This window comes from Mycobacterium helveticum (genome assembly GCF_007714205.1).
GTDB lineage: Bacteria > Actinomycetota > Actinomycetes > Mycobacteriales > Mycobacteriaceae > Mycobacterium > Mycobacterium helveticum.
In genome coordinates, this window is the sequence record NZ_VMQU01000023.1 from 1 (window position 1) to 49,528 (window position 49,528).

The following is a 49,528-nucleotide window of genomic DNA, read 5'->3' on the forward strand; positions in this document are numbered from 1 at the left end:
CATGCTCGTCTGCGGGCCGGTCACCCTCGAGCTCCCATACCACACATGAGGTCATCCACATTCATGGCAATAGAGCCAGATTTTCCACTGCTATAGAGCCTGTTGCCGAAGCGGCGCAGGGCACTGAGGCACTGACATAGCCGGGCTACACACCCTTCCACGTGCCTCACGTGTCGGACACATAAATACGCTGAACAACAAGCACTTTCGAAAAAACAAGTACGGATAGCCTACGCGACGTGATACGCAGCGACCCGGGTCAGCGCGGATCCGGACGATGCGCCATGGGCAACCCGAACGGCAGGTCGGACACGCTCGCCGTTATCTCCAGCAGGCGGTTGTACTTGGCGACGCGTTCTCCGCGTGCAGGGGCGCCCGATTTGATCTGGCCACAACCCGCCGCGACGGCGAGATCCGCGATGAAGGAATCGGTGGTTTCCCCTGATCGGTGCGAAATCATCGCGCCGTAGCCCGCCTCCCGGCACACGGCCAGTGCCTCAAGGGTTTCCGAAACGGTACCGATCTGGTTGACCTTGATCAGGGCGGCGTTGCCGATGCCGGCGCGGACCGCCGAAGCGATCAGGTCGGGATTGGTCACCAGATTGTCGTCCCCGACCAGTTGGACTCTGTCACCCAGCTTCTCGGTCAGCTTTCGCCAACCCGCCGTGTCGTGTTCGTCCATCCCGTCTTCGATACTCCAGACCGGAAACTTCTGAACAATATTGGTGTAACGCTCGATGAGGTCGTCGCTGGACAGAGTTTCGCCGTTGACCCGGTAAAAGCCGTCCCGGTGGAAGCCGTTGGCCGCGGGGTCCAGCGCGATGGCGACGCCCGTGGTCCCGGTGACATAGCCGGCGTCACCGATCGCCTGCACGAGAAGGGCCAAAACATCTTCCGGACAGCCGATCTCAGGCGCGAAGCCACCCTCGTCGCCTAACCCGGTCGCCAGGTTGCGCTCGGCCAACACCGACCGCAACCTGGCGTATACCTCGGCGCCGGCGCGGACCGCCTCCGGCAAGGACGGCGCCCCGATCGGTGCGATCATGAACTCCTGGAAATCCAGGGGATTGCGCGCGTGGGCTCCACCATTGACCACGTTGAAGTGCGGCACCGGCAGCCGCGCCTGCACACCGGCGGGAGTCAGCCACTGCCACAGCGGTCGTCCGGACTGGCGCGCGAACGCCCGGGCAGCAACCATGGAGACGCCGACAATCGCATTGGCACCCAATCGAGACTTATCGGGTGTGCCATCGAGCTGCCGCAGCGCCGAATCGACGTCCTCCAGAGCGGTGAACGGGCGACTGGTCAACGACTCCGCTATCGGCCCGTTGACGTATGCCACGGCGCGGCGCACACCCATACCGTCGTAGCGCGTGTCACCGTCGCGCAACTCGACGGCCTCGCGGCTGCCGGTCGACGCACCAGCGGGTACGCCCGAGCGAAGCCGGCTACCATCCCCCAGCGTTGCCGACACGGCCAGCGTGGGGCGGCCGCGAGAATCGAGGATCTCGATTGCAGATACCGACGAAAATTGGATCGTCACGTTGCGTCCTCCGCGTCACATTGGGATTTCCATGTTGGTCAGTCCGGTATCGATACATGAGTCGCAGGGACCGTTGGCCGCCGATGTGTGACGGACGATTATGGCGAGCCCCACCGCCATGGCCAGTTAGCAGCCTATCGCATAGGCCCGCCGCGGGTAAGATATCCGCAAGGTCATGGGACACTTGGGCGGGGACAGGCGGGCATGTTGGTGACGGTATCGAAAACTGTTGCATAGCAGAGCCTTAGGAGTCGTCGTGGATGAAGAGTGTCTGAAGCTCAGCACGTATCTGGCCGAGCGCCGGCGGACGGACAAGGGTTTCGTCTCCGATGTGCTGCTCGGTCTCTACCAAGAACACCGCGTCGCCAGCAGCGTCCTTTTGCGCGGCGTCGGCGGTTTCGGGACGGGCCGCCACTACCGCTCCGATCAGTCCCTGACCCTCTCGGAGGACCCGCCCGTGCTGATCACGGCGGTGGACAGCAGGCCGGTCATCGAAGGACTGCTCGACGAGGTGCTCGCCGTCCAACAACGCGGGCTGGTCACCCTCGAACGTGCGCGGCTGCTGCGCGGGGAAATCGGGGCGCTCGAACTTGCCGACGGGCTCCACGAGGCCGTCAAATTGACGATCTACCTGGGCCGCAAGGAGCGCGTCTACGGAGTTCCCGCCTACATCGCGATCTGCGACCTGATGCACCGGCGGCACATCGCCGGCGCCTCCGTGTTCCTGGGCGTCGACGGCGTCGCGCACGGGCAACGGCGGCGCGCGCGCTTTTTCGCCGTCAACGCCGACGTGCCCATGATGGTCGTGGTGGTGGGGTCCGGCGAGCTCGTCGGCCGCGTGCTGCCCGAGCTCGGCGGCCTGCTCGAACAGCCGATGATCACGCTGGAGCGGGTTCGGGTATGCAAGCGGGACGGGGCGCTACTGGAACCGCCGCACCCCCTGCCGAAAGCCGACGAGCACGGTCTGCCGCTGTGGCAGAAGCTGTCGGTGTACACCTCCGAATCGGCGCGCCGCGGCGGCGTGCCGATTCACCGCGCGCTGGTGCAGCGGCTGTGGCGGCGCAAAACGCCCGATGGCGCGACGGTTTTGCGCGGTATCTGGGGCTTTCACGGCAATCACCCGCCGCACGGCGACAAGGTGCTCACCCTGGGCCGTCGCGTCCCCGTCGTCACCACCATCATCGACACCCCGGCCAACATCGCCGAATCGTTCGAGGTGGTCGACGAACTGACCCGGGAAGACGGGCTGGTGACCAGTGAAATGGTGCCCGCGTTGGTCTCCGACGAGCGCGACAGCAGTCCGGGCCGGCCGCCGATGGCCGACCACCGCTACTGAGCCGTCGGCTCGGGCGCCTCAGCCGGCGACCGAGGCGTCATAGATCGACTGGATCGCCTTGTCCAGCGTGGCGTCGAACTGCTCGTCGGTCTGGTCGACCGAAAGGCCCTCGGTCAGCGCACGACTGAAGCTGGCGATCAGGCCCGTGTTCTTGGCGAGCAGCTCGTTGGCCTCCTCGCGGGAGTAGCCGCCGGACAGGGCCACCACCCGCATCACCTTCGGATGTTCGATCAGCGGCCGGTAGTAGTTGACCTCGCTGGGCAGGCTCAGCTTGATCATCACGCGCTGCCCGTCGGGCACGGTGTCGAGGTGCCGGGTGATCTCGTCGCGCAGGATCGCCTCCGCCTCCGCCTTGTCCGGGATGGAGATGGTGACCTCGGGTTCCAGGATCGGCACCAGGCCGTGGCCGAGCACCTGGTGGCCCACCTCGAACTGCTGGGCGACCACCGCGGCGATGCCGTCCGCGTTGGCGCCGCCGATCACCGACCGCTCCTTGGTGCCGAAGACGCCCTTGCTCGCGGCGCGCTCCAGCAACGCGTCCAGACCGGGCATCGGCTTCATCAGCTGAACGCCGTCGCAAGCCTCGGCCAGCCCCTTGTCGATCTTGAGGATGGGCACCACGCCCTTGGTCTCCCACAGGTAGGTGGTCGACGGTTTGCCCTCGATGTCGCGGTCCATGGTCTGCTCGAACAGGATCGCCGCCAAGACCCGATCGCCCGTGAAGGCCGGGGAGGTGATGATCCGGGACCGCATCTGATGGATGAGGTCGAACATCTCCTTCTCGGAGGAGTACGCGTCTTCGGAGATGCCGTATTGGCGCAGCGCCTTGGGGGTCGATCCACCGCTTTGGTCGAGCGCCGCGATGAACCCCTTACCCGAGGTCATCCGGTCCGCTTGCTTGTCGTTCGGCATGGAACTCTCCACTCCCTCGTGGTCCCCTGTGACCGTTGCGCAGCTTGAGCCTTGCCCGATCATATTCGGGTCGGTGGACGTCGGAAACAGCCCGGTCACGGTGTGGGCGTCAGCACCTGCCGGGCCTGATACCGCTGACCGCCTTCGTGGTGCCCCAGCATGGCGTCGATGTGCGGCGCCGCGGGACGGCTGTTGCTGCCGATCGGTTGCATCCACAGCATTTCGAGGCGCATGAGGCCGTAGGGGCTTCGGCAGCGCCTACGTCGCCCCCCGATCACCGCGGGAATGGGGAGATGCGGGCCGACGACATCGCCTTGGAAGGTCTGCGTCGCGGCGCTGGAGGACCCGGAGAGCGTCGCCGCGCCGCGGGCATCGGTGTAGCCGCCGTCGCACCGGGCGATTTCGTTGCGCCCCTTGGCTTGTCGCCACGAGTGGGTCAGCGGGTGCGCCGGCCCGGCCGGGTACTGGGATGACAATCCATTGACTCGGCCTGCCGCCGGGAATATCGTCTGTAGTTACGCTACGTCGCGTCGCGTAATATCGCACGACGACAAGGAGAAGCCCTCGTGTTCGACCTGAAAATCATCGGTGGCACCGTCGTGGACGGCACCGGCGCGCAGCGCTATCGCGCGGACATCGGGATCAAGGACGGCAAGATCCTCGACGTCGTGCGCCGCGGGGCCGACGACCCTGAGACGGGCGGCTTACAGACCGCCGAGGCGGCCGAGACCATCGACGCGACGGGTCGTGTGGTGGCTCCCGGCTTCGTCGACATCCACACCCACTACGACGGCCAGGTGAGCTGGGACAGCTCGCTCGAGCCGTCGAGCGGCCACGGCGTGACCACCGTGGTCACCGGAAACTGCGGCGTGGGCTTCGCCCCGGTCCGGCCCGGCCGCGAGCAATGGCTGATCGAGTTGATGGAGGGGGTCGAGGACATCCCCGGCACCGCGCTGACCGAGGGCATCACCTGGGGTTGGGAGAGCTATCCCGAGTACCTCGATGCCATCGGCAAGCAACGCTTCGCGATCGACGTGGGCAGCCAGGTCGCCCACGGCGCCGTCCGCGCCTACGCGATGGGCGAGCGCGGCGCCCGCAACGAGCCGGCCACCCCGGACGACATCGCGGCGATGGGCCGGCTGGTCACCGAGGCGGTCGAGGCCGGCGCGCTCGGGTTCTCCACGTCGCGGACCCTGGGCCACCGCGCGATGGACGGCGAACCCGTGCCGGGCACATTCGCCGCCGAGGAGGAGCTGTTCGGCCTCGGTCGCGCCATGGCGGCCGGCGGGCAGGCGGTGTTCGAGCTGGCGCCGCAGGGCGCGGCGGGAGAGGACATCGTCGGCCCGAAGAAGGAGCTGGAGTGGATGCGCCGGTTGAGCGGCGAGATCGACCGGCCGGTGTCGTTCGCCCTGATCCAGGTGGACGCCGACCCGAAGCTGTGGCGCGAGATGCTGGACCTCTCCGCGGACGCCCACGCGGCGGGCGCCCGGCTCTACCCCCAGGTCGCCGCGCGCCCGTTCGGCATGATGATCGGCTTCCAGGGGCATCACGGCTTCAGCCACCGGCCCACCTACCGCCGGCTGAAGGCCGAGTGCGGCCGCGAGGAACTCGCGGAGCGCCTCGCTGACCCCGCCGTGAAGGCGGCCATCCTGTCCGAGGACGACCTGCCGCTCGACCCCACCCTGCTGTTCGACGGGATGTTCGCCCTGGTGCAGCATTCCCTGGGACGGCTGTACGCGCTGGGCAACCCGCCCGATTACGAGCCCACCCCGGACCGCACCGTCGCCGCGATCGCCGAGGCGCGCGGCGAGGACCCGCTGTCGACGCTGTACGACCTCATGCTCGAGTCGGACGCGACCGCCATGCTGATGCTGCCGCTGTTCAACTACGCCGACGGCAACTGCGACGCGATCCGCGAGATGCTGATGCACCCCGCCGGGGTACTGGGGCTGTCCGACGGCGGCGCCCACTGCGGAATGATCTGCGATGCCTCCTACCCCACGTTCCTGCTGACGCATTGGGCGCGGGACCGTCGCCGCGGCGAGAAGCTGTCGCTGGAGTACGTCATCCGCAAACAGTCCCGCGACACCGCGCACCTGTTCGGTCTCACCGACCGCGGCACGATCGAGCCCGGCAAGAAGGCCGACATCAATGTCATCGACATGGACGCCTTGACGCTGCATCCCGCAGCGATGGCCTTCGACCTGCCCGCCGGTGGCAACCGGATCCTGCAGGGCGCCAGCGGCTACGCCGCGACCATCGTCAGCGGGACGGTGACCCGCCGCAACGACGTCGACACCGGCGCCCGTCCCGGCCGCCTGGTCCGCGGGGCGCGTTAAGGGCCGCGGTGAGCCTGGCCGCCGGCACCCCGGCCCGCAGCCACGACGAGGACGCGATCGGCATCCCGCCGCCATGTCCGACGCTGGTGCCCGCCGAGCGGTACTACTCGCCGCGGTTCGCCGCCCTCGAGGCCGAACGCATGTGGCCGAAGGTGTGGCAGCTCGCCTGCACGGTGGACCACGTTGCCGAGCCGGGCGACTACTTCGAGTACCGCTGCGGCCCCTACGCAGTGCTGATCGTGCGCGGGGACGACGGCGGGTTGCGCGCCTTCCAGAACGCCTGCCGCCATCGCGGCAACGCGCTGTGCGCGGGCTCCGGGCAGGGGCTGCGCGAGATCAAGTGCGGCTACCACGGCTGGACCTGGGACCTGGCCGGGACGCTCAAACGGGTGCCCGGCCGCAAGGGCTTCGGCGTGCTGCGGATGCCGGATTTCCCGCTGGTTCCCGTTCGGGTCGAGGCCTGGGCGGGGCTTGTCTTCGTCAACCTCGACCCCGACGCGATGCCGCTGGCCGACTACCTGGAGGGGGTGCCCGACGACATCGCCTGGTGCGGGCTCGGCGACTTCCGCTGCTATGCCACGCTGACCGTCGAGGTGGACGCCAACTGGAAGACGATCGCCGACGGCTACAGCGAGACGTACCACGTTGCGACGCTGCACCCGGAACTGCTGCGCTGTGTCGACGACGTCCATGCGCCGCAACGCATCTGGGGCCACACCGGCAAGTCCGACCAACCCTACGGCGTGCCGAGCCCGCGCCTTGACGGCGCACTGAGCGACGAGGAGGTGTGGGACGCCTACGTCTACACCCAGGGTGCGCTGATGGGCGCGGCCGAGGGCACGCCGTTTCCCGCCGACGAGCGCCGGCCGGGGCAGACGGTCGCGGACCTGATCGCGGCGCGAACGCGGTCGTTCGCCGCGGGACGCGGGGTCGACCTCGGCTGGGCCGACACCGACCGGATCACCCGACTGCACCAGTACAACGTGTTTCCCAACATGACGTTCCTGACCAACGCGGACCACCTGACCGTCATGTGCTCGCGACCGCGACGCGACGCCGCCTCCGATCCCGACAAGGGCGAGCTCGTGATGTTCTTGATGACGCGGATGGCACCGGGTGCGCCGCGCACCACGCCGGCGGATGTCCGCGTGACGGCTGGGACGGCTGAGCCGGGTGTGGTTCTGACGCAGGACATTCGGGTGCTCCCCGGCGTGCAACGGGGCATGCGTCAGCCGGGCTTCACCCATCTGGTGCTGTCCGGCGAGGAGCGACGCGTGATCAACATGCACCGAAACCTCGAGCGCTACCTCGACCTACCCGAGTCCGAATGCATGCGTTGCGGTACGGCCGACGAAACTCCGCCAACGTAATCGGCGCAGACACTCGGAAAAGTGGTCCGTGACACACTAGACTTCCGGCTGTGACGACCCCGTCGAACCGCTGGGGCGACGAACGCCAGCACCTTTCGCATCAACTCCAGATGCGGTATCGGTCGCTGGGCCGGGTCCGGGCGCGGCGGCTGTCTCAGCAATTCGCGAGCGTCGGCGTCCGGACCGCGCCGGGGCGTCTTCGGGCGATGACGGCCGGGCTGCCCGTCGCTGCCGACGAGGTGACGGACGTCCATTTCGCTTTGATCGCGCTCGAGATGAACCGGGCGACACGCGCCGCCAGGATCAAGCGGCTGAAGCGCCGTGGCTCCCGCTCGTTGCTGCTTGCCGGACTGATTCTCGTGGTCCTGCACTTCCTGCTGTGCGTTGCTTACCTGCTGCTGAACCTGGCCCAACAGGCGACCCCGCTATAACGCCGCCCCGCGGGCACGGCCCTGGCGCGCAACTAGCGTGAGCCGGGCCCTGCGGCGGTTCGCCTCCGACCGCGCGGCCGCCGGCACGCCCGCCGCGGTGTCGCCATCGATGTGCACCGTCCCGCCGGTGCTGCGGTGCTGACGCTGCCAGTCGCTGATCGCCTGCTGCGCAACATGATCGATATAGTCGGCCAGCACACTGACGGTGACCGTGCTCCGTTGCGGCACGGAGGCGAGCACGCGGGTCAGCCGCGGCAGCGCCAGGAACGTGCATGCGCCCTCGACGACCACGTGCCATTCGTCACCCACCGGAGCGGCCTCGATCCTGGCCCGGATCACCCGCCAGCCGGTCAGGGCAATGGCCAGCGCGAGTCCGATCATGACGCCGTGCAGGAGATTGAGGAAGACGACGCTGACGGTGGTCACCACGTACACCGCGAGGTCCCCGTTGCGCAGCGCCGTTTCGATGTGGGCGGGCTTGAGCAACTGGGCGCCGACCACGATGAGCAGGCCGGCCAGCGCGGCCGTGGGAATCTCTTCGACAAGCCCCGCGAACGGGATGGTGAACAGCAGTATCCAGAACCCGTGCATGATCGTCGAGGCGCGTGTCTTCGCGCCGGCGTTGACGTTGGCCGCGCTGCGGACGATGACACCGCTGACCGGCAGCCCGCCGATCGCACCCGCCGCGACGTTGGCCACGCCCAAGCCGATCAGTTCGCGGTCGAAGTCGGTGCGGGGCCCGCTGTGCATCCGGTCGATCGACACCGCGGTGAGCAGGCTCTGAACGCTGGTGACGAGAGCGACGGTGAGCACGCCCATCGCGACCGCGCCCCAGTTGCCGTCGGGCAGTTCGGGCAGTCGGATCGCGTCCAGCACCGATCCCTCCAGCCGGATCCGGGACACCTGGAACGGGAAGACGACCGAGATGACCGTCACCGCGACGATGGCGACCAGCGGGCCCGGGACGCGGCGCAGGCCGGCCGGCGCCCGGTGCCAGCCGACCAGGGCGGCGATCACCAGCACCCCGAGGAGGACGCCGGGCCGGTGCGCGTCGATGATCTGGCCCGGCAGGCCGACGACGTTCTGCCAGGCCGTGCTCTTGGACCTACCACCGAGCAGCACATGCATCTGCTGCATGGCGATGGTGATGCCGATGCCGGCCAACATGGCGTGGACGACGACGGGCGAAATCGCCAGCGCGGCCCGCGCGACGCGACTGAGCCCCAACAGCACCTGCAGAGCACCGGCGGCCGCGGTGATCAAACAGGTTATACCCCAGCCAAATTCGGATATAAGGTCGGCGACGACGACGGTCAGGCCGGCGGCGGGACCACTGACCTGCAACGGCGATCCGCCGAGAAAGCCTGCCACGATCCCCCCGACGATCGCGGCGGTCAGGCCGGCGAGCACCGGTGCACCCGAGGCGATCGCGATCCCCAGCGACAACGGAAGTGCCACCAGGAAGACGACCAACGAGGCCGGGAGGTCGTGGCGGACCACCGCGCGCAGCCGGTCGGTACGTGACGGCGGCGCCGACTCGACGCCCGCGCCGTGGAGCATCCCGGTGCGCTGCATCGACCCCTCCCTGGGTCGTGTCCTGGCGGTGCTGCGGTGCCCGCCGCGTGCCGCGGCCGGTGACACCCGTGTAATCCATTGGAGCCCAAGCGATTAAACATCCGAACGCCGTCGTCCGGGCGGGCCCGGCTCCTACGCTCGAAGTTAGGTTAGGTGGGGGGCCGGGCCTGGTCAACCCGGCAAGCCGGGCCCATATTGAATCCAAATCTTCGGCGCCGCCCCGGCGATGCCGTCGCCGGTACCGCTCAGTCGCGGTCGTGGTGGCACACGGCCTCGAGTTTGAGGCCGAACGGGTCATCCCAGAAGGTCGCGTAGTAATGGCCGGGGTACTGCGGAAAGTCCCGGAAATGTTCGATCACGGTGGCCCCGATCGCGGTGACGTGGTCGTGCACGGCGCGCACCGATGACCGGCGCGGCACGCTGAACGCCAAGTGCTGCAAGCCCGTTCGCTGCGGCGAATACTCCCCGGGCTGGGTGGCCGGGTAGAAGAACAGGTAAGTGCCCGGTTTACCGTCGGCCGGCCGGTAGGAGAATTCGTCGGCGGCGTCGAAGAACGGCTCGAAGCCGACAAGGGGCAGCAGCGCGCCGTAGTAGCGCCTGGCGGCGAGCAGATCAGGCACGTTGACGCCCAGGTGACCCAGCATCGGCTCAGTATCCAACGGCGCCGCGTCAGGCGGGGCCGCGCCCGTCTCCGGCGAGCTTCAGCAGCAGCCGCGTCCCGCCCAGCGGGCTGGCGTGCAGGGAGGCCTCGCCGCCGTGCAATTCGGCCTGTTGCGCCACCAGCGCGAGCCCCAATCCCGAGCCCGAGCGCGACGCCGTCGAGCCGCGGGAGAAGCGCGCGAAGACCGCGGTGCGTTCGTGTTCCGGGACCCCGGTGCCGTCGTCGTCGATCGCGATCTGCACACCCTCGGCGGAACTGGCGACATTGAGCTGGATCTCGGTGGCGCCGCCGTGCTTGACGGCGTTGGCGATGGCGTTGTCGATCACCAGCCGCAGCCCGGTGGGCAGGCCCACCATCAGCACGGTGGGCGAGGGCACCAGCGACACCTCGACGTCGGGGTAGACGCGCAGCGCGTCGTGGGCGGCCCGGTCCAACAGTTCGGTGATGTCGAACGGCACGAAATCGTCGACGGTGGTGAGTTCCCCCTGGGCCAGCCGTTCGAGTGCCGTCAGCGTCGATTCGATGCGGCGCTGGGTTCGGATGACGTCGCTGATCACCTCGTGGCGCTGCTCGGGCGCCAGCTCGAGGGTGGACAACACCTCCAGGTTCGTGCGCATGGCGGTCAGCGGGGTCCGCAGCTCGTGCGAGGCGACGGCGGCGAAGTCGCGAGCCGATTCCAGCGCCGCCCTGGTGCGTTGCTGCTCGTTGCCGATGCGGGCCAGCATCCCCTCGACGGCCTCGGCGATCTCCACGGCCTCCCGCACGCCGCGGACCTGGACCTCGTCCGGGCTGGACTGGGCGTTGATGGCGCGGGCCTGCTGGGCCAGCAACAGGAACGGGTTGACCATGATCAGCGAGATCACCCAGCCGACGAGCACGGTGCCGACGATCACGCTGGCGCAGATCAGCATCACGCGCAGGTGCAGTGCATTGATGCGACGCTGCGCCTCGGCCAACGGGGCCGCGAGCGAGATCGTGGCCGGCCCCGCGGTGAAGGTGCGGACGCGGTACTGCACGCCGTTGATGGTGGTGTTCGCATAGCCGTTGGGCAGCTTGGGCAGGACGATGGCGCTGGGCACGGAGACGGTCACGCCGCCGATGCGCGCGGTGCGGACCAGGTTGCCGTCCGGCGTCGGCCGGTCGGGGCTGCTGAGCTGGGCGTTGTTGAGCAGCGTGTTGATGTCGCCGAGGCTGCTGACCGAATCCAGCCGCCGGTCGAGCTGGCTGTACTGGTCGTTGGTGACGCCGATCCATACCCACGCGGCCAGGGCGACGGCGAACGTGATCACCCCGAGTTGCGCGATGACGACGATGGTGCGCAGGGACAGCACCCGCATCGGCAGCTGCAGATGCCGCAGCATGCGAGAATCCTGCTCCATTATCGGGCCCACACCGCCGGGCCCGGGTCGGGAATCCGGCCGGCGAGCCGAGGGTCGCGCCGCAGCGGGGTGCCAATCATGAGCCAATTATGGTTCACCCGCGCGTCGACCGGTTCCCGACGTACGGGCGGCCCGGTGACGGGCGTCTCACCGCCACCGTTTGCGGCGCCGCGCAGTGAGTGATTACTCTCTCACCATGGCCCTCTCCGGGCGGGACCGCCTGCTGGCCGAGGCGCTGAAACTCTTCGCGGCCAAGGGATACGCGGCGACGTCGGTGGCCGACATCCAGCGGGCATCCGGCCTGGCACCGGGGTCCGGGGCGCTCTACAAGCATTTCGGGTCCAAGCGCGAACTGCTCGAGGCCGCAGTCGCGCACCGCATCGACCGGATCGTCGCCGCGCGCGAGCAGTACGACGCCGGGGAGCCGGGCGGCGTCGAGGCGGCGGTGCGCATCGCCGGCCGGCTGATCTGGGACAACCTGCGCCAGAGCGAGGACCTGCTCAAGGTCATGCTGCGCGAACCCGACGAACTCGGCGACCTCGACGAGAAGACCTGGCAGGTCATCACCGACAACACCTACCAGCGGTTCGCCGACGAACTGGTGGCGTCCAACCGAGCCGGGCGCACCCGCATTCCCGATCCCGAGGCGGCCGCGGCCGTGGCGATCGGGTCGTTGTCCTATGCCGCGACGTTGCAGGCGCTGACCGGTCGCCTGCCCGGAAACATCGATGCACAGCGTTACTTCGAGGCGTGGGTCGGCCAGACGGTCAGCGTCATCACCCAATACCGATACCGTGAGATTCAGGAGTAGAACCGTGGCTTTTTCACTGCAACTCAGCGACGACGTGATCGAGATGCGCGACTGGGTGCACCAGTTCGCCGCCGAAGTGATCCGCCCCGCGGCGGCCGAATGGGACGAGCGCGAGGAAACCCCGTGGCCGGTGATCCAGGAGGCCGCCAAGGTGGGGCTCTACTCGTCGGACTTTTTCGTGCAGCAGGCGACCGAGCCGTCGGGGCTGGGCATGCTCATCGCGTTCGAGGAGACGTTCTGGGGCGATGCCGGTATCGCGTTGTCCTTCATGGGTACCGCGCTGGCCGCGGCGGCGCTGGCCGGCAACGGAACTCCTGAACAGCTGGGCCGCTGGCTGCCCGAGATGTTCGGCACCCCCGAAGAACCCAAGCTCGGCGCGTTCTGCTCGTCGGAGCCCGACGCGGGCTCCGACGTCGGCGGCATCCGCACCCGCGCCCGGTACGACGAGGCATCCCGCGAGTGGGTGCTCAACGGCACCAAGACCTGGGCGACCAATGGCGGTATCGCCAACGTGCACATCGTGGTGGCATCGGTCTATCCCGAGCTCGGCACCCGCGGCCAGGCGACCTTCCTGATCCCGCCGGACACCCAAGGCCTTTCGCAGGGGCAGAAATTCAAGAAGCACGGAATCCGCGCGTCGCACACCGCGGAGGTGGTGCTCGACGACGTCCGTCTGCCCGAGGACGCCATCCTGGGCGGCCGGGCGAAGTTCGAGGAGCGCATCGCCCGGGTCAAGTCCGGTGGGTCCGCGGGCGGGCAGGCGGCGATGAAGACGTTCGAACGCACCCGGCCGGGCGTCGGCGCGATGGCCGTCGGCGTGGCCCGGGCCGCCTATGAGTACGCGCTCGAATACGCCTGCCAGCGTGAGCAATTCGGCCGGAAGATCGGCGAATTCCAGGCGGTGGCTTTCAAGCTGGCCGACATGAAGAGCCGCATCGACGCGGCGCGACTACTGGTGTGGCGGGCCGGTTGGATGGCAAACAACAACCAGGACTTCGATTCGGCCGAGGGCTCGATGGCCAAGCTGGTGGCCAGCGAGACCGCCGTCTATGTCACCGACGAGGCCATCCAGATCCTCGGCGGCAACGGCTACACCCGCGACTACCCCGTCGAGCGGATGCACCGCGACGCGAAGATCTTCACGATCTTCGAGGGAACCAGCGAGATTCAGCGCCTGGTCATCTCGCGGGCGCTGACGGGGCTGTCCATCCGGTAGCCACCGCGCCCCATGGTGATCTAACGCCGGGCACCAGACATGATGGCCGGGTGACCACCGACATCCGCGTACTCGACGACGAAGACGACCTGATCGCCGCGGCCAACGTGTTCCGCGCCTCGATGGTGGGCCTGCCGCCGCTACCGGACCTGCCGCCCGGCCGGATCACCGAACTGCTCGAGCCCGGCCGCACCATCGGGGCGTTCGTCGACGGGGAGCTGGTCGGCACCGCCGACGCCGCGACGAGCGGCCTGACACTGCCCGGCGGGACGGTCGTGGGCCATGCCGCCGTGACGCACATCGGGGTGCTGCCGTCGGTCACGCGCAGGGGGATAGCCACCGACCTGGTCGGTCATCAGCTGCGCGACATCGCCGAGCGGGGCGAGGTCGTGGCCACGTTGCGCGCGTCCGAGGCCACGATCTACGAGCGGTTCGGCTACGGCGTGGCGAGCTCGTCGCAGAGCGTGGAGGTGGCGACCGCGCGGGCGGCGCTGCGCCCGGGCGTCGGGCGCGGCGGTCCGGTGCGGCTGCTCGACGGCGCCGCGGCCTGGGATGTGCTGCCGCGGATCTGCGCCGCGAACCGGCCGTCCCGGCCCGGAACCGTCGACCGCCCGGCGGTGTGGTGGCGAAGCGTGCGGTTGCGCACCGAATCATCCTCGACCCCTTGGTATGTCGCGGTGCACGGCGATCCTGGGCACGAAACGGGGTTCGTCCGCTACCGCCCCGTCGACACCGACAGGTGGTTCGTGAGCGAGCAGCGCACGATCGTGGTCGAGGACTTCTTCGCCCCCACCGAGGACGCCTACCTGGGGCTGCTGCGCTTCCTGCTGGGACTCGACCTGATCGACCGCGTGGTGTTCTGGTCGCTGCCCCTCGACGATCCGCTGCCGTGGTTGCTTGTTGATCGGCGGGCGATGCGGGTGTCCGCGGTGCATGACGAAACGTGGCTGCGCGTGGTCGACTCCGGCAAGGCGCTGTCGGCGCGCCGGTACTCCTGCGCCGGCGACGTCATCATCGCCGTCAACGATCTGGTCCTGCCGCACAATTCGGCCCATTTCGCCGTGAGCGCCGCGGGGGCCGAACGCACCGACCGGCGCGCCCGGTTGCACGTGGGCATCGAGGGGCTGGCCGCGGTGCTGCTCGGCGGTGCGACGTGGCACAGCCTCGCCGTGGCGGGGCTGGCCCGGGCCGACGACCCCGAGGCGGTCGCCGTGGCCGACCGGCTCTTCGAGGTGCCCGACGCCCCGTACGCCGGGTTCTTCTTCTAGCGACGGCGCACGGCGCGCGCGGCCGTGATCGTCGTCGGGTCGGCCACGACACTCCTTGCTCCCGGACCGTGCAGAAGCTGATTGAGCAGGCCCGGGCCTCCTGCGCGTCGCGCACCGGCGCACCGCTCTCGTAACTGGACCGGCGCGCTCGCGGAGGCCGCGCTGGGTGGCGGCCTGCCGGGCGAGCTCACCTCAGTGAGTAGCGGATCGGCAGGTGCTTGAGGCCACCGACGAACGTCGTGGCGATGAGCTCGGGCTCCCCGGCCAGCTCGATGGTCTTGACCCGCGGAATCAGTTCGGAGAAAAAGCTGTTCATCTCCATGCGGGCCAGCGCCGCACCCAGGCAGAAGTGCACGCCGTAGCCGAACGACAGGTGCTTGTTGGGATCCCGGCCGACGTCGAAGCGGAACGGGTCGGTGAACACGTCCTCGTCGCGGTTCGCCGAAACATAGGACAGCAGCACCGACTCGCCCTCGGCGATCGCGACCCCGCGCACCTCCGTGTCCGCCTGTGCGGTGCGCATGAACTCCTTGACCGGCACCACCCAGCGAATCATCTCCTCGACCGCGGTGCCCATCAGGCTCATGTCGTTCTGCAGCCGCGCCAGCTCGTCGGGATGCTCCAGCAGAGCCAGCAGCCCGCCGGCGATCCCGGCGCTGGTCGTGTCGTGCCCCGCGCTGGCCACGATCACGTAGTACGACGTGGTGTCCATGTCCGACAACGGTTCCCCGTTGACCGTGGCGTTGGCGATCGCCGAGGCCAGATCCTCGGTCGGATGCTCGCGACGCGACGCGGTCAGCGCCGCGAAGTAGTTGAAGAAGTCCAGCAGCACCGCCAGCATGTCCTCGGGGGTGCCACCACGCTGAAACTCCGTGTCCTCGCCCCCGAACATCTCCTGGGTGAGCTTGAGCATGCGCGGGAAGTCCGACTCCGGCAGGCCCAGCAGCGACAGGATCACATACAGCGGATAGTTGACCGCGACCTCCTGGACGAAGTCGCACTCCGGTCCCTTCTCGACCATCTTGTCGACGTAGATCCTGGCCAGCTCGTCCACGCGAATTTTCAAGGCCCGCATGGCCGCCGGGCGGAACCAGTCCGCCCCGACCTTGCGGATGTCCCGGTGATGCGGGTCGTCCATGTGGATCAGCGTGCGCAGGCCGATACCGGCCTCCCGATCCGCGCGCAGCCTCTCGTCGAGCGCGATGTTCATCAGCAACGGGCGCGGATCGTTGGTGAACAAGTCGTTCTGCCGTTCGATGTCCATGATGTCGGCGTGCTTGGTCACCGCCCAGAACGGCCGGTACCCCTCGACGTCGACCCAGGACACCGGGGCATGGACGCGCAGGTGGGCCAGCGCCTCGTGCAGCCGCTTTTCATCGGTATAGGCCGCGGGGTCGGTCAGCAGCCGCGCGGCATCGTCCATGATGCGGGTGCTCATAGGTGCTCCTTGGGTGCAGTTCGCCGTCGCACATGATCTAGAACGGATTCGTTCCTGATTATGGCGCGTCGCGGGCGTGCGTCAAGATGTCATTATGACTGCCGCGGGCCGCAACTACGGCGGGCTCACCCCCGAACAGCGTGCGCAGGACCGCCGCGGACGCCTGATCGAGGCCGCCCGCGCGCTCATCGGCGACGGCGGCGTGGCACCGCTGACCGTCGACCTCGTGTGCCGGCGCGCGGCCCTGAGCAAGCGGTATTTCTACACCGAATTCGCCACCAAGGACGACTTGCTCGACGCCTGCGCCGACGATCTGTTCGGGCGGCTGGTGGCCCGGATGGACGACGTGCTGACCACCGCCCCGCTCGCCGATCGCGTCGAGGGCACCCTGCGCGCCGTGCTGCGCACCCTGGCGTCGGACCGCGCGGACGCCCGGCTGTACATGGAGTGCCCGGGTTTTCCGCGGCTGCGCGAACACCAACAGCGTGCGGTGCGTGACTTCACCGACCGCATGGCGGCCGACGCCATCCCCTTCACCGGACGTCCGAAGCCGTCCGTCGACCGGAAGTTGGCGACGCGCGCGCTGGTCGCCGGGACCACCGACCTCATCGTCGCCTGGCTGCACGGCGACATCGACACCGACGAGGACACCCTCGTCGCCACCCTCGCCGCGGCGGCCAGTGGAGCGGCAACCACGATCTAGCCCACGCCAATCACCCGGTAGTGTAACAGTTCTCGCTAGGGACAAGGACGCGCCGGATAGGCGGGCGTGTCCTTGGAGCCGCGCAACGACACCACGATGAACCGGGGACGGTAGATGCTCACGTGGCGGTACAGGTCGCCGCCGGGTGACGCGTCGAGGCTGTTGACGTTGTAGGAGACGACGAGATCGGTTGATGTTGAGTACTCGGGATGAACGTGGGCGTTGTAGGTGTAGACATCGGCGTCGTGATAAGACCCCGAGCGGCCGCTCTCCGGGGTCACATACAGCGTGGTCGCGGGACCGAACGGCCCCGTCGGCGCAGGACCGAACCGGCCGACGATCCGGTCGCTGAATCCCTGGCCGCCCTGCATCGTGGTGAGCATGTAGACATCGGCGCGCAGCCTGTGGACGGAGAATTCGCCGCCGATGCCGTCGGTGACCCGCGACGAATCCGCCTCCACCGACGACCAGCCCCGACCGGTCCAATAGGAGAACCGGTGGCGCAGATCGCCTCCCGCGACGCGGGCCACGTGCAGGTACTTGCGGTCGCCGTCGGTCTCCACGCCGTAGACGTAGCTCCAGGTGCCGGCCGGCTGCACCCACTGGCCCCATTGGATACCGCGGGATCGCGGCAGCGGCGTCACCGACGGCGCCCGTAGCTCGCGGACGTCGAAGCGGGCCAGCGAGGATGCGATGAAGGCGAAGTCCAGCGGACCCGGGCCGGTGGGCCGCCACTCGGTGACCGGAACCTGCAGCGCCCCGTCGAGATACGTTGCGGCTCCCAGCCAGAACCAGTGGGAGGGATCGGCCGGTGCGATCACCGCCGCGGGGCGAGCGGCGGTCCCGCCGACGATGGTGGACCAGCGTCCCGCGGCGTCACGCACGACGAACGAATTGTGCACGAATGCCGCGTCGGGCGGTCGGACCGGTGCGGCGATGGGGCCGAGGAACGTGTCCGAGAAGGCGAAGAGTTCCCGCGCTCCGGGAAGCGGCGACGACCAGGTGGAATCCCCGCCGGTCCAGCCGGCACCGGAGTCCGCGTAGTGCGACAGCGCGGTGTCCAGGCACATCAGCGGCACCGCACCCGGCGCCGGGGAGGGCCGGGCCGGACCCACCACAACCGCGGTGATCAGCAGGACGACCAGCAGCCGGCCGGCCCGTCGCCCCGCCGCACGCATCACCGTCACACGATAAGCCCTGCCGGGCACCCGACCCCGAAAGCCCGAAAGCCCGAAAGCCCGAAAGCCGGGAATGGCGGGAATGGCGGGAATGGTAAGCCTTTCCTTCCCGCGCGGCCGGCTCGCCCAAAGTGCGCTGATTTAGGGACGTTTGGCCCTAGGGCCGCGCGCTCGCGGCTCGGAATACTGAGGCGCCTTGCCCAATGCTGGTCCTGTTAATCCTGTGGAGGAACTCGATGACCGCGGAAGCACCGCCCGTACCCGGACTGGAAGCCCGCCGGCCGTTTCCACCGCGGCTCGGCCCCAAGGGCAACCTCATCTACAAGCTCATCAGCACCACCGACCACAAGATGATCGGCATCATGTACATGGTCGCCTGCTTCGTCTTCTTTTTCATCGGCGGCCTGATGGCGTTGTTGATGCGCCTGGAACTGGCGGCGCCCGGGCTGCAGTTCCTGTCCAACGAGCAGTACAACCAGCTGTTCACCATGCACGGCACGGCCATGCTGTTGTTCTATGCGACCCCGATCGTCTTCGGGTTCGCCAACCTGGTGCTGCCGCTGCAGATCGGTGCGCCCGACGTGGCCTTCCCGCGGCTCAACGCGCTGTCGTTCTGGCTGTTCGTCTTTGGCGCGCTGATCGCGCTGGGCGGGTTCATCGTTCCCGGCGGTGCGGCCGATTTCGGTTGGACCGCCTACACGCCGCTGTCCCAGGCGGCGCACAGTCCGGGAGCGGGCGGGGACCTGTGGATCCTGGGGATCGGCGTCGGTGGCCTGGGAACGATTCTGGGTGCGGTCAACATGATCACGACCGTGGTGTGCATGCGCGCTCCGGGGATGACCATGTTCCGGTTGCCGATCTTCACCTGGAACATCCTGATCACCAGTGTGCTTGTGCTGGTGGTCTTCCCGCTGCTGACGGCCGCGCTGTTCGGGCTGGCCGCCGACCGCCGCCTCGGCGCGCACGTCTACGACCCCGCCCACGGCGGGGTGATCCTGTACCAGCACCTGTTCTGGTTCTTCGGGCATCCGGAGGTGTACGTCATCGCGCTGCCGTTCTTCGGCATCGCTTCCGAGATCATCCCGGTGTTCTCCCGCAAACCGATCTTCGGCTACACCACGCTGGTCTATGCGACGCTGTCGATCGCCGCGCTGTCGGTGGCGGTGTGGGCCCACCACATGTTCGCCACCGGCGCGGTGCTGCTGCCGTTCTTCTCGTTCATGACGTTTTTGATCGCCGTCCCGACCGGGATCAAGTTCTTCAACTGGATCGGCACGATGTGGAAGGGCCAGTTGACCTTCGAGACGCCGATGCTCTTCACGATCGGCTTCCTGGTCACCTTCCTGCTCGGCGGCCTGACGGGGGTGATGCTGGCCAGCCCGCCGCTCGACTTCCACGTCAGCGACACCTATTTCGTGGTGGCGCACTTCCACTACACACTGTTCGGGACGATCGTGTTCGCCACCTATGCCGGGATTTACTTCTGGTTCCCGAAGATGACGGGTCGCCTGCTCGACGAGCGGCTGGGCAAGTTGCATTTCTGGCTGACGCTGATCGGCTTCCACACCACTTTCCTGGTCCAGCACTGGCTGGGTAATTCGGGGATGCCGCGCCGCTATGCCGACTACCTGCCCACCGACGGGTGGCAGACGCTCAACTTCGTGTCGACCGCCGGGGCCTTCATCCTCGGGGTGTCGGTGCTGCCGTTCGTGTGGAACGTGTTCAAGAGTTGGCGCTACGGCGAACCGGTGACCGTCGACGACCCGTGGGGTTACGGCAACTCGCTGGAGTGGGCCACCAGCTGCCCGCCGCCGCGGCACAACTTCACCGAACTGCCCCGGATCCGCTCGGAGCGGCCGGCGTTCGAGTTGCACCACCCGCACATGGTGGAGCGGATGCGCGCCGAGTCCTACGTCGGCGGCGGCAAAGCGCACGCCAAGGCCGCGGACGCGGCTCGGGTGTCATCCGCGGTGAACTGACGGCTTTCGGTGTGAGCCCAGGGTGGCGATCCGGGCGATCTCGCCACCCCTGATTCTCGCTCGACGCCAGGGAGGCACACCCGCTCGGCGAGCCGCGGACCGGCCTATGCGGCGGGCACTTTGGTTGGGACGGCGACCGACCTGGGCGTGGTGTTGACGACGCTCAACCCGGCCAGCCGACGCCAGGAACGGATCGCGTGGCGGGTGACCTCCACGATCCGGGTGGCTTCGTCGTCCAGGTTGGCCAGCCGGTGGGCACGCAGCGCATTGCCGGCGACGGCATCCAGGGCGTCGGTGTCATTCGTGTCGACGAGCGACGTCGACTGGTACGCGGCGCGGACGGCATACTTTTCGGCGCTTGCCAACATCGTCGCGCTCACCTCCCGGGCGGCGCGGGCGGCGCCGTCCCAGGCCGCGATCGGGGGCGTCTCGCCGGGCACCAGGCTGCGGTGCAGTTCAGCGATGTCGGTGATGGCTTGTGCTGCAACGCCGTTGGCGTATCTGATGACGCCCCAGGGCGGGCTGGTCAGCAGTTTGACCACCCAGGTGTGGACGACACGGTCGGCGACGTCGGCGGTGCCCACCGTCAGCCGGCCCAGGTCGAGCACGAGGACGGCGTCGGCCGGGGACAGGTAGCCGTCGGGCCCGGCCAGCCAGTCGTTGCACAATTGGACGAAGGAGGCGAGCGGACGGGCCGACGTGGCCGGGAAGTCGGTGACCTGAGCGTCACCGTTGATGTACGAGATGACGTTCATGGCGCAGCCTTTGCCCGACCCCGGCTGGTGGGATCCCCGGGCCAGCCTCAGCGGGTGGGTGATGCAGTCAAGCTCCATCGGGTCGCCTCCCGGGGAGCATCCTATGGACGAGAGAGTCGTGCGGCGTTCCGACACGACGCTTTTCACGCCGGGGACGGATCGGGTTGACGGCCTCCGCCGGCATGGGCCACGATGGCCGAGAGGCCAACGGGACGGTCCGGGTGGACAGGAGAGCCGGGGTGGGAATGGCTGACATCACCATGTTGATCCTCGCCGACCACGCACGGTTCCGCGAGCAGTTCGCCCAGCTGGACCTCCTGCAGGCGCAGCCGGAGGTCGACGGCGCCGCGCTCGAGCGGGTCTGGCGTCCGCTCGCCGACCAACTCGACGTGCACGCCTATATCGAGGAGAAGATCTTCTACCCCCAGCTGCTGCAGCGGGGCGCCGACAACCCGGAAGGCGAGACGCTGGACGCGATCGGTGATCACAACGACATCCGGGACGCGGTGCGAGCCGCCGACGCGGCCGAGGTCGGATCTGCCGAATGGTGGGAGGCGGTCGGCAGCGCGCGCCGGGCCAACGATGAGCACATGGGCGAGGAGGAACGTGAAGGGCTGTCGGATTTCCGCCGCCACGCCCCGATCGGTCTTCGAGAGGCACTCGGGCGGCAATACCGCGAGTTCGTGGCCGAGCACCCCACGACCGAGGGGGTGCCGATCGTCGACCGCGACCCCGAAGGCTACGTCGCGGGCGTCCAGAATGCCGCGCGGCGGACCCGGCGGACCGACTATTCGCTCGGCATCGGCAGCCTGAAGGGCAAGTGAGCCGGGCGGCGGCCGACGGCCGGCCTCAGCTGGCGAAGATGTCGTCCCGCACCGTGCTCGGGTCCCGCACGGCGGCCCGTGGGCGCGCCGACGTGCGACGACGGCCACACGCCGCCGCCGAACTCGCAGGTTTGGGATCCGTGGGCGGGGGGGATTATCTCGGCATGATCACACGTCACATCGCTCGTTTTCTCGGTCCGGCCGCCGTCGCGGCAGCGGGCCTGGGCACCTCCGTCCTGACATCCGCCGTTCCGTTCGCCGCCGCCCAGGGCTGCCCGGACGTTCAAGTGGTGGCCGCCCGCGGCACCGGGGAGGAACCCGGCCCCGGCCCGACCGTGCAGGCCTTCATCGACGACCTGCGCCCCCGCCTGGCCGGCAAGTCCTTCGACGTCTACTCGGTCAACTACCCCGCCAGCGACCAGTGGGACACCGGCATCGACGGCGTCAGAGACGCCGGGGCACACGTGCTCTCCATGGCCCAGCAATGCCCCAACACCAAGATGGTGCTCAGCGGCTACTCCCAGGGCGCCGCCATCATGGGCTTCGTCACCTCCGCGCAGGTGCCCGACGGCATCGACCCGGCCACCGCGCCCAAACCCCTGAGCCCCGAGGTCGCCGACCACGTCTCCTCGGTCGTCCTGTTCGGCACACCCAACGAGCGCGCCATGAACTTTCTCGGCGAGCCGCCGCTGGCCATCGGCCCGCCGTATCAGGCCAAGACCATCAAGGTCTGCGTCCAAGACGACCCGGTGTGCTCCGACGGGCTCAACTTCGCCGCCCACAACACCTACACCGACGACGTCAGCATGATCGACAGGGGCGCCGCCTTCGCCGCCAGCCGCATCAACGGCACCCCCGACCCGCAGGGACCGGTCTCGGTGGCCGGCGCCACCGCCGGCGGCGGCTTCGGCAACTGACACCCAGCGGCCGCGCGCCCTCGGAATGACGGGTCCCCGTCCGCGTTGAGTAATGCGGGTGAAGCCGACAGCGAGGAGACGGCGTGAGAGTCATCGGCTTCGAGGAGCATTACAAGCTCCCGGCCATATCGGAGGAACACCGCAATCAGGGCAGCACCTCGGCGACCGACCTGCTCCGGGCGGCCGGCTACGGGGGCGCCGGCCCGCAGGGCGAGTGGCCGCCGGGCATCTATGACCTGGGTGCGGGCCGGATCGCGGCCATGGACGCCGCGGGCATCGACGTGCAGATCCTCTCGCACAGCGTCCCGGGACCCGAGACCCTGAAACCGTCGGCGGCGGCGGAGCTGGCCCGGCAGGCCAACGACGCCGTCGCCGCCGCGGTCGGCGAGCATCCCGACCGGTTCCGCGGCTTCGCCACGCTGCCGATGCGCGCCCCGGAGGCGGCCGCGGCCGAACTCGATCGCACCGTGCGCGAGCGCGGCTTCGTCGGGGCGTTGATCAACGGTCACGTCGACGGGCGCTACCTCGACGACCCGTTCTTCTGGCCGGTCTTCGAGTGCGCCGAAAACCTCGGCGTGCCAATCTATCTGCACCCCACCCTGCCGCCGCAGCCGGTGATCGATGCCTGTTACGGCGGCTTCGACCCGAAGATTTCGGCGCGGTTGTCGACGGCCGGTGTCGGCTGGCACATCGACACCGGCATCCATTGCCTGCGACTGATCCTGGGCGGGGTGTTCGACCGGTTCCCGACGCTGCAGGTCATCGTCGGCCACCACTTCGAAGCGCTGAGCTGGATGGGCTGGCGCGCCGACTACTCGTTCCCCGTCGAAGCCACCGGCCTCGAGCGCACGGTCAAGGAATACCTTCGGGAGAACTTCTACGGCGGCATCCTCGCCGGTGACTTCTACAGCCAGGACCCCGGTGCGACGGACCCCACGTGGAGCCTGTCCTTCAACGCCTATCAGGCCATGGTCAACGCCATCGGCATCGACCGCATCGTCTTCACGGCCGACTATCCCTACGGCAACATGAAGGCGTGCCGGCGGTTCCTCGACCAGATGCCCATCAGCCCCGCCGACAAGGAGAAGATCGCCCACCGCAACGCCGAGCGCCTGCTCGGGCTGTGAGCCGACGGCCGATGGCCCGGACGATCGGTGCCCGCCTGCAGCGCCGCGAGGATCCGCCGCTGGTGCGCGGGGCCGGCACCTACGTCGGGGACCTGCGCGTGCGCGGCTGCCTGGAGGCCGCGTTCGTCCGCAGCGACGTCGCCCACGGCGAGCTGCGCGCGGTGGACCTGGCGGCGGCCCGACGGCTGCCGGACGTGGCCGGCGCCTGGTCGCACGCCGACCTGCCGTCCCTGCCCGACACCCCACCGATGCTGGATCAGGAGTCCGTGCGCGGGCGCCCCTGGCCGGCCCTGGCCACCGGGCGGGTGCGCTACGTCGGCGAACCGCTGGCGATCGTCGTCGCCGCCGACCGCTACCTGGCCGAGGACGCTCGGGACGCCGCGCGGGTCGACATCGCGCCGCTGCCGGTCCTGCTCGACCCGGCCGAGGCCGCGGGCAGCGCGGTGCGGCTGTTCCCCGGCTCCGACAACGTGGCGCTGCAGCGGGACTTCGGCGAGCCGATCGAGGAGTCGGTGTGGCGCGACGCGGCCGTGGTGGTCGAGGCCGGCTACCGCCAGCAGTTGCTCGCCCACACCTACCTGGAGGCCAGGGCGATCCTGGTGGACCCCCGCCCCGACGGCGCAATGACGGTCTGGGCGTCGCACCAGGCGCCCCACCGGCTGCGCGCCGACCTGGCCGGCGCGTTCGGGCTGCGGCCCGACCAGGTCCGCGTCATCGTGCCCGACGTGGGCGGGGCTTTCGGCGGGAAAAGCCAGACCTGGCCCGAGTACCTGGCGGTGGCGGCGGCCGCGCGGCGGCTGGGCCGGCCGGTGCGGTGGTCGGAAGACCGCGCCGAGGCCCTGACCGGTCCCCCGCACGGGCGCGGCCAGAACCAGCGGGTCCGCATGGCCGCCGACGCCGACGGCCGCATCCTGGCCTATGAGCTGCACATCGACGCCGACGTGGGCGCCTACCCGCACACCGGCGCGATCGTGCCGATGATCTCGGCGATGATCGCCACCGGCGCCTATGCGATCCCCCGCGTGCACGTGCGCGCCCGCTCGGTCGTCACCAACACCGCGCCGACCGCCCCGTACCGGGGCGCCGGCAGACCGGAGGCCGCGTCGGCGATCGAGCGGACCGTCGAGCTGCTGGCCCGGCGACTCGGCATGGATCCGGCCGACCTGCGGCGGCGCAATTTCATTGCGCCACAGGACTTTCCCTACGCGACCCCGACCGGATTCACCTACGACAGCGGTGACTACGCGGGCGCCCTGGACGCCGCGCTGCGCGACCTGGACTACGACGGCTGGCGGGCCGAACAGGCCCACCGCCGCCACACCGGTGGGCCCCCGATTGGCATCGGACTGTGCACCTATGTCGAACGCTCCGGCGTCGGTGCGGAATTCGGCGCCGTCGAGGCGTGCCCGGACGGCACCTTCGTGGCGCTGTCGGGGTGCTGCTCCACCGGCCAGGGCCACGAGACGTCGTTCCCGCAGGTCGTCGCCGCCGTGCTGGACGTGGACGTCGACCGGGTGCGGCTGGTCGAACGCGACACCGCCGTGGTCCCGCACGGCACCGGGTCGTTCGCCAGCCGGTCGATGCAGATCGGTGGCGCCGCGCTGTACCGGGCGGCCGGTGATCTCATCGAAACCGCCCGGCAGCGGGCGGCCGCGACGTGGGCCCTGCCCGTCGATGATGTCGGCTACCGCGGCGGCGAGCTGGTCGCCGGGGACAGACGGATGACGCTGGGCGAGCTGGCCGGGGCGGGACAGCTGCGCGCGGACGTGACCGCCGCGCCGCCGGAGGCGTTCCCGTTCGGCGCCTACGGCGCGGTGGTGGAGGTCGACCCGGAGCTGGGCGACGTCACGGTGCTGCGGATCGTCGCGGTCGACGACTGCGGCGTCGCGGTCAACCCGATGATCGTCGACGGCCAGGGCTACGGCTCGGCCGTGCAGGGCCTCGGTCAGGCGCTCTACGAGCACGTGCGCTACGCGCCCGACGGGACTCCCGCCGCGCGCAGCCTGCTCGACTACCTCATCCCCACGGTGTCGGAGCTGCCGTCACTGCACTTCGCGGCGACGTGCACCCCGAACCCGAACACGCCGCTGGGCGCCAAGGGCGCCGGCGAGGCCGGGTGCATCGGGGCGCCCCCGGCGATCGTCAACGCCGTCGCCGACACGCTCGACCTCGACGACCGGTCGGCGCTGCAGATGCCGCTGACCCCGTACACCTGCTGGAGCGCCGCCCGGTGAAGCCCGCGCAGTTCGACTACGTCGCCGCGCAGAGCCCGGACGACGTCGTGGCCGCGCTCGCCGACGGCACGACCCACGTGCTGGCGGGCGGCCAGAGCCTGGTGCTCGAGATGAACTTCCGCAGCGTGCGACCGCGGCGGCTGGTCGACATCAACGGCGTCGCCGGCTTCGGCGACATCGCCCTGGACCCTGCCGTCCTTCGGGTCGGCCCGCTGGTCCGGCACCGCGCCTTCGAGTCCGACGCGGTCCCCGGCCCGCTGGGCGTGCTGTTGAGACGGGTCGCCCACCACATCGCGCACCCGCCCATCCGCGCCCGCGGCACCATGGCGGGCAGCCTCGCCTACGCCCACCCGGCCGCCGAATGGCCCGCGCTGGCCGCCGCACTGGACGCGGAGATCGAGCTGCGCGGCCCGGGCGGGAGTCGCGTCGTGCGGGCGGGCGAATTCTTCACCGGCCCGTTCCGCACCGCCCGGCGCCCCGACGAACTGCTCGCCGAGGTGCGCCTGCCGCTGCTGCCGGCCGGCACCGCCGTGGGCTTCGTCGAACACCGCCGGACCCGCGCCAGCTTCGCCCAGCTCGCGGCGCTGGCCGCGGTCACCGTCGCCGACGGCCGGGTCGTGGCCGCGTCGGTGGGGTTGGTCAACGCGGCCGACCGCCCGGTGCGCGCGACGGCCGCCGAGGCGGCGCTGATCGGCCGGGCGCTCGACGACGACGCCATCGCCGAGGCCGCCCGGGCCGCCGCCCGGGACGACGCCGACCCAGGCCCCCAGCCCTACGCCGACATCGCCTACCAGCGTCACGCCGTGGCCGTGCTCACCCGGCGCGCGCTCACCCAGGCCCGGGACGGGGCATGACGGCATGCGAATAACGTTGCGGGTCAACGGGATCGACTACGAGATCGAGGTGCCGCCGCGCCGGACGCTGGCCGATGCGCTGCGGGAGGAGTGCGGACTGACCGGGACCCACCTCGGCTGCGAACACGGCGCCTGCGGGGCCTGCACGGTGTTGGTGGACGGCGACGCGGTGCGCTCGTGCCTGATGTTCGCCGTTCAGTGCGACGGCCGGGCGGTCCGCACCGTGGAGGGCCTCGCCGCGCCCGACGGCTCCGACCACCCGCTGCAGGCGGCGTTCTCGGCCGAACACGCGCTGCAGTGCGGCTTTTGCACCCCGGGCTTTCTGATGCTGGCCGCGGGCGCGCTGGAAAACGACCCGGGCATCGCCGAGGACCCGGAGCGGCTGCGGGAGTTGCTCACCTCCAACCTGTGCCGCTGCACCGGCTACGAGGCGATCCGGCGTGCCGTCGTCAGGGCCGCCCGCGCGGGCGGCGCGCTCCCCTGAGCCGATGGACGCCCGGCCGGTGCCGGTCAGCCCTTGGCGAGGGTGAACTGCGCGACGTCCGTGTAGCCCTCGCGGAACAGGTCGGCGCAACCGCTCAGGTACTTCATGTACCGGTCGTAGACCTCCTGGGACTGGATCGCGATGGCCTCGTCGCGGTGCGACTCGAGCGCGCCCGCCCACGTGTCCAGGGTGCGGGCGTAGTGCAGACGCAGCTGTTGGACCCGCTTGACGGCGAAGCCGGCGGCCTGCGCGTGGTCCACGACGGCCTTGGCGTTGGGCAGGTCCCCGCCCGGGAAGATCTCGTCCATGATGAACTTCATGAACCGGATCTTGGTCATGGTGATGGGCAGTCCGCGCTCGGCGAACTCCTCGTCGCTGGGCTTGATGATGGTGTGCAGCAGCATCACCCCGTCGGCGGGCAACGCCTCGTAGGCCATCGTGAAGAAGTCGGTGTAGCGGTCCCGCCCGAAGTGTTCGAAGGCCCCGATCGACACGATCCGGTCCACCTTGTCGTCGAACTGCTCCCAGCCCTGCAGGAGCACCCGCTTGCCGCGCGTGGAGGGATGCTGATCGAGGCGCCGTTGCACGTGGGCCTGCTGGTTGCGGCTCAGCGTCAGGCCGATCACGTTGACGTCGTAGCGCTCGAGCGCGCGGATGATCGTGGTGCCCCAGCCGCAGCCCACGTCGAGCAGCGTCATGCCCGGCTGCAGCCCCAGCTTGCCCAGCGACAGGTCGATCTTGGCGAGCTGCGCCTCTTCCAGGGTCATGTCGTCGCGCTGGAAGTAGGCGCAACTGTAGGTCTGGGTCGGATCCAGGAACAAGCGGTAGAACTCGTCGGAGAGGTCGTAGTGGGCCTGTACGTCCTCGAAATGCGGTTCCAAGCTGGCGGTTTCGCTACGTTCTTCGGGCAAGTCACAACCTCGGGATTCGTGTCGGGTACGGCGGCGCGCGGCCGAAGCCGACCGACGCGCTGCCGTGCTAGTCTATCGGGCCTGTTCGCCCGGGGCCTCCGGGCCGCGACGGGGCGGCCGCGTGTCACCCCGGTCTCGAATGCGAAACAGTCGCGCGCGACGTTTTCTTGTCGGCGCGCAAGGGGAACGTCTATCGGCGGCCCATGCTGATCCCCGATCCAGGAGCAGACTTCCTCATGCCCGAAGCGATCCAGCTCGAACCGGTCACCCACGTCGCCGTCAATGTCGCCTGGGTGGCCGGCGCCGTCGCGGTCGCCTACGGCGCCGGGATGGCGCTGTCGTGGCTGTTGCAGCGCATCGAGGGCCGCAGCGTCGTCGTCGACGACTTCGAGGAGCTGACGCGGGGTCCGGTCCGGGCGACCCTGATGGTGATCGCGGCCAAAACCGCCGTGCACCACACCTCGGATCCGTCCTCGGTGTGGCGCGACGGGGTCGACCACCTGCTGGTCATCGCCCTGATGGCGACCAACACCTGGCTGTTCGCCAGCCTGATCCTGGTCGCCGAGCGACGCGCGATCGCCCGCTTCGCCGGCGGCGGCGAGGCGATGACCGACGCCGACCGGCACCGGCGCAGGGTCCGGACCCAGATCACCGTGCTGCGACGGCTGGTTGTCGCCCTCGTCGTGGTGTTCGGCCTGGCGTCGGTGCTGACGACCTTCCCGGCCTTCAGCAACATCGGCAAGACGCTGTTCGCCTCGGCCGGCGTGTTGTCCGTGGTGGCCGGCCTGGCCGCACAGACGTCGCTGGGGGCGGCGTTCGCCGGGATCCAGATCTCCTTCTCCGATGCCATCCGCGTGGGCGACGTCGTGGTGGTCGAAGGCGAGTGGGGCCGCATCGAGGAGATCACGCTGACCTACGTCGTGGTGCACATCTGGGACGAGCGGCGCCTCGTGCTGCCGTGCACCTACTTCATCAAGACGCCGTTCCAGAACTGGACCCGCAACGCCACCGCGCTGCTGGGCACCGTCGCGCTCGACGTCGATTTCACCGTGCCGCTGGACGCGATGCGCGCCGAGTTGGACCGGCTGCTCAAATCCAGCAAGCTCTGGGACGGACGCGCGAACGTGCTGCAGGTCACCGATGCCGTCGGTGGCTATGTGCGGGTACAGATCCTGGTCAGTGCCCCCAACGCCGGTTCCCTGTCCGACCTGCGCTGCGACGTGCGCGAAGGCATCGTCACGTGGCTGCAGCGCGCCCAGCCGGGAGCGCTGCTGCGCCACCGCCTCGAGCACGCGGCCACCGCGGACGACGACACCGTCCGCCCCCACGTCGGAGCCGGGGAGCCGCGCGCGGACGCCGGCCTGTTCAGCGGCAGTCCCGGGGCCGAGGAACGCGGCCGCGCCTTCGACGGACCGGACGGCGACGACGCCGACGACGGGGAGACGGCCGACGGCCGGGAGTTCGCGCCCGCCCGCTCGCGCGGCGAGTGAGGCCGCGGCCCGCCGCGGTTGGCAGCTGACCGTTGCGGGTATGCCCCGCCCGACCCGGCTACGGGGTGCGGACTTCTGTGGGGGAAGAGCGATGATCGGCTGGCTGGACGGGCTGCAGCGGCGGAACCGGGCCGTCGGGCTGATCGTCGCCGTCATCTACAAATACGCCGACGACCAGGGCGGGTACCTGGCCGCGCTGATCGCCTACTACGGGTTCGTCTCGCTGTTCCCGCTGCTGCTGCTGCTGACCACCGGCCTGGGCGTGGTGCTGGCCGGGCGGCCCGACCTGCAGGACCAGATCCTGCACAGCACGCTGAGCCAGTTCCCGGTGATCGGCAGCCAGTTGCACCAACCCCAGGGCCTCAGCGGCGGCGTTGCCGCCGTGGTCATCGGAATCCTGGGCGCCCTCTACGGCGGTCTGGGCGTCGGCCAGGCGGTTCAGAACGCGATGGACTCGATCTGGGCCGTCCCGAGGGACCGACGCCCCAACCCGATCCGCTCGCGGCTGCGCAGCCTGCTGTTGCTGTTGATGCTCGGCTCGGCGGCCATCGCCGCGACCCTGTTGTCCGCGGTCGGCCAGGTGACCGGGTCCCTGGGGGTGTTCGGCAAGATCGTCGCCGGGGTGGCGGCGGTGGCGATCAACGCGTTCATCTGCCTGGTGGCCTACCGGGTGACGACCGCGCGCGACCTCACCTACCGCCAGGTCCTGCCCGGAGCGCTGGCGGCCGCGTTCGTCTGGCAGGTGCTGCAGTCGTTCGGGGCCGGCTTCGTCGGACATACCGTGAAGAAGGCCAGTGCGATCAACAGCGTCTTCGCCCTGGTGCTGGGCTTGCTGGGCTTCCTGCTTCTGGTGTCGGTGACGTTGGTGCTCTGCGCCGAGATCAACGTCGTCCTGGTGGAGCGATTGCATCCGCGGGCTCTGCTGAGCCCGTTCACCGACGATGCGGACCTGACCACCGCCGACCGCAGGGTCTACGCCAAAAAAGTGCGGGCCGAACGGATCAAAGGCTCTCAGCGCATCAGCGTCAGGTTCCCAGACCTCGACGACAAGCCCACCCGAGTGCGCTGACGGCAGCCGGTCCGCCGAAACCGTCTGCGGCAGAACGCCTTCGGCGAGCCGGTATCCGAACGCGACTAGCATGCGCTGCAGACCCGGTGCGATCATCGTCGCGATGCACGAGTTACTGGCCGCGACCCCGAGCCGGCTCAAGTTCGTCTCGCCCCACGACGTGCGGTCAACGACGTGGTGCTGGCGATGTCGTCCGGCGCGCTGCGCGCTTATCTCCTCGATGCGGAGGCCCTGCCGAGCATCCCGCTCACCGCGATGGTGCCGGTCAATCTGCGCAAGGAGGACACCAAGGAGGTGTTCGGTCAGCTGCCCCGGGTGCAACAGCTGGCACTGTCGGCCTTCAACATCGGCGGGCTCGTCCTCGGGCGGCTCCCCGGATATCTCTCGAATGCCGCGCCGCCGTTCAACATCGTCATCTCCAACGTCTCGGCCGGCCGCTCCGGGCCGCTGCACTGGCGCGGTGCGCGCCTGGACGGCAACTATCCGCTGTCGATCGCCCTCGACGGTCAGGCGATGAACATCACCGTGACCAACAACGCGAACAACCTCGACTTCGGCCTGGTCGGCTGCCGCAGCAGCGTCCCGCACCTACAGCGGCTGCTGGGCCACCTGGAGACGGCGCTGAAGGATCTGGAACGCGCCGTCGGCGCGTAGGACGCGCGCGAAAACCGGTCAGGGCGCCCGCACGGCCGAACGGGACACGCCGCCCGACGGCGCCGCGCGGGTGGGCCCGGTGGGCTGCCGTGGGGAACGTCCATCCAGGTACGTGACGTACCCAATTCTGGCCGGGGCGCTAACCTTGCAGGTCTCGGTTCGGCCACAGCTGGGTACAGCTTCAAGGTCCGGCCGCCGCACCACCAGACACCGAAGGTTGCCATGGAGTTCCGCGTTTTCGTCGAGCCGCAGCAGGGTGCCCGATACTCCGACCAGCTCGCCGTCGCCCGCGCCGCCGAACAATTCGGCTTCGCGGCGTTCTTTCGCTCCGACCACTACGTGGCGATGAGCGGCGACGGCCTGCCCGGGCCGACCGATTCCTGGGTAACGCTCGGCGGCATCGCGCGTGAGACGTCGCGCATCCGACTGGGCACTCTGGTGAGTTCCGCAACGTTCCGCTACCCGGGTCCGCTGGCCATCGCGGTGGCCCAGGTCGACGAGATGAGCGGCGGGCGCGTCGAACTGGGCCTGGGCAGCGGCTGGTTCGAGAAGGAGCACCACGCCTACGGGATCCCGTTCCCGCCGCTGCGGGAGCGCTTCGACCGGCTCGCCGAACAGCTGGCGATCATCACCGGGTTGTGGACGACGGAACCGGGCGCGACGTTCGACTACCCCGGCGACTATTACCCGATCGCCGGGTCACCCGCGCTGCCCAAGCCGGTCCAGCGTCCGCACCCACCGATCGTGATCGGCGGCCTCGGCGCCAACCGCACCCCGCAACTGGCCGCGCAGTATGCGGCCGAGTTCAACGTGCCGTTCCAGCCGCTGGACGCCGTGCGAACGCAGTACCGGCGGGTGTCCGAGGCGGTCGCCGCGGCGGGCCGGCCGGCCGACTCGATCGTCTACTCGAGCGCGTTCGTGCTCTGCGCGGGCCGCGACGACGCCGAGGTCGCGCGGCGCGCCGCCGCGATCGGCCGCGACGTCGACGAGTTGCGCTCCAACAGCCCGCTGGTCGGCACGCCCGGCGAGATCGTCGAGAAGCTGGGGGCGTGGCACGGCCTCGGCATGCAGCGCGTCTACACCCAGCTGCTCGACCTGTCCGACCTGGAGCACCTGGAGTTGCTGGCGGGCGAGGTCATCCCCCGGCTGCGCTGACGTCGGGCCGCCCGCCGCCGTTCGCCCTCACGCGTCGCCCGTCGCCTCGGCGCGCTCCTCCTGCAGCCGGTCCTTGCTGCGCAGCAGCCGCAGCAGCGTCACGAAGCCCAGCCCGCCCACGACGTTGGCGACCACGGTGTAGCTGAACCAGCGCAGCCAGTCGAGGTAGCCGAACGGCGCCTGCTCGGTGTCGAGCGCGCCGAAGATCAGCAGGGAGTCCAGGATCGAGTGGAACAGCTGCAGCCCGGCGAGCAGGAACGCCCCGGCGACGGCCGCGGCTATCCGCCCGGGGACCGAGTCGGTGCCATGCTGCATCCGGGTCATCAGCGTGATCGTCATGCCGCCGAGCAGCGCCAGCGACAGGGTCTGCGCCGAGGCCGGCGCGGTGGCGAAGTGGGCGGCCGATTCGATGGTCTGCGCGCGGAGCTGGGGGAAGCCCGTCATGATCAGCCACATGATGACCCAGCCGCCGACGAGGTTGGCCAACAGCGTGCCGCCCCAGAGTCTGGCCAGCTGCTGCGGGCTGGCGCGCTTGGCGGCCACGGTGACCACGGGGATGATGAAGCCCTCGGTGAACAGTTCGCTGCGGCCCAGCAGCAGGGCCAAAAAGCCGATCGAGAACGCCAGACCCGCCACCAGCGGGCGGTGGGTGACGTTGAGCACCGAGAGGTAGGCGAGGATGCCCAGCGCCACCTCGGTGCCGCCGAAGAACCCGGTGACCAGAACCCCGCGCCAGGTGCGGTGCAGGCGTTGGGTGCCCTCGCTCAGCATCCTGGTGAAGGCGTCCTCGAGTTCGTCCTCGATCGGGCTGTCGTGTTCACCGAGCTGGCGTTGGGTCGGCTCAGGCATGGCGGAGTTCCTCCCGGGTAGACCACGGCGAACCGCTCCTGTACCCGTTATGTGCTGGTGGGACCACATGCCCGCGCTGTGAGGCGTCCGACAGGGGCGCGGCGGGTGGGTCCGCGTCGCCGATGGCGCGGTCGGCGGCGATGCCGGCTCGACGGCCTCGTAGCCTGGCTCACCACATCCGTCCACGAACCGAGGAGCACCGAGTGAACACGGCCCACTTCGACTTCGGCGGCTCCCGCGTCCTGGTCACCGGCGGCACCTCCGGGATCGGCAACGGCATCGCCGCCGCGTTCGCCGGCGCCGGCGCCGCGGTGACGATCACCGGTACCCGCTCGTCGGCGGCCGACTACGACGACGACCTCGGCGCGTTCAGCTACCGGCAGTGCCAGATGCGGGATCCGGAAGCCATTGACGCCCTGGCGGATTCGCTCGGCGCCCTCGACATCCTGGTGAACAATGCCGGCGGCCCCTACCCGGCCGGCGACGAGTACGACCCCGACGGCTACACCGCCTCGGTCACCCAGAACATGTTCGGGCCGATGCGGCTGACCATGCAATGCCACGAGCGGCTCAAGGCCAGCGGCGCCGCCGGCGGCGCCAGCGTGGTCAACATCGTGTCGATGTCGGCGTTCCGCTCGGCGGTCTTCGTCCCCGGCTACGCCTCGTCGAAGATGGGCCTGCTCGCCCTGACCATGAACCTGGCCCGCCACTGGGCCGGCGACGGCATCCGCGTCAACGCCGTCGCCCCCGGCATCATCGACACCCCCATGACCCAACCGATGATGAGGATCCCCGAGATCGTGGACGTCGAGATCGGCTTCCACACCCCACTGGGCAGGCCCGGCACGCCGCAGGACTGCGCCGGCGCGGTGCTGTTCTTGTGCTCGGCCGCCGCGTCCTTCATCACCGGCACCAGCATCGCCGTCGACGGCGGCTACCTGACCGTCTGACGCAAAGCGCCCGGGAACACCGCGGTCGCACGCGAACTCGACGACGTCGCCGCCGCCGCCCGCGGAATAACCGGGTGCGGCCAGTCGTTGTCCGACGCGACGGTGCCGAGCTTCCCCCGGGTACCACACCAGAACCGTCGCTGCGAGCGACCACTTGCCGAGAGGCGAGAAGCCGGCACCGTCGCCCCACCACCCGGCGGGGCAGCAGTAGCCGACGTCACCAAGCACGCACCGTTTGTCGGCACTATTCTTCGGCAATCCCCCTTTATTGGCGACGATGCCCACCATCCCCGGCCGGCCTCCGATTGCCTGTAGAAGACACGGAAAGAGACCCGAGTGAACACCGCACCGCCGCCACGCGACTCAGCATCCCGACTCACCGGCCCCGGCAAGACCTTGTTCGCGTGGGCATCCGCGCTGGTGCTGGCCGCCGCGGGCATGGTGGCGACGCCGGCGGTCAGCGCGGCCGCCGACGGCGAGCCCTGCCCCGATGTGCAGGTCGTCTTCGCCCGCGGAACGCTGGAACCCCCGGGCCCAGGGGCCACCGGACAGGCCTTCACCGACGCACTCACCGAGCGCCTGCCCGGCACCTCCATCGATGTGTACCCGGTCGACTACCCGGCATCGCTCGACTTCAACGCCGCGGCCGACGGCGTCGTCGATGCCAGCCACAAGGTCCTCGACACGGCCGCGGGTTGCCCCAACACCAAAATCGTGGTGGGTGGCTACTCGCAGGGCGCGGCGATCGCGGCCTACCTGACCGCCGACAGCATCCCGCCGGGGTACCCACTGCCACCCGGAATCAGCGGCCCGATGCCGCCGAGCACCGCGCGGCACGTGTCGGCGGTGGCGTTGTTCGCCAAACCGTCCAACCGCTTCCTCAACATCGTCGATAACAGCGCGCCGCCCATCTCCATCGGGCACCTCTACGCCGGGAAGACCATCGAGCTGTGCGCCACCGACGACCCGGTGTGCTCCTCGACGGGATTCAACCGTGCCGCCCACAGCTCCTACCGGTTCAACGGCATGACCGACCAGGCGGCCGACTTCGCGGCAGCGGCGGTTCACGGCAACCGCTGAGCCGACCGGAGTCGGCGGCGGCCGCGTTGCCCAATATATCAACGAGGTTTACATAGATCAGGCTGGTTGATATAAAGGGGGCATGTCGCAACCAACACGTGAGATGTTCGAATCCGCCTACCGGCGCGAGGCCCCGGAGATGGGCGAGGGCAACCGGCCGCCGTGGAGCATCGGCGAACCGCAGCCCGAGATCGCGGCCCTCGCCGACGCCGGGAAATTCCACGGCGACGTGCTCGACGCCGGCTGCGGCGAGGCGGCGCTGTCGCTGTACCTGGCCGAGCGCCGGTTCACCACGGTGGGCCTGGACCAGTCGCCCACCGCCATCGCCCTGGCCCGCGAGGACGCCGCCCGGCGCGGGCTGAGCAACGCCACGTTCGAGGTCGCCGACATCAGTTGTTTCCGGGGCTATGACGGTCGGTTCGGCACCATCGTGGACTCCACGCTGTTCCACTCGATGCCGGTCGGGCTGCGCGCGGGCTACCAGCGCTCGATCGTGCGCGCGGCGGCGCCCGGCGCGTCCTACTTCGTGCTGGCCTTCGACCGCGCGGGCATGCCGGCCGACGGTCCGGCCAACCCGGTCACCGAAGCCGAACTGCGCGAGGCGGTTTCGCCGTACTGGGTGGTCGACGAGATCCGGCCGGCGCGCATCCACGCCAACGTGCCCGACAGCTTCCTGCAGGGCCACGAGTCGTTCGCCGGTGCCGACATCCGCGACGAGGGCAACGGCCGCAAGTCGATGCGGGCGTGGCTGCTGTCGGCGCACCTCGGATAGGCCCGGAGTCATGCCGGTTCCGGGGAAGTAATGGCGGCGCGGCATGGTTGAACCTCGGGTGCGTATCGGAGTGGTATTCCCCCAGACGGAACTCGGCGGCGAGCCTTCGGTCGTGCGCGTCTACGGTCAGCGCGTCGAAGAGCTCGGGTTCACCCACATCCTGGCCTACGACCACGTGGTGGGCGCCGACCCGCGGGTGCACCGGGACTGGCAGGGCCCCTACGACATCGACTCGACGTTTCACGAGCCGTTCGTCATGTTCGGCTACCTGGCCGCGGTGACCTCGCTGGAACTGGTGACCGGCATCATCATCCTGCCGCAGCGGCAGTCGGTGCTGGTCGCCAAGCAGGCCGCCGAAGTCGACCTGCTGACCGAGGGGCGCTTCCGGCTGGGAGTGGGTCTGGGCTGGAACGCCGTCGAGTACGAGGCCCTCGGCGAGAACTTCCGCGACCGCGGCAGGCGCTCGGAGGAGCAGGTCGAGCTCATGCGCCGGCTGTGGACCGAACGCTCGGTCACGTTCTCGGGGAAGTACCACACCGTGACCGCGGCGGGGTTGGCCCCGCTGCCCACCCAACGACCGATCCCGGTGTGGTTCGGCGCGGCCTCCGACCGCGCCTACGAACGCGCCGGACGCCTCGGCGACGGCTGGTTCCCGATGATGGAGCCCGGCCCCAAGCTCGACCACGCACGCGAGCAGGTCAACGCCGCGGCGGCGGCCGCGGGCCGCGACGTCGAGCGCCTCGGCATGGAGGGCCGGGTCAGCTGGTCCGGCGACCCGGACAAGGTCGCCACCGACCTCGAGGCCTGGAAGGCCGCCGGTGCCACCCACGTCTCGGTGAACACCATGAACGCCGGCCTGGCGACCGTCGACGAGCACCTCGCGGTCCTCGAACGCGTCGCCGCCGACCTGCAGTAGCGGCTGCGGCGGCGCCGCGCCCCGCTCACCGGTATCCTTAAATCAACTAAGTAGTTGACCGACCGCGGAGAGGGGTTCGTCGTATGAGCCGCACGGAGAATGACACCTGGGATCTCGCGTCCAGCGTCGGCGCCACCGCCACGGCGGTCGCCGCGTCGCGCGCGACCGCGTCCCAGGGTCCGGACGCACTGTTGAACGACCCGTGGGCGGACCCGCTGGTCCGCGCGGTCGGCATCGACACGTTCATCAAGCTCCTCGACGGCGAGTTGCAGCGCGCCGACGATCCCCTGCTCAACCGCCAGGCCATGAACGAGCAGATCACCGTGCGCACCCGATTCTTCGACGACTTCTTCATCCAGGCGACCGGCTCCGGGATCGGGCAGGCGGTGATCCTGGCGTCCGGGCTCGACACCCGGGCCTACCGGCTGCCGTGGCCGGCCGGCACGGTGGTCTACGAGATCGACCAGCCCCAGGTCATCGAATTCAAGACGCGGACGCTGGCCGGGTTGGGCGCCGAGCCCGCCGCGCGGCGGCGCACCGTCGCGATCGACCTGCGCGACGACTGGCCGGCGGCGCTGCGAGCGGCCGGCTTCGACGCCGGGCGGCCCACGGCGTGGAGCGCCGAAGGCCTACTGGTGTACCTGCCGCCCGAGGCGCAGGACCGGCTGTTCGACAACATCGCGGCGCTGTCGGCGCCGGGCAGCCGGATCGCCACCGAGCACATGGACCTGCGCAACATCCCGTCGGACTGGGCGCAGAAGCTCACCGAGCGGTCCCGGCGTCTGGGCTCCACCATCAACCTGGCCGAGTTGTTCTACACCGGCGACCGGAACAGCGCCGCCGAATACCTCGGCGCCCGCGGCTGGCGGGTCGACATCCAGACGACCGAGCGGGCCTATGCCGAGCACGGCTTCCAGCTGCCGGACGACGACCTGGCCTCGTTCGGCGACGCGTCCGGTTACCTGACGGCCACCCTGGCCTAGCGTCTCCCGGCGGCTTGCGGGTGGCAATACGCTGTTGGCTATGCGCGTCGATCCGGGACCACTGACGTGGGGCGCCGCGATTCACACCTGGCATCTGGATGTGGTGTCCGGGGGGCTGATCGCGGTGCTGGCCGGCGCGTACGCGTGGTGCTACCGGCGCGGCGGTGACGCCGAGCGCCCGGCCGGACGCGCGCAGGCGGTCTGCTTCGGCGCGGGGGTCGCGCTGTGGCTGCTGGCCACCGTGAGCGCGATCGGCGCGTACGCCTACCTGCTGTTCTGGGTGCGCGCCCTGCAGGTTCTGCTGCTGCTCTACGTCGTGCCGTTGTTCATCGCCCTGGCCAGGCCGGTCGCCGTGGTGCGCGGCGCGCTGGGGCGGACCGGGCGGGCGCGCGCCGACCGATTACTGGCCTCCCCGTTCGCCCGGGTGCTCGCCCACCCGGCGACCACATCGCTGGCGATGCTGGGCACGCCGTGGCTGCTCTACCTGACCCCCTGGTACAGCTCGGCCCTGGTGACCGAATGGGTCGGAGCGCCGACGCGGATCCTGTTGGTGGCGCTGGGCTTCGGATACTTCTACGCCCGGCTGCAAGCGGACCCGGTCCCCCGCCGGTACTCGCAGCTGATCTCGCTGCTGATCACCATCGGCGAAGCGCTCGGCGACGGCGTGCTCGGGTTGGTCATCTGGCAGGGCCCGCTGATCGGTGCGTCCTATTACGCGGGGCTGCACCGTTCCTGGGGCCCCGACCAGCGGCTGGATCAGACGATCGGTGCCGGCGTCCTGTGGATCCTCGGCGACGTGGTCGGGTTGCCGTTCGTGCTGCTGCTGATGCGCGCGCTGTCGCGCGACGAGAAGGAACACGCGGTTCGGGTCGACGCCGAGTTGGACGCGACCGACGCCGCCGACGGGCAGGCCGCCGCCCCGTCCGGGTTGTGGTGGGAGAACGAGCCACAACTGCGCGAGCGATTCGGCCGGGGCTGAGCGCATCGACAACCATTGCCGCAGAACGGGACCCCGTTGCAGGGCAAGGTCGCCATCGTCACGGGAACGGCGACGTGCCACGGAGGGCGCCACGGCACCGGGCGGAATAGCCTATTTCCAGGGCCTATTTCCAGGCGAACACCGGTTGCTCGAGCCCGTCGACCGGGTCGTGCCGCCCCTCCAGGCCCAGCCACCGCAGTTGCAGCAGCACCGCACCCGTGGGCGCGTGAATGAGGTCGTTGCCCAGCGGGATCTGCACGACGGGGCGCGGACTTTCCGGGATGGAGACGAACCGCGGCGAGTCGTCGCGTTGCAGTTGGTGCAGCCCCACCCGGTAGACCGCGACCACCTCGTCGGGCGCCGGTCGCGGATCGAGCGGGCCGCCACCCCAGATCACCACCGGGGTGATGACGTACCCCGACCGCGTCGGGTAGTCGTCGAGCAGCCCCAGCACGGCTGACTCGGGCAGCGCGATGCCGACCTCCTCGTCCAGCTCCCGCAGTGCGGCGTCGACGGCCGTTTCGCCGCGGTCGAGGCGGCCACCCGGCAGCGCCCACTGCGCCGAATGCGACGACAACCGAATGGCCCTGCGGCACAGCAGGAACGCGGCGCCACCCGACACGTCGACCATGCGGCCGTCGAGATTGGCTTCCGGCATCGGCCGTCCGCCGATCCACTCGTCCACCGGCGCGGGGTCCACCCGGTCCTCGCCGACCTCGGAGTCGACCAGCACCACCGCGACCGCCGCGTGCCGCTTGGTCGGGTCGGTCACGGTGCGGCGCTGGTGACCGGCCACGTGCGCGCGGATCCGCTCCCGCAGCGCGTCGTCGTAGCTGATCGTCACCGCTCGACCCTATCGTTCAGCCCTGGCCCCGGCCGAAATAGAGTTCCTGGGTGGCGATGCAGACCAGTTGGCCGGCGCGGTTGAACATGGTCGACGTCGCAAGTCCGCGTCCCGCCGCGCCGCTGGGCGAAACCTGATCGGAGAGCACCCAATCGGACAGGTCGACCGGCCGGTGAAACCACAGCGCATGGTCGATCAGCGCGTTGAACGTGGTCGGCGGCGTGGCCCGCCGCATTGCGAGCGCCGTCTCGAGCATCGTCGTGCCGGACAGATAGGTCAGCAGGCAGCAGTGCAGCATCTCGTCGTCCGGCACGGGTTCGGTTGGCCGCCACCACATGCGGATGCGCGGTGAGGGTGTCGGCGCCTCGACGGCGAGCCGCGGCGGCGCGTCGACGTAGCGCAGCTCGAACGGCTGTGTCCTCACCCAGTGCCCGCCCAGCTCGTCGGCATAGGCCGCCAGCTGCTCCTGCACCGGCGGCAGCGTGTCCGGGTCGGGCACCTCGGGCATGGGCTGCTGGTAGTCGGGCGCTTCGACCGGCGCACTGAACGACGCGAGCGCCTCCAGCAGGATCTGGCCGTCCTGACGCGCCGTGACCTGCCGGGTCGAGAGCGTGCCCCCGTCGCGTGCCACGTCGACGTGCAGGTCGACCGGCAGGCGGGCGTCCCCGGCGCGCACGTAGTAGACGTGGACGCTGTGCGGCGTGCGACCCGGCGCGGTCAGGCCGGCCGCCATCAGCGCCTGGCCGGCGATGTGTCCGCCGACGATGTGGTGGGCCGGGTTGTCCAGCTGGGCGGCGACGAACTGCCGGTCGCCTGTGCGGTCGACCCGAAGCGTGGCGATGACGTCGGCCAGGGACGGCGAACGGTAGGTCACCCTGGCATCATGCCGTAGGCCGCCGGACCGCCGGCATGTTGACCGGCTTGAACACCCATCCGTCAGGTGTCCACATGCCGGACGGTGCGGCCCGAGACGCCAGAGACGTGCCGGGCGCCCTGCTGGGCAACCGCAACGACGCCATCGCCGCGAAATCGTGCCGGCCACGGGCTACGAGTTGTGGACCGATCCCGAAACCTACTGCCCTGGAAACACTCTGGGCTCCGACGGCTTCGGCCTTGCCCGTGACTACCGCTGAAACGTCCCGGTTACTTCACCGGCGGAACACGATCCATCTCATCGCACAGTACATGCACACCGCTTCGCAGGTGCCCGCCACCAGACGCGACAGCTGGTACTGCACCCCGAGGGCCGCCAACCCGCTCGTCACCCCGAGGATGAACGCCAGGTAGTTGACGACGACCACCGTGGCGTACACCGCAATCTGGGGCCCGACGGGTGCGTGGGATCGGAAGTTGGCGCCGCGGTTGAGCACGTAGCCGAGCGCGAAGGCACACGCATAAGCGACCGTGACAGCGACCGGCACCGGAACACCGAGCCCGCTGTGCAGGCCGGTGAGCAGCGACAGATCGGCGCCGAAGCTCAGGCCGTTGATCACGCAGTAGCCGACCAGCGTCGGTGCGACGACCGAGCTGAGCCCGAGCGGCAGGCGGGCCACGAACGCCTCACACCACCGGTGGAATCGGTCGACCGGGGGCAGCCCGCCGACATTCACGTCGGATTGCACGTGCGTACCGTGCCACGGCCGGGTGTCGGCGCGGTGATCGGTCGATTAACTCGTCGCGACGCGTCCGGGTTGACCGCCGCCGCGGGCAGCGCCCGGGTGTGAACGTCCCGACACGACACGCCGACGAGGCGTCGTGGGATACACGGTCAGAGCCGTGGTTTGGCCTAATAGCCCAGGCCGTCGTCGGCCAGGTAGGTGACCGAGTACCACCGCCCGGCCGGCGAGGTGCGGGCGTCGTACTCCTCGGTCGCGTTCACTCCCTCCAGACGCACATCCGTCAGAGTCGGATTTTGCGCGCGGATATGGTCTTCGAGCGCGGCAAGCAGCGCGTCGCCGCTCAGGGTGGTGTCCGCACGCGCCCGTCCCTCGTGCCTCGCCCAACTCACGGACTACATCTTGCCCCGCCTTCGCGTTGCCCCGCCGGGGGCCGCGTTGAACCGTCAGGGGCAACCCCGGCGCCGTCATGTCGGATTCGTCCGGTTCGAAACCATCACCCGCCCCGGTGCTGACGCAACTTCGCCGCCGCACTGGCGCGTCCCGCCGGCTCGCCGGGCCCAACCGCGTGGGGTTCGGAGGTTCGCGCGCGGCTGGTGCCGAGATTGGTCCGCCGGAGCCGGGCCGGGCCACGGCGGCATGGGGAACAAACCGCCGAACCGGATCGGACCGCGGTGCCGCGGTCCCCGCACGCTAGTGTGCATGGGTTGGCCTCAGCGAACAGGCCGGCAGGAAAGTTGAGCAACTTCATGACCGCAGTAACAGATGCGTCGGTGCTAGAATCACGGGTCGGCCATTACTACGAGATGGACGGCACCTACCTGGTCGGCCGCGAGAAGGTACGCGAGTACGCCCGCGCCGTGCAGGACTATCACCCCGCGCATTGGGATACTGCCGCCGCCGCCGAACTGGGTTACGCGGGCCTGGTGGCGCCGCTGACGTTCACCTCGGTCCCGGGCATGTCCTGCAACCGCCGCATGTTCGAATCGGTGGTCGTCGGTTATGACACCTACATGCAGACCGAGGAGGTCTTCGAGCAGCATCGCCCGATCGTGGCCGGCGACGAACTGCATGTCGACGTCGAACTGACGTCGGTGCGCCGCTTCGCCGGCAGAGACCTGATCACCGTCACCAACACCTTCACCGACACCGCCGGCGAGCGGGTGCACACCCTGCACACCACCGTCGTCGGCGTCACCGCCGAGGACGTCGACCCGGCGGTCAAATTGGCCGCGCCGAAGATCATGATGCATGACGTGGACCTCGTGGCGATCGGCAACTCCGGCGCCGCCTACGAGAAGACGGTCCGCCCCGAAGGCGAGGTTCGGATCGCCGAGGCAGGCGCCGGCCGCACACCGGGGACGCGGTCCTTCGACGACCTGAAGGTCGGCGACGAGCTACCGGTGCGCCACGCCCGACTGTCCCGCGGTGACCTGGTCAACTATTCGGGCGTCGCCGGGGACGCCAACCCCATTCACTGGGACGAGGGCATCGCCAAACTGGCCGGGCTGCCCGATGTGATTGCCCACGGGATGCTCACCATGGGGCTGGGTGCCGGCTTCGCCTCGGCGTGGTCGGGCGACCCCGGCGCGGTCACCCGCTACGCGGTGCGGCTGTCCCAGCCGGCGATCGTGTCGGCGGCAGCGGGTGCGGATATCGAATTCAGCGGCCGGATCAAGTCTCTGGATCCCGAGACCCGCTCCGGTGTCGTCCTCGTCGCCGCGAAGTCCGGTGGCCGCAAGATCTTCGGCCTGGCGACGGTGCACGTCCGCTTCCGTTAACCGGATGCGGCCCCGGTGACGCGCCATTGACGACGTTGTGCCCCACCGCGCCGACGTTTGCCACGGGCGCGTTTGCGCCAGCAGGGGTGCGCGGGACGTTGGCGGCCGGGTTCGCCCGCTATCCGGCGATCGAGCCGTGCACGTCGAACAGAGCCAGGTCGGCCGCGGCGCGCCCCGCACCCCAGCCCGCTCGGTTGGGCGCAGATATCGAGCGGCGCGCCGTCGACGGAAAAAGTCGGTCCGTGAGCTCGTCGGCCGCCCGGGTACGGGCCGCCAGCACGGGAAGGAGGCGACTGCTGTCCACCTGGGCCGTCACCGTCGCATCCGCGGTGTCGAGTCGCTCGCCGATGCGAGTGGCGTAGGCGACGAGGAACGATTGGCGAAACGATCTCGTCCGGGTCTGGCCGCGGCTGCTGACCTGGCGGCCCGCGACGAGCATGGCCCGGTTGGCCTGCACCAGCAGGGACGTGGTGAGCAACTCGACCACGTCCAGTTCGGTTTCCGCTCCGACGACCGTGACAAAGCCGAAGTTTTCCGTCCACACCGCGCGACAACGGTTGGCCGAGGCGACCGCCTGCACGAGCACGGCCTTGGCTCCCGCGTAGGGGCTCTCGATCCAGATCCGCCGCGCGGCCGCTAGCGGTGCCTGGCCGCGGTCGTGCTCGGCAACGGCTCGGTGCAGTGAGTACCTGCTCATCAGTTCCTGGGCCTTGGCCGAGAGCGCTTCGGCCTCCTCGGGGAACGCGGTGGCCTCGGCCTTGGCCAGCAGGGCACGCACCCTGGAGAGGGCCTTCTGGTCAACGTCGCCTCCAGTGGTGGCGGTATGTGTCCACGCGCCCGGCAGGGGCAGCAGCGGTTCGAGCACGGGAAGGGTCGCGAGCAGGGCCAGCACCCGCAGGACGACGGTCAGTGCCGCGCAGCGGTCTACGGCATTCAGAGCGGCCCAGCGCCACATCTGCGGTGCCCGTGCTTCGGAGTCGAACCCGGATGAGATCTCGGCGACGTCGGCGCGCCATCGTGGATGCAGTGTCAGGACCGGATATCGCTTGGACTCGAGGACTATCGCCTCCGCAAGATACGCGGTGGCCGATGGTTCGAGCTTGCGCCGGGCGAGCTCGTGAAGGTCGGACGGCAACCAGCCCGCCTCCCACGCCGCGCGGATGGCATCGGTCATCGCGGCGTCAGCTGCCAGGTCGAGATCTCTCGGGAAGGCGGCGAACTCGCCAAGCAGCGCGCTGGCGTGCCGTTGTGCGTCATCGTCGGGGCACGTCGCGGCGTCACGGAGAGCCAAGACGAGCAGTTCCAGCGGAATCGCGCGACCGGGCCCCGGGTCGCATCCCTTGTGCTCGCGTTCGGTGCTCGCCCGGCGCCGGTTCTTCTGCTTGGCGGACCGCTTTTCGCGGTTGCGTCTGCTCATGCCCCACAGTCTGACGGAACGGTCCGACAGTCCGAGGGGGCACGCCGACGAGGGTGGGAAGTCGGCCGTCAGTCCACGAACCGGTACTCGACGTCGAGTGAGCGGTAGATGCGCTCAGCCCGACGGTCACGGGTGAGCAGCGTGCGGTGATTGGTGACGGCGGCCTGACCGACGAGGGCGTCATAGACCGACCCGCCGACGACGCCGAGGCCAGCAAGTCGCTCGCGCAGGTCACGGGTGGCGGTTGCGTCGAGCCAGCAGTCTGCCGGAAAAGCCTCATGCAGTACCGTGGCCGCCTGGTCCGCGGTCAGGCGCAGTGGAAGTGGTAGCCGGGTGAGCACCGAATACGTCTCGAACAGTGCGTGCCCAGCCAGCGCGGGCCGAAGTTGGACCAGCGCTCGGCGGCAGGGCGAGTGGGCCTCGTGGGCCGGGTCGAGAGCAGCGACGGCAACGCTGGTGTCGCACGCCCAAAGGTCACCGTTGGATGTCATCGCGCAGTCGGCGCACGTCGTCATCTGTCAACACGGCGCCCTCGACGTTGCCGAGTAATGGCAGCCCGTCGCTGCGATCGATCGGGCGTCGATGCCGGCGCACGGGCTCGATCCTCAGGCCGGCTCCGTCGGGGATCAGTTCGAGCTGCGTGTCCGGTGTGATTCCCAGCGCAACGCGCAGCGCCTTGGGGATCACCATTCGTCCCACTCCGTCTATCGTCACGAACATGGCACTAATTTACCATTGCGTTGGCTAAATGGGAGTGCGTTACCATCTCGACGGGACGCACGAAAAATGCCCGCGAAACCGTGGACTTGAGTTTCGTGGGAACGCACAAGAATGTAGGTTCTCAACGCTGATGGCCCATGCCGCGATCCTGAACGGCGGCTTTCCCGTCTTTCTCATCAAGGTGGCGACGGCCTTTTTCTGTCATTTGCCACGAGGATGGGACCACCGGTTGGCCAGCAACTAGCTAGATCACGTCCGTGCGCCCCCAGCTCACCAGCCCCCGCCCATACCGCACGCTCCCCGACCCACACTTACGTCAGGAGAGCCCTGCATCGGCGTTTATCTCACGAACCGCCGCGATTCGTAAGCTTAAGGGGGCAACCGTTCAGCCCGAGGTATCGCGCACAGAAATGTCGCGGCGCAGACCGCCTACGGTGCTGTGTCGGACCTTGGAAGGGCGCATTTCCACAGAGCGTCGACTAACCTCGGGGTCATCCGCTATCTCCGGCACCAGAGCGTGGCGATCTCATGCAGGCTGCCGCCGGACAGGCCTGTGTGCCCAGGGCGATCGCACCGAGCCCGGTGCAGGCCAGGGCTGCGGCGATGAGCAGCAGGGCGGTGCTGTAGCCGCCGGTGGCGTCGGTGACAAAGCCGGTCACGTAGGGGCCCAGGCCGCTGGCGATGCTGGCGATGCTGTTGATCGCGGCGATGCCGCCGGCCGCGGCGGCGCCGGTCCAGCGGGCGGTGGTGATGCTGCACAGGATCGGGATCGCCGCGAGCACGCACACGGTGGTGACCGCAAGGCCGCCCGCCAGCAGCAACCGTGACCCCGAAGCGACCGCACCGGCCAGCACGACGGCGCCGGCCAGGGCCGGTGCGGCCAGGTGGATGGTGCGTTCGCCCCGTCGATCCGAGTGGCGGCTCCAGCCCAGCATGGCCAGCGCGGCCGCGGTGAAGCAGGCCGCCCCCACCCCGCCGATCATGGTGATGGAGGCGTGCGGGTAGAGCGTTTTGAGGATCAACGGCAAAAAGAACTGCGCCCCGAACTGGCCGAAGTACAACCCGGCGTTGATCGCGGCCAGCACGAACATCCGCCGGTCGGTGAACGCCGCAGCGAAAGACGAGCCGCGGTCCGGGGTTTCAGACATCAAGATGCCAGCTAGCGCGGCCTTCTCGGCCGGATTGAGCCAGCTGGCGCGCTCCGGGCTATCAGCCAGGCCGCGCAGCGCCACCAGCGCCAGCACTGCGGCAGGCAGGCCTTCGGCTAAAAACATCACCCGCCAGCCGGCCAGTCCACCCAGCGCTCCGTGCTGCACCAGCAGGCTTGACAGCGGCATACCGACGATGTTGGCGATCGGGATCGCCAACAGGAACACCGCCAACGCGCGGGCGCGTGCCGCGGACGGAAACCAGCGGCCCAGGTAACACACCACCGCCGGATAGAAACCGGCCTCGGCGATCCCCAGCCCGATTCGGGTGATGATCAGCCCGCCCGCGGTGTCGACGAACGCCGGCGCCGCCGCGAGCACTCCCCACCCGGTCAGCAAGATCGCCAGCCAACGGCGTATCCCCACCCGGTGAAACACCCAATTGGCGGGCACCTGGAATGCCACGTAACCCAGAAAGAAGCTGCCCGACACCACACCGTAGGCGCTTGCCGACAGCTTCAGGTCGGCGTTCATGGTCAGCGCGGCGGTGGCGATGTTCACCCGGTCTAAAAACGCCACCACATAGAGCACCAGCAGCAGCGGAAGCAGCCGGCGCCCAACCCTGCGCAGCAGCAGCCCATCAACGGCGTGTTGGTGCACGGCGATGCTGGGCGACGTCTGCCGCGGCGGCCTCACCTGACCGATGCCGGCGGCTTCACCGGGCTGTCCCGGCGTCACGCGTGCGAGCGGGTGGTGGCCATCAGGCGCCGCCCGCGGCGACCGGTAGCCCGGCCAGCCGCCATTCGAGCATGCCGTCATCGAGGCGTTTCGCGCTGCGCCCGGCGGCGCGGGCAATGCGCACCGCATCGGGGGCCATCACACAGTAGGCGCCACGACAGTAAGCGACGATGTCGAGGCCGGCGGGCAGCTCGGCGAGCCGGTCGGCCAGGTCGGCGACCGGAATGTTGATCGCCCCCGGGATATGACCGGCCTGATACTCCTGATGCGGCCGCACATCAATCAGGGTGACCTCGCCGGCGTCGGCGCGCCGCAGCAGCTCCTCCCGGGTGATCGCGTCGGCCGGTGAACCCAGCACGGCCGCGGCTGCGGCCGCCGCGTCGGACAGATGCGCATCGGCGACGGTCTGCACCAGCGCGAACAGCCGGGCCACGTCGGACCCGGTGAGCCGGTAATACTGGCGGGTTCCGTCGCGGCGCGCCGCAACCAGCCCGCCGACTTTCAGTGCCTGCAGATTCGCTGAGGCGGTGGTCAGGTTCATCGAGGTCGCTGTCGCGATGGCCTCAACGGTGTGCTCGCCTTGGGCAAGCAGGTCCAGGATCTGCAACCGCCGCCCGCTGCCCAGCGCCTTACCGACCCGGGCGATCTGGTCGTACAGGGCCGCTTTCCGATCGGGATGCCCACCCATCTTGGCTCTCCAATGATCTTTGGATTACGTTATCCATTGTTCGTTGGATCACGATAGAACAGAGGGGGTCGTGCGTCTCGGCGCCCCGCCGGACAACCGGCCATCTCAATTCGGGAGAAATCGGGCCCTCCTGACACTTCCGTGGGTCGATCCATGAGGGTTCGATGGTTTTTCTGCTCCCTTCCGAGATAGTTGCTCGTGGCGCTGCTCGCGTGGGAGGTGTCCATGTGGAGCCCCCGAGCGCAGCGAGGCGGAACGACATGGACACCGACGAGCGGGTGGCGCAGGATCGGCGACGTTGCGGAAGGGACACCCCGAGGTGAACCGTCCCCGGTTTTATGCGCACTTCCTTTGTTGGGAAGGATGGCGCGATGCCGAGCGAGTACGACGAGAACACCAAGGACAGAGCGGTGCGGCTGGTCCGGGAACACCGCGACGACTATGACAGCGAGTGGGCGGCGATGAAGGCGATCGCGGGCCGGCTGGGGATGAGCGCGGAGACGCTGCGCAAGTGGGTTCGCCAGGCCGAGGTCGGCGCCGGTGAGACGGCAGGGATATCCAGCGAGGAGAGCCGGGAGCTTCAGGAGCTACGCCGCAAGACCAGGGAGCTTGAGGCAACCATCGTTATCTTGGGGCGGACCGACTTTTTGGCGGCGTGAGCTGCGGATTTATGTCGTGGACGGTGTCCGTGACGGGGGTGCCGGTGATGCGGTTGGCGCGGAGTTGTCCGTGCAGGAGTGCGATCCGGTTCCGCAGTTTACGGTTTTCGTCGTCGAGTTCGCGAATGCGTTCGTGTGCGAGTGTGAAGCGTTGCCGCAGCGAGGCGTCGGACCCGCGCTCGACTCGGGCAGGTGCCGACTCGGTCGGCTCCGATATGGCGGTCAGCCGGCGGAGTTGGTCGCGCAGTTCGGGTTGGGCGTAGAGCCATGAGCGGGAGACGCCGGCGTGGGCGGCGATCTGGGTGACGGTGCGCCGTTGGCCGGTTTCGTCGAGTTCGTGTAGGGCTTGGCGGGCGCGTTGGAGGGTGTCGGCGCGACGGCGTTGGGCAGCGGCGAGGAGGTGGTGGCTGTTATCACGGCGCATCGGAGGAGTCCTTCCCGCAGCATGTTTCGCTGCCCGCGGCGGCGCACTGGCAGTCGTGCTGGTTGGCTTCGAGGGTGGTGATGATGGTGAGCAGGTTGGTTTCGACGGCGTGGTTCATCTCGGCCAGGCGGGTGTGGCCGTCGGTCTGGGCGCGGGTGATTAGCGCGCGGGTAGCGTCGAGCTGCTTGCGGTGTTGGGGTAGGAATTCGGCGGTCGTGATGAACAGCGGGCAGGTTACTAAGGAGTTCGTAAGTAAGTCGAGACACGCCGGGGAAAGCCTTTGCTGGCGAACGATATTCGTCGAGAATAGGTATATGCGCGATAACGATGGCCGCAAGCTTGATCACAAGA

46 protein-coding genes and 3 pseudogenes are annotated in these 49,528 nt (G+C 69.4%); 27 read left to right on the plus strand and 22 right to left on the minus strand.

Going from position 1 to position 49,528, the window contains the following annotated elements:
• Positions 1-259: 259 nt before the first annotated feature.
• Complete coding sequence (gene eno / locus FPZ47_RS07600; protein WP_144953952.1) at positions 260-1,543, minus strand: phosphopyruvate hydratase; 1,284 nt, start codon at positions 1,541-1,543, stop codon at positions 260-262.
• A 256-nt stretch (positions 1,544-1,799) separates the two neighbouring features.
• Here eno and FPZ47_RS07605 point away from each other — a divergent pair, with 256 nt between their 5' ends.
• Entirely contained in the window at positions 1,800-2,879 is a 1,080-nt protein-coding gene (locus FPZ47_RS07605) for a DUF190 domain-containing protein (RefSeq protein ID WP_144953955.1), read from the plus strand.
• Between the two features lie 18 nt (positions 2,880-2,897).
• On the opposite strand, the gene FPZ47_RS07610 is transcribed toward FPZ47_RS07605, so the two are convergent.
• On the minus strand, positions 2,898-3,791 hold the full coding sequence (locus FPZ47_RS07610; protein WP_144953958.1) for a fructose bisphosphate aldolase: 894 nt from the start codon (positions 3,789-3,791) through the stop codon (positions 2,898-2,900).
• 95 nt (positions 3,792-3,886) lie between these two features.
• Positions 3,887-4,267 (minus strand): hypothetical protein, encoded by a 381-nt coding sequence (locus FPZ47_RS07615; protein ID WP_144953961.1) that lies wholly within the window; start codon positions 4,265-4,267, stop codon positions 3,887-3,889.
• Positions 4,268-4,357: 90 nt separating this feature from the next.
• Between FPZ47_RS07615 and FPZ47_RS07620 the strand changes: the two genes are divergently transcribed.
• From FPZ47_RS07620 to FPZ47_RS07630, 3 genes are read left to right on the plus strand one after another with little or no spacing between them, the layout of a single operon-like run.
• Complete coding sequence (locus tag FPZ47_RS07620) at positions 4,358-6,130, plus strand: N-acyl-D-amino-acid deacylase family protein (protein ID WP_144953964.1); 1,773 nt, start codon at positions 4,358-4,360, stop codon at positions 6,128-6,130.
• Positions 6,131-6,138: 8 nt separating this feature from the next.
• Entirely contained in the window at positions 6,139-7,500 is a 1,362-nt protein-coding gene (locus FPZ47_RS07625; protein WP_144953967.1) for an aromatic ring-hydroxylating oxygenase subunit alpha, read from the plus strand.
• A 50-nt stretch (positions 7,501-7,550) separates the two neighbouring features.
• Complete coding sequence (locus tag FPZ47_RS07630) at positions 7,551-7,931, plus strand: hypothetical protein (protein WP_246133484.1); 381 nt, start codon at positions 7,551-7,553, stop codon at positions 7,929-7,931.
• Here the strand turns inward: FPZ47_RS07630 and FPZ47_RS07635 are convergent.
• The 3 genes from FPZ47_RS07635 to FPZ47_RS07645 all read right to left on the minus strand — a co-directional run bounded on the left by FPZ47_RS07635 (position 7,926) and on the right by FPZ47_RS07645 (position 11,504).
• Positions 7,926-9,491: a SulP family inorganic anion transporter gene (locus tag FPZ47_RS07635; protein ID WP_168209386.1), complete on the minus strand. Its 1,566-nt coding sequence runs from the start codon at positions 9,489-9,491 to the stop codon at positions 7,926-7,928. The genes FPZ47_RS07630 and FPZ47_RS07635 overlap by 6 nt on opposite strands.
• 260 nt (positions 9,492-9,751) lie before the next feature.
• Positions 9,752-10,150, minus strand: a complete 399-nt coding sequence (locus tag FPZ47_RS07640; RefSeq protein WP_144953970.1) for a VOC family protein — start codon at positions 10,148-10,150, stop codon at positions 9,752-9,754.
• Positions 10,151-10,175: 25 nt separating this feature from the next.
• Positions 10,176-11,504, minus strand: coding sequence for a sensor histidine kinase (locus tag FPZ47_RS07645; protein ID WP_168209387.1), 1,329 nt, complete (start codon positions 11,502-11,504; stop codon positions 10,176-10,178).
• A 238-nt stretch (positions 11,505-11,742) separates the two neighbouring features.
• Here FPZ47_RS07645 and FPZ47_RS07650 point away from each other — a divergent pair, with 238 nt between their 5' ends.
• From FPZ47_RS07650 to FPZ47_RS07660, 3 genes are read left to right on the plus strand one after another with little or no spacing between them, the layout of a single operon-like run.
• Entirely contained in the window at positions 11,743-12,357 is a 615-nt protein-coding gene (locus FPZ47_RS07650) for a TetR/AcrR family transcriptional regulator (RefSeq protein WP_144953976.1), read from the plus strand.
• A gap of 4 nt (positions 12,358-12,361) precedes the next feature.
• Positions 12,362-13,573 carry an acyl-CoA dehydrogenase family protein gene (locus tag FPZ47_RS07655; RefSeq protein ID WP_144953979.1) on the plus strand — a complete coding sequence of 404 codons (1,212 nt, stop codon included), beginning with the start codon at positions 12,362-12,364 and terminating at the stop codon, positions 13,571-13,573.
• 50 nt (positions 13,574-13,623) lie between these two features.
• The gene (locus tag FPZ47_RS07660) at positions 13,624-14,841 is read left to right on the plus strand and encodes a GNAT family N-acetyltransferase (protein WP_144953982.1); all 1,218 of its coding nucleotides are present in this window, start codon (positions 13,624-13,626) and stop codon (positions 14,839-14,841) included.
• Positions 14,842-15,028: 187 nt separating this feature from the next.
• Here the strand turns inward: FPZ47_RS07660 and FPZ47_RS07665 are convergent, their stop codons facing one another.
• Positions 15,029-16,279, minus strand: coding sequence for a cytochrome P450 (locus tag FPZ47_RS07665; protein ID WP_144953985.1), 1,251 nt, complete (start codon positions 16,277-16,279; stop codon positions 15,029-15,031).
• A gap of 94 nt (positions 16,280-16,373) precedes the next feature.
• On the opposite strand from FPZ47_RS07665, the gene FPZ47_RS07670 reads away from it, so the two are divergent.
• Complete coding sequence (locus tag FPZ47_RS07670) at positions 16,374-16,982, plus strand: TetR/AcrR family transcriptional regulator (RefSeq protein ID WP_144953988.1); 609 nt, start codon at positions 16,374-16,376, stop codon at positions 16,980-16,982.
• Between the two features lie 35 nt (positions 16,983-17,017).
• On the opposite strand, the gene FPZ47_RS07675 is transcribed toward FPZ47_RS07670, so the two are convergent.
• Positions 17,018-18,160, minus strand: a complete 1,143-nt coding sequence (locus FPZ47_RS07675) for a DUF4185 domain-containing protein (RefSeq protein WP_246133485.1) — start codon at positions 18,158-18,160, stop codon at positions 17,018-17,020.
• Positions 18,161-18,396: 236 nt separating this feature from the next.
• Between FPZ47_RS07675 and ctaD the strand changes: the two genes are divergently transcribed.
• Positions 18,397-20,139: an aa3-type cytochrome oxidase subunit I gene (gene ctaD, locus FPZ47_RS07680; RefSeq protein ID WP_144953994.1), complete on the plus strand. Its 1,743-nt coding sequence runs from the start codon at positions 18,397-18,399 to the stop codon at positions 20,137-20,139.
• Between the two features lie 104 nt (positions 20,140-20,243).
• Here ctaD and FPZ47_RS07685 read toward each other — a convergent pair whose 3' ends face one another.
• Entirely contained in the window at positions 20,244-20,972 is a 729-nt protein-coding gene (locus tag FPZ47_RS07685) for a hypothetical protein (protein ID WP_144953997.1), read from the minus strand.
• Between the two features lie 167 nt (positions 20,973-21,139).
• Between FPZ47_RS07685 and FPZ47_RS07690 the strand changes: the two genes are divergently transcribed.
• From FPZ47_RS07690 to FPZ47_RS07715, 6 genes are all read left to right on the plus strand, one after another.
• Positions 21,140-21,718, plus strand: a complete 579-nt coding sequence (locus FPZ47_RS07690) for a hemerythrin domain-containing protein (protein WP_144954006.1) — start codon at positions 21,140-21,142, stop codon at positions 21,716-21,718.
• A 164-nt stretch (positions 21,719-21,882) separates the two neighbouring features.
• Positions 21,883-22,635 carry a cutinase family protein gene (locus tag FPZ47_RS07695; RefSeq protein WP_145039386.1) on the plus strand — a complete coding sequence of 251 codons (753 nt, stop codon included), beginning with the start codon at positions 21,883-21,885 and terminating at the stop codon, positions 22,633-22,635.
• 83 nt (positions 22,636-22,718) lie between these two features.
• The gene (locus FPZ47_RS07700; protein WP_144953213.1) at positions 22,719-23,762 is read left to right on the plus strand and encodes an amidohydrolase family protein; all 1,044 of its coding nucleotides are present in this window, start codon (positions 22,719-22,721) and stop codon (positions 23,760-23,762) included.
• Positions 23,763-23,773: 11 nt separating this feature from the next.
• A complete protein-coding gene (locus FPZ47_RS07705) occupies positions 23,774-25,996 on the plus strand; it encodes a xanthine dehydrogenase family protein molybdopterin-binding subunit (protein WP_144953216.1) in 2,223 nt (740 codons plus the stop codon).
• Positions 25,993-26,850: an FAD binding domain-containing protein gene (locus FPZ47_RS07710; RefSeq protein WP_144953219.1), complete on the plus strand. Its 858-nt coding sequence runs from the start codon at positions 25,993-25,995 to the stop codon at positions 26,848-26,850. The genes FPZ47_RS07705 and FPZ47_RS07710 overlap by 4 nt, the downstream gene beginning before the upstream one ends.
• A gap of 4 nt (positions 26,851-26,854) precedes the next feature.
• Positions 26,855-27,334, plus strand: a complete 480-nt coding sequence (locus FPZ47_RS07715; RefSeq protein WP_144953222.1) for a (2Fe-2S)-binding protein — start codon at positions 26,855-26,857, stop codon at positions 27,332-27,334.
• 26 nt (positions 27,335-27,360) lie between these two features.
• Here FPZ47_RS07715 and FPZ47_RS07720 read toward each other — a convergent pair whose 3' ends face one another.
• Positions 27,361-28,245: a cyclopropane mycolic acid synthase family methyltransferase gene (locus FPZ47_RS07720; protein ID WP_144953225.1), complete on the minus strand. Its 885-nt coding sequence runs from the start codon at positions 28,243-28,245 to the stop codon at positions 27,361-27,363.
• 236 nt (positions 28,246-28,481) lie between these two features.
• Here FPZ47_RS07720 and FPZ47_RS07725 point away from each other — a divergent pair, with 236 nt between their 5' ends.
• The 4 genes and pseudogenes from FPZ47_RS07725 to FPZ47_RS07740 all read left to right on the plus strand — a co-directional run bounded on the left by FPZ47_RS07725 (position 28,482) and on the right by FPZ47_RS07740 (position 32,613).
• A complete protein-coding gene (locus tag FPZ47_RS07725) occupies positions 28,482-29,735 on the plus strand; it encodes a mechanosensitive ion channel family protein (protein WP_144953228.1) in 1,254 nt (417 codons plus the stop codon).
• A gap of 91 nt (positions 29,736-29,826) precedes the next feature.
• Positions 29,827-30,804: a YihY/virulence factor BrkB family protein gene (locus FPZ47_RS07730; RefSeq protein WP_144953230.1), complete on the plus strand. Its 978-nt coding sequence runs from the start codon at positions 29,827-29,829 to the stop codon at positions 30,802-30,804.
• A gap of 141 nt (positions 30,805-30,945) precedes the next feature.
• Positions 30,946-31,458: pseudogene (locus FPZ47_RS07735) on the plus strand (WS/DGAT domain-containing protein); the annotation flags it as partial.
• Positions 31,459-31,680: 222 nt separating this feature from the next.
• Positions 31,681-32,613 (plus strand): LLM class F420-dependent oxidoreductase, encoded by a 933-nt coding sequence (locus FPZ47_RS07740; RefSeq protein WP_144953233.1) that lies wholly within the window; start codon positions 31,681-31,683, stop codon positions 32,611-32,613.
• Positions 32,614-32,640: 27 nt separating this feature from the next.
• On the opposite strand, the gene FPZ47_RS07745 is transcribed toward FPZ47_RS07740, so the two are convergent.
• On the minus strand, positions 32,641-33,462 hold the full coding sequence (locus tag FPZ47_RS07745; RefSeq protein WP_144953236.1) for a formate/nitrite transporter family protein: 822 nt from the start codon (positions 33,460-33,462) through the stop codon (positions 32,641-32,643).
• Positions 33,463-33,665: 203 nt separating this feature from the next.
• Here FPZ47_RS07745 and FPZ47_RS07750 point away from each other — a divergent pair, with 203 nt between their 5' ends.
• From FPZ47_RS07750 to FPZ47_RS07775, 6 genes are all read left to right on the plus strand, one after another.
• Positions 33,666-34,412 (plus strand): SDR family NAD(P)-dependent oxidoreductase, encoded by a 747-nt coding sequence (locus FPZ47_RS07750; RefSeq protein WP_144953239.1) that lies wholly within the window; start codon positions 33,666-33,668, stop codon positions 34,410-34,412.
• A 438-nt stretch (positions 34,413-34,850) separates the two neighbouring features.
• On the plus strand, positions 34,851-35,492 hold the full coding sequence (locus FPZ47_RS07755) for a cutinase family protein (RefSeq protein ID WP_144953279.1): 642 nt from the start codon (positions 34,851-34,853) through the stop codon (positions 35,490-35,492).
• Between the two features lie 82 nt (positions 35,493-35,574).
• Complete coding sequence (locus tag FPZ47_RS07760) at positions 35,575-36,264, plus strand: class I SAM-dependent methyltransferase (RefSeq protein ID WP_144953241.1); 690 nt, start codon at positions 35,575-35,577, stop codon at positions 36,262-36,264.
• 58 nt (positions 36,265-36,322) lie between these two features.
• The gene (locus FPZ47_RS07765; RefSeq protein WP_144953282.1) at positions 36,323-37,180 is read left to right on the plus strand and encodes an LLM class F420-dependent oxidoreductase; all 858 of its coding nucleotides are present in this window, start codon (positions 36,323-36,325) and stop codon (positions 37,178-37,180) included.
• Positions 37,181-37,263: 83 nt separating this feature from the next.
• Positions 37,264-38,163: a class I SAM-dependent methyltransferase gene (locus FPZ47_RS07770; RefSeq protein WP_144953244.1), complete on the plus strand. Its 900-nt coding sequence runs from the start codon at positions 37,264-37,266 to the stop codon at positions 38,161-38,163.
• Positions 38,164-38,203: 40 nt separating this feature from the next.
• Positions 38,204-39,142, plus strand: coding sequence for a cytochrome c oxidase assembly protein (locus tag FPZ47_RS07775; RefSeq protein WP_144953247.1), 939 nt, complete (start codon positions 38,204-38,206; stop codon positions 39,140-39,142).
• 124 nt (positions 39,143-39,266) lie between these two features.
• On the opposite strand, the gene FPZ47_RS07780 is transcribed toward FPZ47_RS07775, so the two are convergent.
• The 4 genes from FPZ47_RS07780 to FPZ47_RS07795 form a co-directional block, all read right to left on the minus strand.
• Complete coding sequence (locus FPZ47_RS07780; RefSeq protein WP_144953250.1) at positions 39,267-39,986, minus strand: NUDIX hydrolase; 720 nt, start codon at positions 39,984-39,986, stop codon at positions 39,267-39,269.
• A 16-nt stretch (positions 39,987-40,002) separates the two neighbouring features.
• Positions 40,003-40,860, minus strand: coding sequence for an acyl-CoA thioesterase (locus FPZ47_RS07785; protein ID WP_144953252.1), 858 nt, complete (start codon positions 40,858-40,860; stop codon positions 40,003-40,005).
• 274 nt (positions 40,861-41,134) lie between these two features.
• Complete coding sequence (locus FPZ47_RS07790; RefSeq protein WP_246133463.1) at positions 41,135-41,608, minus strand: GtrA family protein; 474 nt, start codon at positions 41,606-41,608, stop codon at positions 41,135-41,137.
• Between the two features lie 164 nt (positions 41,609-41,772).
• Positions 41,773-41,994 carry a hypothetical protein gene (locus tag FPZ47_RS07795; RefSeq protein WP_144953255.1) on the minus strand — a complete coding sequence of 74 codons (222 nt, stop codon included), beginning with the start codon at positions 41,992-41,994 and terminating at the stop codon, positions 41,773-41,775.
• A 357-nt stretch (positions 41,995-42,351) separates the two neighbouring features.
• Here FPZ47_RS07795 and FPZ47_RS07800 point away from each other — a divergent pair, with 357 nt between their 5' ends.
• Positions 42,352-43,383, plus strand: coding sequence for a fused (3R)-hydroxyacyl-ACP dehydratase subunits HadA/HadB (locus FPZ47_RS07800; RefSeq protein ID WP_144953258.1), 1,032 nt, complete (start codon positions 42,352-42,354; stop codon positions 43,381-43,383).
• Between the two features lie 118 nt (positions 43,384-43,501).
• Here FPZ47_RS07800 and FPZ47_RS07805 read toward each other — a convergent pair whose 3' ends face one another.
• From FPZ47_RS07805 to FPZ47_RS07825, 5 genes and pseudogenes are all read right to left on the minus strand, one after another.
• Entirely contained in the window at positions 43,502-44,800 is a 1,299-nt protein-coding gene (locus FPZ47_RS07805) for a DUF2786 domain-containing protein (protein ID WP_144953261.1), read from the minus strand.
• Positions 44,801-44,868: 68 nt separating this feature from the next.
• Complete coding sequence (locus tag FPZ47_RS07810; protein WP_144953264.1) at positions 44,869-45,291, minus strand: type II toxin-antitoxin system VapC family toxin; 423 nt, start codon at positions 45,289-45,291, stop codon at positions 44,869-44,871.
• Positions 45,275-45,520, minus strand: a complete 246-nt coding sequence (locus FPZ47_RS07815) for an AbrB/MazE/SpoVT family DNA-binding domain-containing protein (RefSeq protein ID WP_144953268.1) — start codon at positions 45,518-45,520, stop codon at positions 45,275-45,277. The genes FPZ47_RS07810 and FPZ47_RS07815 overlap by 17 nt, the downstream gene beginning before the upstream one ends.
• A 491-nt stretch (positions 45,521-46,011) precedes the next feature.
• Positions 46,012-47,364 (minus strand): MFS transporter, encoded by a 1,353-nt coding sequence (locus tag FPZ47_RS07820; protein ID WP_210419856.1) that lies wholly within the window; start codon positions 47,362-47,364, stop codon positions 46,012-46,014.
• A gap of 51 nt (positions 47,365-47,415) precedes the next feature.
• A pseudogene (locus FPZ47_RS07825) lies at positions 47,416-48,094 on the minus strand (ArsR/SmtB family transcription factor); the annotation flags it as partial.
• A gap of 371 nt (positions 48,095-48,465) precedes the next feature.
• Between FPZ47_RS07825 and FPZ47_RS07830 the strand changes: the two are divergent.
• A pseudogene (locus FPZ47_RS07830) lies at positions 48,466-48,750 on the plus strand (transposase); the annotation flags it as partial.
• On the opposite strand, the gene FPZ47_RS07835 reads toward FPZ47_RS07830, so the two are convergent.
• Together FPZ47_RS07835 and FPZ47_RS30200 are read right to left on the minus strand one after the other, a co-directional pair.
• Entirely contained in the window at positions 48,719-49,177 is a 459-nt protein-coding gene (locus tag FPZ47_RS07835; RefSeq protein ID WP_144953276.1) for a DUF6262 family protein, read from the minus strand. The pseudogene FPZ47_RS07830 and the gene FPZ47_RS07835 overlap by 32 nt on opposite strands.
• Positions 49,167-49,295, minus strand: coding sequence for a hypothetical protein (locus FPZ47_RS30200; RefSeq protein ID WP_282593865.1), 129 nt, complete (start codon positions 49,293-49,295; stop codon positions 49,167-49,169). Before FPZ47_RS30200 ends, FPZ47_RS07835 begins: the two co-directional genes overlap by 11 nt.
• Positions 49,296-49,528 lie beyond the last annotated feature (233 nt).

Excerpts from the sequence above, each read along its gene's own strand:
- FPZ47_RS07610 (WP_144953958.1), bottom strand. The coding sequence starts at position 3,791 with ATGCCGAACGACAAGCAAGCGGACCGGATGACCTCGGGTAAGGGGTTC.
- FPZ47_RS07635 (WP_168209386.1), bottom strand. The coding sequence starts at position 9,491 with ATGCTCCACGGCGCGGGCGTCGAGTCGGCGCCGCCGTCACGTACCGAC.
- FPZ47_RS07640 (WP_144953970.1), bottom strand. The coding sequence starts at position 10,150 with ATGCTGGGTCACCTGGGCGTCAACGTGCCTGATCTGCTCGCCGCCAGG.
- FPZ47_RS07645 (WP_168209387.1), bottom strand. The coding sequence starts at position 11,504 with ATGCGGGTGCTGTCCCTGCGCACCATCGTCGTCATCGCGCAACTCGGG.
- FPZ47_RS07650 (WP_144953976.1), top strand. The coding sequence starts at position 11,743 with ATGGCCCTCTCCGGGCGGGACCGCCTGCTGGCCGAGGCGCTGAAACTC.
- FPZ47_RS07665 (WP_144953985.1), bottom strand. The coding sequence starts at position 16,279 with ATGAGCACCCGCATCATGGACGATGCCGCGCGGCTGCTGACCGACCCC.
- FPZ47_RS07670 (WP_144953988.1), top strand. The coding sequence starts at position 16,374 with ATGACTGCCGCGGGCCGCAACTACGGCGGGCTCACCCCCGAACAGCGT.
- FPZ47_RS07675 (WP_246133485.1), bottom strand. The coding sequence starts at position 18,160 with ATGCGTGCGGCGGGGCGACGGGCCGGCCGGCTGCTGGTCGTCCTGCTG.
- ctaD (WP_144953994.1), top strand. The coding sequence starts at position 18,397 with ATGACCGCGGAAGCACCGCCCGTACCCGGACTGGAAGCCCGCCGGCCG.
- FPZ47_RS07685 (WP_144953997.1), bottom strand. The coding sequence starts at position 20,972 with ATGGAGCTTGACTGCATCACCCACCCGCTGAGGCTGGCCCGGGGATCC.
- FPZ47_RS07690 (WP_144954006.1), top strand. The coding sequence starts at position 21,140 with ATGGCTGACATCACCATGTTGATCCTCGCCGACCACGCACGGTTCCGC.
- FPZ47_RS07695 (WP_145039386.1), top strand. The coding sequence starts at position 21,883 with ATGATCACACGTCACATCGCTCGTTTTCTCGGTCCGGCCGCCGTCGCG.
- FPZ47_RS07705 (WP_144953216.1), top strand. The coding sequence starts at position 23,774 with ATGGCCCGGACGATCGGTGCCCGCCTGCAGCGCCGCGAGGATCCGCCG.
- FPZ47_RS07715 (WP_144953222.1), top strand. The coding sequence starts at position 26,855 with ATGCGAATAACGTTGCGGGTCAACGGGATCGACTACGAGATCGAGGTG.
- FPZ47_RS07725 (WP_144953228.1), top strand. The coding sequence starts at position 28,482 with ATGCCCGAAGCGATCCAGCTCGAACCGGTCACCCACGTCGCCGTCAAT.
- FPZ47_RS07730 (WP_144953230.1), top strand. The coding sequence starts at position 29,827 with ATGATCGGCTGGCTGGACGGGCTGCAGCGGCGGAACCGGGCCGTCGGG.
- FPZ47_RS07740 (WP_144953233.1), top strand. The coding sequence starts at position 31,681 with ATGGAGTTCCGCGTTTTCGTCGAGCCGCAGCAGGGTGCCCGATACTCC.
- FPZ47_RS07745 (WP_144953236.1), bottom strand. The coding sequence starts at position 33,462 with ATGCCTGAGCCGACCCAACGCCAGCTCGGTGAACACGACAGCCCGATC.
- FPZ47_RS07755 (WP_144953279.1), top strand. The coding sequence starts at position 34,851 with ATGGTGGCGACGCCGGCGGTCAGCGCGGCCGCCGACGGCGAGCCCTGC.
- FPZ47_RS07760 (WP_144953241.1), top strand. The coding sequence starts at position 35,575 with ATGTCGCAACCAACACGTGAGATGTTCGAATCCGCCTACCGGCGCGAG.
- FPZ47_RS07770 (WP_144953244.1), top strand. The coding sequence starts at position 37,264 with ATGAGCCGCACGGAGAATGACACCTGGGATCTCGCGTCCAGCGTCGGC.
- FPZ47_RS07775 (WP_144953247.1), top strand. The coding sequence starts at position 38,204 with ATGCGCGTCGATCCGGGACCACTGACGTGGGGCGCCGCGATTCACACC.
- FPZ47_RS07800 (WP_144953258.1), top strand. The coding sequence starts at position 42,352 with ATGACCGCAGTAACAGATGCGTCGGTGCTAGAATCACGGGTCGGCCAT.
- FPZ47_RS07805 (WP_144953261.1), bottom strand. The coding sequence starts at position 44,800 with ATGAGCAGACGCAACCGCGAAAAGCGGTCCGCCAAGCAGAAGAACCGG.
- FPZ47_RS07810 (WP_144953264.1), bottom strand. The coding sequence starts at position 45,291 with ATGACATCCAACGGTGACCTTTGGGCGTGCGACACCAGCGTTGCCGTC.
- FPZ47_RS07815 (WP_144953268.1), bottom strand. The coding sequence starts at position 45,520 with ATGTTCGTGACGATAGACGGAGTGGGACGAATGGTGATCCCCAAGGCG.
- FPZ47_RS07835 (WP_144953276.1), bottom strand. The coding sequence starts at position 49,177 with ATGCGCCGTGATAACAGCCACCACCTCCTCGCCGCTGCCCAACGCCGT.
- FPZ47_RS30200 (WP_282593865.1), bottom strand. The coding sequence starts at position 49,295 with ATGAACCACGCCGTCGAAACCAACCTGCTCACCATCATCACCACCCTC.